Here is a 55871-nt window from a genome sequence, read left to right on the forward strand (position 1 = left end):
CCGGCCACCGCGCTGGCCCCCGGCGCGTACAAGTGGCGGGCCGCCGTCTACGACGGCCTGATCTGGAACGGCACCTGGTCCGCCTGGCAGACCTTCACGGTGGACACCACCGCGCCCGGCGCGACCACCATCGGCTCGACCGACTTCCCGGCCGGCGCCTGGTCGGGCAGCGCCGACGCCTCCGGCAACTTCACCGGCAACTTCACCTTCACGCCGCCGGGTTCGGACGTCAAGGACATCCAGTACAAGCTGGACGCGGGGGCCTGGGTCACCGTCGCCACCACCGGCGCCGCGGTCACCAAGGCGCTCGCCTTCAAGGCCGGCCAGCACACCGTCACGGTGCACACCCGGGACGCGGCGGGCAACCTCTCGGCCGACCGCACCCACGTCTTCTTCGCGGGCAAGGGCTCGGCCCTCAACGCCCCCGGCGACGGCGAGCGCCCGGCCCGCCGCACCTCGCTGCAGGCCGAGGGCAAGAGCAGCTACACCGGCGTCAGGTACCAGTACCGGCGCGGCGAGGCGGACGCCTGGAAGGACGTGCCGGTCGCCAACGTGACCACCACCGCCGGCGCCGCGGTCACCGCCTGGCCGTTCGCCGCCCCCTCGGGCAAGCCCGCGCCGCTGAACTGGAACATCACCGACACGCTGGCCCAGGACGGCACGGTGGACGTGCGCGCGGTCTTCACCGACGGCACCGCCACCGACGCCTCCGAGTCCAACACCGTGACGGTGGACCGCAGGGCCGGCACCGCGCCGGTCGAGGCGCACGGACCGGGCACGCTCAACCTGCTGACCGGTGACTACACCCTCTCGGCCACCGACGCCTCGGCGTTCCAGATCTCCTCCACCCGCTCGCTCTCCTCGCGCAACCCGCGCGCCCAGGAGGACGGCCAGGCGCCGATCTTCGGCCCGGAGTGGTCGGCCGGCACCGTCATCGACATCAACGAGACGGCCTGGTCCCACGTCAAGCAGACCTCGGCCACCTCGGTCGCGCTGGTGGACAACGCGGGCCGGTCCTACGGCTTCACCGCCACCACCGGCGGCGGCTGGAAGCCCGAGCCGGGGGCCGAGGAGCTCACCCTCACCGGCGGCCTCACCACCTCCTTCACCCTGAAGGACACCGGCGGCGACACCGTCACCTTCACCAAGGCCGACGCCGCGCAGCCGACCTGGCGGATCGCGTCGAGCGCCGAGAACGGCCTCGCCGAGTCCACCACCACCGTCACCTCGGAGTCCGTGACGGTCGGCGGCAAGAAGCTCTCCCGCCCCAAGCTGGTGATCGCGCCCACCTCCGCGGCGACCGCCGCCAGCTGCGCCGCGGTGCCGAGCACGGCCGGCTGCCGGGTGCTGGAGTACGTCTACGCCGACACCACCACCGGCACCGACGCCGCCTTCGGCGACTTCGCGGGCCAGGTCAAGGAGTTGAGGCTCTGGGCGACCGAGCCGGGCGCCGCGGCGGCCACCGCCAAGGTGGTCTCCACCTACCGCTACGACGCCGCCGGCAAGCTGCGTGAGCAGCGCAACCCGCTCCAGCCGCAGGCCGCCCCGGTGACCTACGACTACGACGCGGCCGGCCGGGTCACCAAGCTGACCCCGGGCACCGACCTGCCGTGGACGCTGAGCTACGGCAAGGCCGGCAACTCGGCCACCGCGGGCGACGGCATGCTGCTCTCGGTCTCCCGCTCCGGCCTCAAGCCGGGCACCAAGGACGTCCCGGAGGGCACCGCCACCACGACGGTGGTCTACGACGTGCCGCTCTCCGGCGCCAACGCCCCCTACCAGCTGGGTGGTTCGGATGTCGCGGCCTGGGGCCAGAGCGACGCCCCGACCGACGCCACGGCCATCCTGCCGCCCGACGCGGTGCCGGCCGGCAACGCCGGCTCGGCCCTGACCCCGGCCGCCTACAAGCGGGCCGCGATCACCTACACCAACGCCTCCGGGCGCGAGGTGAATTCCGCCGTCCCCGGCGGCCACCTCACCACCACCGAGTACGACGCGCGGGGCAACACCGTCCGCGCCCTGTCGGCCGCCAACCGGGCGGTCGCCCTCGGCGTCACCGCCGCGGACCGCGAGGTCCAGTCCGACCTGGGCATCACCGGGCTGACCGCGGCCGCCCGGGCCGAGCTGCTCTCCGCCCGCACGCTCTACAACCCCACCGGCACCCGGGCGTTGGAGACCTTCGGCCCGCTGCGCCGGGTCGAGCTCACCGCGGACCTGAAGAACGGCGCCACCACGGTGGCACCCACCGGCAGCAGCCTGGTCGGCCGCAACTGGACGGTCAGCGAGTACGACCAGGGCCGCACCGCCGACGCCACGGTCGAGGACCAGGTGACCAGGGTCACCGCCGGTCTCCAGCCGCTGGAGTACCCGACCCTGATGGCGGACCCGCGGATCACCGACACCGCCTACGACTGGGCCAGGGGCCTGCCGGTCCGCGAGACCCAGGACCCGGACGGCCAGGCCGTCACCCACACCGTGGAGTACGACGCCCAGGGCCGCGCGGTCAAGGAGCTGCTGCCCGGTGCCACCGGCACCGACGCCGCCACCACGCTGACGAGCTACTGGTCCGCCACCGGCACCGGCGCCTGCCAGGGCCGCCCCGAGTGGGCCGACCTGGCCTGCACCACCGGCCCGGCCGGCGCGGTCACCGGGGGCGGGAGCAACCCGTCCACCCTGCCGGTGATCGGCTCCGAGTACGACTGGTGGGGTCAGCAGACCAAGGTCACCGAGACCGTGGGCTCGACCACCCGCACCAACACCACCAGCTACGACGCGATGGGCCGCGCCCTCGAGGTCAAGCTGACCGGCGGGCTGGGCGAGGCCGTCCCGCAGAGCACCACCGAGTACGACCCGGTCACCGGACGGGCCGTCAGGACCGTCTCGCCGACCGGCGGCACCATCACCCGCGAGTACGACCGGCTGGGCCGCCTGACCGCGTACACCGACGCCGACGGCGCCACCACCCGGGCCGAGTACGACCTGCTGAACCGGCTGGCCAGGACCTCCGACTCGGTGCCCTCCAGCGTCACCTACGTCTACGACACCGCGGTGGAGCCGCGCGGCATGGCCGTGCGCACCGTGGACTCGGTGGCCGGCACCTTCGCGGTGACCTACGACGCCGACGGCGAGGTGAGCAGCGAGAAGCTGCCCGGCGGCTACACCCTGAACGTCGAGCGCGATCCGGCCGGCGCGGTCACCTCCCGGGTCTACACCCGGGACTCCGACGGCGCCGTGGTGATGGCCGACAGCGTGGCCCGGGCCGCCAACGGCGAGCTCACCAGCCACTCCGGCTGGTCCTCGCAGGACTACGGCTACGACCGGATGGGCCGCCTGACGACCGTTCAGGACACCGTGGGCGACACCTGCACCCGGCGCTCCTACACCTTCGACAAGCGGGCCAACCGGACCTCGCTGACCACCGCCGAGGGCGCGGCCGGCGCGGCCTGCCCCACCAGCGGCGGCAGCACCGTCACCCACGCCTACGACAGCGCCGACCGCCTGGTCGACGCCGGGTACGGCTACGACGCGCTGGGCCGCACCACCGCGCTGCCCGGCTCCTCCCTGGAGTGGTACGCCAACGACCTGGTGCGCCGTCAGTCCACCGCCGACCAGCGACAGACCTGGCAGCTGGACGCCAACCTGCGCAACCGCTCGTTCACCGTCGAGAGCAACACCGACGGCACCTGGAGCCAGACCGGCGGCAAGGTCAACCACTACTCCGGTGACAGCGACAGCCCGCGCTGGATCACGGAGGACACCACCACCGGCGAGCTGACCCGGATGGTCGACACGGCCGGCGGCTCCTTCGGCGCCACCACCTCCGCCACCGGCGACGTGGTGCTGCAGTTCGCCAACGTCCACGGCGACGTGGCCCTCCAGCTCCCGCTGGACCCGGCCGACAGCCTCCGGGTGCTGGACAACGACGAGTACGGCAACCCGCGCTCGGGCCAGCCGGGCACCCGGTACAACTGGCTCGGCGAGAAGCTGCGCTCCAGCGAGACCCTCACCGGCGCGGTGATGATGGGGGCCCGGCTCTACAACCCGGCCACCGGCCGCTTCCTGTCGGTCGACCCGGTGCCGAACGGCGGCTCCAACGCCTACGTCTACTGCTCGGGCGACCCGGTCAACTGCCGGGACACCTCCGGCACGCTGGACTACTCGTTCAAGTTCGACCTGGGCAACGGCACCCGCAGCGCCAAGGGCCTGTTCCGCTACTGGATGGACCACTTCGGCAAGATCTTCCCGCTGGCCGGCCGGGCCAACAAGATCACCCACGTGGGCCAGAAGATGGACCTGCGGGACTCGGTCTTCGGGATCAAGATCAACTTCAATGTCCGGGTCGCCTACATCGGCTCGAACACGCTGAAGCTCGGCACCCGCAAGGGCAGCGTCGTGCACGGCCGCAACTCCTACATCCAGTTCACCATCACCAAGGGGCGGACGGACCGGATCGGCATGGGCCGGCTCTACCTGACCACCCACGGGCACACCGCCGGTGACAGCTGGATGGACGACTGCATCGACAGCTGGACCTGCCCGATCACCGGATGGATGTACCGGAAGGGGGCGCACGACACCTGGGAGAAGCTGGCGAGCAACCTCCGCCGCCACGTCTGACCCCGCGCCTGACGGACCGTCGGCCCGCCGCTCCCACCCAGGGGGCGGCGGGCCTCCCGTCGTGCGGACCGTTGCCGATTGTTAACTGACGGAGTCTTGTCGTGTCATTTTCTACGCGCGTATCTTTGGCCCGCCGGTACTGGCCGGTAATCGATCTACACGGGTAGCGGCCTGCCGTCCGCGACCTGACCCACCCTCAGCTGCCGGCGACCCCACGACCGCCGGAGCATCCGACCGAGGAGTCCTGCCCGGTGACCAAGCCCACCGCCCCCCGTTCGCGTCGCGCGCTGCTGCGCGCCACCCTGCTGCCGGCCGGCGTCGCGGCCTCGCTCGTGCTCGTCCCGCTGCCGGGCGCGATCGCCGCTCCCTCGGCCGACGCGGTCATCGCGGAGGTGTACGGCGGTGGCGGCAACTCCGGCGCCGTCCTGAAGAACGACTTCATCGAGCTGGCCAACAAGGGCACCGGTGCGCTGAGCCTGGCCGGCTACAGCGTCCAGTACCTGACCGGGACCCCGGGCGCCAACTCCCAGTGGGGCGTCACCCCGCTGACCGGCACCGTCGCCGCGGGCGGCCGCTACCTGGTGGCCGAGGCCGCCGGGGCCGGCGGCACCGTCGCGCTGCCCACCCCGGACGCCACCGGCTCGCTGGCGCTCTCCGGCACCAGCGGCACCGTCGCGCTGGTCCAGGGCACCGCCCCGCTGACCTGCAAGACCGCCGCCGACTGCGCGGCCGAGCCGCGGATCAAGGACCTGGTCGGCTTCGGCACCGCCGTGGTCCGCGAGGGCTCCGGCCCGGCCGCGGGCGCGAGCAACACCGCCTCGGTCTCCCGCACGTCGGGTCTGCCGGACACCGACGACAACGCGGCCGACCTGAAGGCCGGTTCGCCCTCCCCGGTGAACTCCAAGGGCGAGGCCGCCGAGGGCGGCGACACCGGGACCGGCCCGACCGACCCCGGCACGGTGCGGATCCACGACATCCAGGGCACCACCCGGCTCTCCCCGCTGACCGGCAAGACCATCGCGGGCGTGCCCGGCGTGGTCACCGCCGTGCGCGCCTACGGCTCCAAGGGCTTCTGGTTCCAGGACCCGGACGCCGACGCCGACCCGGCCACCAGCGAGGGCATCTTCGTCTACACCGGCAGCGCCGACCCGGCCGTCAAGGTCGGCGACTCGGTCCTGGTGACCGGCAAGGTCGCCGAGTACTACCCGGCGTTCAGCGCGGGCGGCCAGTCGCTCACCCAGCTGACCAACCCGCTGGTCACCGTCCGCTCCTCCGGCAACCCGGTGCCCGAGGCCGTCCTGCTGGACGAGTCCTCGATCCCGGCGGCCTACACCCCGGAGGCGGCCGGCGGCTCGATCGAGGCCCTGCCGCTCAAGCCCGCCGACTACGCGCTCGACCGCTTCGAGTCGCTGGAGGGCATGAACGTCAAGCTCGGCCACGCCCGGGTCGTCCAGGCCACCGACCAGTACCACGAGCTCTGGGTGACGGTCCGTCCGACCGAGCCGCGGACCGAGCGCGGCGGCGCCGCGTACCTGGGCTACCAGGGCCAGAACGCCGGCCGTCTGATGATCCAGTCGGCGCTGCCCGAGGCCGAGCGCCCGTTCCCGGTGGCCAACGTCGGCGACGAGATCTACGGCGGCACCCAGGGTCCGCTGGACTACAACCGCTTCGGCGGCTACACCCTGGTGGCCAACACCATCGGCGAGCACGTGGACAACCAGCTGGAGCGCGAGGTCACCGACCGCGCGCTGCCCAGCGAGGTCGCCATCGCCACCTACAACGTCGAGAACCTCGACCCGAGCGACCCGGACGAGAAGTTCTCCGAGCTGGCCAAGGGCGTGGTCACCAACCTGCGCTCGCCCGACATCGTGGTGCTGGAGGAGATCCAGGACAACAACGGCGCGGTCAACGACGGCACGGTGGACGCGAGCCAGACCCTGGCCAAGTTCGCCGCCGCGATCCGCGCGGCCGGCGGCCCCTGCTACGAGTGGCGCACCATCGACCCGGAGAACAACAAGGACGGCGGCGAGCCGGGCGGCAACATCCGCACCGCCTTCCTGTTCAACCCGCAGCGGGTCTCCTTCAACGACATCGCGGGCGGCAGCGCCACCACCGCGGTGGACGTCACCGGCTCCGGCAAGTGGACCTCGCTGACCGCCTCCCCGGGCCGGATCGACCCGGGCAACGAGGCCTGGGCCAGCAGCCGCAAGCCGCTGGTGGGCGAGTTCATGTTCCACAACAAGAAGATCTTCGTGATCGCCAACCACTTCAACAGCAAGGGCGGCGACCAGGGCCTGGACAGCCGCTTCCAGGCGCCCACCCGCTCCTCCGAGGTCCAGCGGGTCAAGCAGGCCCAGGTGGAGCAGGCCTTCGTGGCCAAGCTGCTGGCCGCCGACCCGAAGGCCCGGGTGGTCTCGCTCGGCGACCTGAACGACTTCCAGTTCTCCCCGGCGCTGACCGCCCTCACCAAGGACGGCGTGCTCCGCGACCTGGTCAACGAGCTTCCGGCGAACGAGCGTTACTCCTACGTCTACCAGGGCAACTCGCAGGTGCTGGACCACACCCTGGTCAGCCCGGCGCTGAAGCACGTGGAGTACGACGTGGTGCACATCAACGCCGAGTTCGCCCAGCAGGCGAGCGACCACGACCCGCAGATCGTCCGCATCAAGCCGTAAGGCCGATCGACACGACGGGCGCGGACCGGAGTTCCGGTCCGCGCCCGTCGCGTCTTCCTGAGGTGCTACCGGCCCAGTGCCTTGAGCACCGCGCCGGCCATCGCCCGCTCCCCGGCCGCGTTCGGGTGGAACGGCACCGCCGGGGAGCCCGGCAGCGCGCCCTCCACCCAGCGGTCCGAGGAGCAGGCGTCGTGGCCCCTGGTGGGGGTCAGGGTGTCCACGTACGTGGCGCCGTTGGCGGCGGCGGTCCGTGCCAGCATGGCGTTCAACTCGCCCAGCACGCCCCGCAGGTAGTCCACGTCCCCGGGGGTGACGGGCTGGCGGCCGATGCAGCTGCGGCCGTCCTCGGGCAGCACGGACGGGTAACCGACCAGCAGGACCTTGGCGTTGGGGGACTTGGCGTGGATCTTCCGCAGCATGTCCGCGAGTTGGGGTGCGGCACCGGTGATCCGGGAGCGCAGCGAGTCCTCGCCGTAGACCCACTGGAAGGACCAGTCCCGCCACTCCCAGTGGCCGTCGGCGTAGACGTCCTTGCACGGGGTGCCGAAGGGGTTGACCACCGCGCCGGCGATGCAGACGCCGATCACGTCGCCGACGCCCAGGTCGGTGACGCCGAGGTCGTTGCCGCCGATGCCGAGGGTGATCAGCCCGGTGTCCGGCCGCAGCGCGTCCAGCTGCGGGTCGTTGACCCGGAGGAAGGCGTCGTACTGGGCCGTGGTGAGGTGCTTCACCTTGGCGGCGGCGCAGGTGACGTCGGTGTAGGCGGGGCTGTTCAGCGCGGCCGCGACCAGGTGGCCGTAGTTGCGGTCCGAGCGCAGGCAGAGCCCGGCGGACTGGCCGGGCACGCCGGCGCCGGCGGCGTAGGAGTCGCCGAGCGCGACGTAGGGGCCGTAGCCGGTCTGGGCCTGGGCCTGGGTGGCGGCGGTGGGGGCGGCGAACGCGACCAGTGCGGCGGCGGCGACCAAGAATTTCCGGGCATGGCGGAGCACGGTTCCTCCTGAGGGGTGGAGAGAAACGCATGGTGGGGGAATTCGCTTTACCGACAAGTAAGTTACTGGCAGGTTAATAGGGCTGTCCAGGGGTGTTGCGGAAATCCATTCGCTCCGTCAACTCGACTGATATTTACGCTCCTTGGCGGATCGTTTGTCGGCGGAATTCCGCTACCCGGCGGAGCGGAATTCCGGCGCCGGGTGGTTGACCGGGCCCGGTCCAGGCCAGAGAATCCCGACACCACCCCCGCACCGCCCCCGCACCCCTGGAGGACCCCCGTGGCACTGGACGCCGACGTCATCGTGATCGGAGCGGGGCTCGCGGGCCTGGTGGCCACGGCCGAACTCGCCGACGCGGGACGGAAGGTGATCCTCCTCGACCAGGAGCCGGCCGCCTCGCTCGGCGGGCAGGCGCACTGGTCCTTCGGCGGCCTCTTCCTGGTGGACTCGCCGGAGCAGCGCCGGATGCGGATCAAGGACTCGCACGAGCTCGCCTGGCAGGACTGGCTCGGCACGGCCGGCTTCGACCGGCCGGAGGACGCCTGGCCGCGCCGCTGGGCCGAGGCCTACGTCGCCTTCGCGGCGGGGGAGAAGCGCTCCTGGCTGCACGGCCAGGGCGTGCGGTTCTTCCCGGTGGTCGGCTGGGCCGAGCGCGGCGGCTTCTCCGCCACCGGCCCGGGCAACTCGGTGCCGCGCTTCCACATCACCTGGGGCACCGGGCCCGGCCTGGTCGCCCCCTTCGCCGCCCGGGTCCGGGCCGCCGCCGCGCGCGGGCTGGTGGACCTGCGCTTCCGCCACCGGGTCACCGGCCTGTCCGCCACCGCCGGCGCGGTCGACACCGTCACCGGCGAGGTGCTGGTACCCAGTCAGGTCGCCCGCGGCGAGTCCAGCTCCCGCGAGGTGGCCGGCTCCTTCGAGCTGCGCGCCCAGGCGGTGATCGTCACCTCCGGCGGCATCGGCGGCAACCACGAGCTGGTCCGCAAGGCCTGGCCCGCCCGGCTCGGCACCCCGCCGCAGAAGCTGCTCAGCGGCGTGCCCGCGCACGTCGACGGCCTGATGCTGGACATCGCGGGAGCGGCCGGCGGCCACCTGATCAACGGCGACCGGATGTGGCACTACACCGAGGGCATCGAGAACTGGGACCCGATCTGGCCCAAGCACGGCATCCGGATCCTGCCCGGCCCCTCCTCGCTCTGGCTGGACGCGAGGGGGCGGCGGCTGCCGGTGCCGCTCTTCCCGGGCTTCGACACCCTGGGCACGCTGGAGCACATCATGACGACCGGTCACGAGTACACCTGGTTCGTGCTCACCCAGAAGATCATCGAGAAGGAGTTCGCGCTCTCCGGCTCGGAGCAGAACCCGGACCTGACGGAGAAGTCGGTGCGCGGGGTGCTCGGCCGGGCGCTGCCCGGGGCCACCGGGCCGGTGGAGGCCTTCAAGCGGCACGGCGCGGACTTCGTGGTCGCCGACTCGCTGGCCGAGCTGGTCAAGGGGATGAACGCCAAGACCCCGGAGGCGCTGATCGACGAGGCCGAGCTGCGCCGGGAGATCGAGGCCCGGGACCGCGAGCTGGCCAACCCCTTCTCCAAGGACCTCCAGGTCACCGCCGTCCACGGCGCCCGCCGCTACCTGGGCGACAAGCTGATCCGCACCGCCACCCCGCACCGCCTGCTCGACCCCAAGGCCGGGCCGCTGATCGCGGTGCGGCTCAACATCCTCACCCGCAAGTCGCTCGGCGGCCTGGAGACCGACCTCGACTCCCGGGTGCTGCGGGCCGACGGCTCGCCGCTGGAGGGCGTCTACGCGGCCGGCGAGGCGGCCGGCTTCGGCGGCGGCGGGGTGCACGGCTACCGCTCGCTGGAGGGCACCTTCCTCGGCGGCTGCCTCTTCTCCGGCCGGGCGGCGGGCCGGGCGGCGGCGAGGGCCACCGCCTGACCCGCGTTCCGGTGACGGTCAGCGCTTCATGTAGACGCTGTCCATGAACTCCACGATCTGCTTGTCCGTCAGCCGGCCGCCCTCGCGGTGACCCATCGCGAGGTCGGCCTCGCTGATCATGCCGACCAGCCGCTCGCCGTCGATCACCGGGATCCGGCGGATCTGGTGCTGCTCCATCTTCTTCAGCACCGCGTCCATCGAGTCGTCCGCGTGCACGCAGTGCAGGTGGCCGCTGAGCTCCATCGCCTTCATCATCGACGGGTCCTTGCCCTCCGCGATACATCGGGTGACGATGTCGCGGTCGGTGATGATCCCCTTGAGGCGCTGGTCCTCGCCGCAGATCGGCAGGGCACCGACGCCCATGTCCCGCATCATCATGGCGGCGTCGAGCAGGGTCTGGTCGGCACGGACGCACTGGGCACCGGCGTGCATGATGTCGCTGGCCGTGATCATGAGTCGAACCTCCGGTCCGCCCCCGGAGGGTCCGGGGTGCGGTCGCGGCCACCGTAAGCAGCCGCCGGACGGACCGCACGGCGGGCGGCCGGGCCCGTGACGCTCCGTCATGGCGGTGGCCGTACTGACGCACCCTGCCGGGCCCGCGGCGCCGTGGTGCAGAATTCAGGGTGATCACGGGGGTGGCGCCAGTCCTCCCCGGCGCCCGCAGCACGGCCCCGGCCCCCACGCCGCCGGGCCCCCGTCGGAAGGAAACTGATGGCTCGTCGCCCGCGCAAGGAGGCCGCCGCGGCGGCCACGGCCCCCGTCACCGTCACGGTCTGCCGGGGATGCTGCTGCGGGACGGAGCGGCGCCACCCGGAGGTGGACCACGCGGCGCAGCTGGTCCGGCTGAAGGAGGGGATCGGTGCGGCCGGACGGGTCCGCGCGGTGCCCTGCCTGGACGCCTGCGACCACTCCAACGTGGTGGTGGTGAGCCCCTCCGCCGAGGGCCGCGCGGCGGGCGGGCGCCCGGTCTGGCTCGGCTGGGTGCTGGCCGACGACATGCTGGACGAGATCACCGACTGGGTGAAGGCGGGCGGTCCCGGCGTCGCCGACTCGCCCGGCACGCTGGACCTCCAGGAGTTCGCCGTCTCCCGCCGGATCCGCGACGGCCTGCCGGGCTGACCACGCCCGGTCCGGTGACCTGGCATGCTGCCGGGCATGAGCGAGACGGAACTGAACGGCAGGCCGGTGCGGCCGGAGGAGCTCCAGGCACTGGCGCTCACCAACTACGGCCACTTCACCACCCTGCGGGTGTCCGAGGGCCAGGTGCGCGGCCTGGCACTCCACCTGGAGCGGCTGCGGCGGGACTGCCGGGAGCTGTTCGCCGCCGAGCTGGACCTCGACCGGGTGCGCGCGTACGCCCGGCGGGCCGTCCCGGCGGCGGGCGGGGAGGTGATGGTCCGGATCACCGTCTTCGACCCGGCCCTGGACCTGGCCGGCCTGGCCGGGAAGGCCGACCCCGCCGTCCTGGTGACGACCCGTCCGGCCGGCCCCTCCGCCGCGCAGCCGCCGCTGCGGGTCCGTACGGTGCCGTACGTGCGGGACCTGCCGCAGGTGAAGGCGGTCGGCCTGTTCGGTGCCCTGCACCACCGCCGGGCCGCCCAACTGGCGGGTTACGACGACGCGCTGTTCGTCACCCCGGACGGTGCGGTGGGGGAGGGCGGCACCTGGAACCTCGGCCTGGTCCGGGGCGGCGAGGTGGTCTGGCCCGAGGCCCCGTACCTGCCGGGCGTCACCCAGGAGCTGCTGGGAGGGCTGCTGCCGGGCCGCCGCGAGGTGGTCACCCCCGGTCGGCTGCCGGACTTCGAGGCGGCGTTCGCCGCCAACGCGGCCATGCCGCTCGGCCTGCGGCCGGTCACCGGGATCGACGCGGTGCGGTACCCGGCCGGGCACCCGGTGCTCACCGCGCTCTCGGCGGCGTACGCGGCCCTGGAGGGCGAGGTGCTCTGAACGCGCGCGGGGCCGCACCCGCCGGGTGCGGCCCCTGACGCGGGATCAGTAACCGCGGGCGCCGCGGCCCGGGTCGGCCTGCTGGACCTTGGAGGCCAGGTCGTGGCCGTCCTTGGAGACGCCGTAGCGGTCCATCACGTAGTTCATCGCCGCGGCGCAGCTGGCCACCGGGTCGTAGATGTTGGTGGAGGTGCCCGGCTGGTGGTGGGCGGCGAAGGTGCTCGGGATGGTCTGCCAGGGGCCGCGCGAGCAGTTCTGCGGGAAGCCGTCCCCGACCCGGGGGCCGTGGGCGTTGCTGTCCCAGTCGTTGACCAGCGGCATGGAGTTGTACGAGGACTCGCGGCCGGTCATGGTCAGCAGACCGCGCATCCAGTTGGCCCGGGCCTGCGGGTCGGTGATGCCCATCAGGTCGAGCGTCTTGTTGATGTAGTCCTCGCAGGCCGCCTTGCCGCTCTTCCAGGAGCCCCGGCCGCCGTACTCGACCTCGGAGACCTTGATCGCGGAGGCGGTGGACGGCGTGGCGGAGGCGTCGCCGCCGTTGTCCCCGCCGCCGTCGTGGTCGCCGGAGCCGTTCCCGTTCCCGTTGCCATGGCCGTTCCCGTTCCCGTGGCCGTTGCCCTGGCCGTTCCCGTTCCCGTTCCCGTTCCCGTTCCCGTGCCCGTTGCCGGTGGGCGTGGGCTTCGGCTTGTCCGGGGTCTCGCGCTCCTTGTCCTGCTTCTTCTGCTCCTCGGCGATCCGGCGCTCCGCCTCCTGGTACTCCCGGATCACGGCCTGGAGCTTCAGCGCGTCCTCGGCGATCGCCTTGGTCAGCTTCTCCTTGGTCTCCATCAGGTGCCGGGCGCGGTTCTCCACGTCCTTGGCGTCGTTCAGCACGTCGTAGGCGATGTAGAAGCCGGCGATGCCCGCCAGCGGGCTGACGGCCAGGTCCACCGCGACCGCCTTGGCCAGCGTGGACTGGATCTTCCCGAGCTTGGCCTGGAGCTCCGCCATCCGCTGGCTCATCTGCTGCCAGTCCTTCTGGAGCCTCCCCAGCTCCGCCGTCGAGACGCCGAACCCGCCACTCATACCGCTGCCCCCATGCCTACTAGCTCCGCTGCCCCGGACCGCCACCGCGAACGCCTGCCCGCTCCACGTCCGGTGACGGTCACTCACACCTTGATGGTTCCCCGGCATCCTGCCACGACCTGCGATGCGCGGATAAACCGCTTGCCCCTGGGGCGGGCTCACCTAGCATCGGCAGGGTGGCCAGTGAACTGCGGCGGATCACCGCCTTCCGGACGTCCTTCGCCCGCCGTCAGGCCGATTCGGTGCGGGAGGTGACCGGCGGGTTCGTGGTGCGGAACGCGGAGTTCCCGCTCTCCTACGAGCACAACCAGCTGCACGTGGACGGCACCGGCCTCGACCCGGCGGTGCTGCTCGCGCTCGCGGACGAGGTGATGGCGGACGCGGACCACCGGCTGCTGACCGTCTACGACGACGAGCTGGGCGCGGCCTGCACGCCGCTGTTCACCGCCGCCGGGTACCAGCACAGCACCGAGCTGGTGATGCACCACGCCGGCCCGGCGCCCGCCGCACTGCCCGCCGAGCCGGCCGAGCCGGTGGACTGGCCGGTGCTGGCGGAGCCGTACGGGGAGCGGCTGCGCGAGTGGATGCCGGAGCTGACGGACGAGGGCGTGCGGCAGCTGGTCGAGCGCCGGGTGGCGCGGCGGCGCGGTGCGGCGGAGGTGCTCTTCCTGGCGGCCCGGACCCCGGAGGGAGAGGTGGCAGCCTGGGCCGACCTCTACCTGGACCCGCCGAGCGGCACCGCCCAGATCGAGGACCTGATCACCGCCGCCGAGCACACCCGCCGCGGCTACGCGGACGCCGTCGTCGCCACCGCGCTGCATCGCGCCGCCGGGGTGGAGCTGCGGTTCCTGATCGCCGACGCCGAGGACTGGCCGCAGTACTGGTACGGGCGCCGCGGCTTCACCCCGGTGGGCCGGGGGCACTCCTTCACCCGCTCGTGATCGAATGGCCGAACGGGTTCGCCCCGACGGGGGGCTGACCGACCATCAGGGAGAGAACGTGCGCAAGCTGGTGTACTTCATCGCCACCACGCTGGACGGCCACATCGCCGCCCCGGCCGGCGGGGACCCGACCGGCCCGGACGGCTTCTGGCCGATCGGCCAGGACTACGTCGAGCACCTGGTCGCCGAGTACCCCGAGACCCTCCCCGGCCCGGCCCGGGCCGCCTTCGGCCTCACCGCCGAGGGCGCTCGCTTCGACACCGTGCTGGAGGGCACCCACACCTACCGGATCGGCCTGGACGCGGGCGTCGCCAACGCCTACCCGCACCTGCGCCACCTGGTCTTCTCCCGCAGCCTCACCGAAGCCCCGGACCCGGCGGTCGAGCTGGTCGCCACCGACCCGGTCGCCAAGGTCCGTGAGCTCAAGGCCGAGGAGGGCAAGGACATCTGGCTCTGCGGCGGCGGCGAGCTGGCCGGCACCCTCTACGCCGAGATCGACCGCCTGGTGCTCAAGCTCTCCCCGCTGAGCACCGGCTCCGGCATCCCGCTGTTCGGCCGCTCCGCCGCCTTCGAGCCCCGCAGTTGGCAGCTGACGGACCAGACCGCCCTGAAGAGCGGCGTCCTCTTCCTCACCTACGACCGGGTCTGAGGACGCCGCCCGCGGGTCAGGCCAGGGCCCGGCGCAGCACCTCGCAGAGCTCGGCGAGCTGGCGCTGCGAGACGTCCGCCGACAGGATCGCCTGCGAGCCGTGGAAGGTGCCGGGCCACTGGTGCAGTTCGACCGGGACCCCGGCCTGCATCAACTGCAGGGCGTAGACGATCTCCTCGTCCCTGAGCGGGTCGAACTCGGCGGTCGAGATGTACGCGGGCGGCAGGCCGGAGAGCTCGGTGGCCCGGGCGGGGGCGGCGTACTCGTCGGCCACCGCGTTGCCCAGGTAGTGCGCCCAGACCGCGGTCAGCTTGGCCCGGTCGTGCCACGGGGTGGCGGTGAAGTGCCGCTGGGACCAGGTCTCCTGACGGTCGTCCAGGCCGGGCTGGTTGAGCAGCTGGAAGCGAATCGCCGGCCCCTGCCGGTCGCGCGAGCGCAGCGCCAGCCCGGCGGCCAGGCCGCCGCCCGCGCTGTGCCCGCCGACCGCGATCCGCTCCGGGTCCACGCCCAGCTCCGCCGCGTGCGCGGCCAGCCAGCCGAGCACCGTCCAGGCGTCGTCCAGCGCCGCCGGGTAGCGGTGCTCGGGGGAGCGCCGGTAGTCCACGGAGACCACCAACACCCCTGAGCCGTGGGCCAGTTTGGCCGCCCACGGGTGCTCCGTGTCCAGGTCCCCGAAGACGAACCCCCCGCCGTGCAGCCAGATGATCGCGCCCAGGGGGGACTTCTCGTCCCGGGGCCGGTAGATCCGCACCGCCACGTCCGGGTCGCCGGGCACGGTGCGGTCCTCGACGTCCAGCAGCGCGGCCTCCGGGGCCGGCCGGGCGGCCGCCCGCTCGGCGAAGTTGCGCCGCGCGGTGAGCGGGTCGGTCACGTCGGTGTCGGGGAGGAAGGGGATGAAGGCTTCGAGTTCCGGGTCCATGTCCTCCATCCTGTCCGCACCCTGACGGCACGTCAGCCGCCGTCCGTCGCACGTCCCGCCGCCGCGGCGCACCGTTCGGCGGGCCCCGGGAGAGCGGGGCCGGACTAGGGTGCGGGCATGGAAGCACTGGCCGTCCGGCTCTCCGGGCTCGATCCGTACGTCGACGGTGCCATCCGCATCATCGGCTTCTACGACACCCTGATGCGCCGCCGGGTCGACCTGCCCGCGCTGGCCCGGACCTCCGCCGGGCTGGCCGAGTGCGTGACCGGCATCCGGCTGCACGGTACGGGGCGGGTGGTCCGCTTCTCGCCGCTGGGGACCGAGGCCGCGGGGCCGCCGGGGGAGGTCTCGGCGCGGGCCGCGGTCACCCTGGACGAGGAGGAGATCGGCGAGGTCTGGCTGGAGCGCGGCGGCACGGGGAGCCCGCTGGACGAGGTGCTGCTCGACCGCCTGGCGATCGCCGTCGCCGCGGCGGTCGAGCGGTACGGACCGGCCCGCACCACCATGGCCGACCCGGCCCTGGTCGAACTCGCCGTCAGTTCCGGCGCCGAGGAGGCGGCCCGGGCCAGGGCGCTGCGGCTGCTCGGCTTCGCGCCGGATGCCCCGCCGCAGGTGGTGGCGGTCCGCTCGGCGGGGCCCGCCCTGGACCGGATCGGTGCCGCGGTCTGCCCCGGCCGTCCGGTGAAGGCGGCCGTGCTGGCCGGGGTCGGCGTCCTGCTGGTCACCGTGCTGGACCGCACCGCCTTCCCTGCCGGGGTCCGCGCGGGCATCGGCGCGGCGGGCAGCCCCGAGCGGGCCTGGCGGCAGGCCCGTACCGCGCTCCGGTTCACCACCGACCGCCGACCGGTCGTCGAGCACGGGGAGTTGGGGGCCCTCGCGCTGCTGGCCGCCGTGCCGTCCGCGGTCGTCCGGGCCAATCCGGACGTGGCCGCCCTGGCCCGGCTCGCCGCGGACCCGGAGGGGCTGGCCACCCTGGAGGCGTACTGCCGGACGGGCTCGCTGCGCCGCGCCGCCGACGACCTCCACCTCCACCACAGCAGCGTCGCCCGCCGGATCGACGGGATCGGCCGCACCCTCGGTCTCGACCTCACCGACCCGGCGGACCTGACCAGGGCACGGATCGCCCTCACCGCCCGGCGGTTGCTGGACGGCGAGGGCGAGGGTGCGGGCGGTGCCGGAGGGTCAGAGGGCGCAGGCGGCTGACGGGGCGCCGGTGGGGAGCGGGAGGCTCACCGGGACGGTGGCGCTGGGCGGCGGGGTGCCGCCGCGGGTGGTCCAGGCGACCAGGGCGTCGAAGGCGGTGTCGAAGCAGGGCTGCATCGGGCGGACCAGTTCCGGGGCGAGGTCGCGGGAGCCGTCGGTGTGGGTGCCGTTCTCGATCCGGTAGTAGCGGTGCAGGCCGCTCCGGCCAGCCTCGTCCACCATCTCGTCGTAGACGTCGCCGGTGCGGCTGATCGGGAGCAGGACGTCCAGGGTGCCCTGGAGGGTGATGAGCGGGCGGGCGATGCGGCCGGTCAACGAGACCCGGGCGACGGCGTCCTTCACGCTCTGCGGGCGGGAGGCGTAGTCGTAGTCGGTGTCGCAGCCCGGTCCGGTGCCTTCGGGGCAGAACGGCGTGCCGGCCCGGGTGTCGCCGTCGTAGTCGGGGTCGAGCTCCTCGCGGACGATGCGCTGGAGGGCGTCCCACTGCGGGCGGTGGGAGGGCCAGAGGGCCTCGGAGCCCTCGGGGTAGCCGGCGGCGTGCATGGCCTCGGCGGCGCCGGGCTCGTGGCGGTCCCAGCGCGGGTAGGCGCGCAGGGCGGGCGGAAGGTTGGTCAGCAGGTTGGGCTGGTCCCGGGTGAACAGCAGGCCGTTCCAGTCGATGCCGCCGGTGTAGAGCTGTGGGTAGTGCTCCAGCTGCCAGCGCACCAGGTACCCGGCGGCGGAGAGCCCGGCGGCGTACGTCCGGCCGGGAGCCCGTCCGTAGTGGCGGGCGGTCACCTGCTGGGCCGCGACCGTGAGTTGGGCCACCCGCCGGTGCCACTCCAGGATGGCGTCGCCGGGCGCGGCGCCGTCCTCGTAGATCCGGGGACCGGTGTTGCCCTTGTCGGTGGCGGCGTAGGCGAAGCCCTTGGCCAGCACCCGGTCGCTGATGATCAGGTCGTTCGCGTACTGGCCCCGGACCCCGGGCGGGCCGGCCACCACCAGGCCGCCGTTCCAGTGCTCGGGCAGCCGGATCACGAACTGGCTGTCGTGGTTCCAGCCGTGGTTGGCGTTGGTGGTGGAGGTGTCCGGGAAGTAGCCGTCCAGCTGGATGCCGGGGATCCGGGACGGGTTGACGGTGTCCTTGGCCTGGAGGCCCTCGTAGTCCTTGGAGTTGGTGAGGCCGGCCGGGAGTGCGGCCGTGGTCAGGTCGTCCAGGCAGTGGCTGATCAGCCGCTCCGCGCCGGGGACGCGCAGGCGCTGCCCCTGGCAGGCGGGGCCGGCCGCGTCCGCGGCCGTGGCGGGGAGCAGGCCGACGGCCAGCAGGGCGGGCACGAGGGCGACGAGCGGGCGCCAACGGCGGTGCTTGGTACGGGACATGGTGCTCGGTACTCCTCAGGGTCGATGGGGACGGACCGAAACTAGGCGGCCCGGCCCCGGGCCGAGGAGTGCCGGGCGGCCACACTTGCCGGTGAAGCCCCTGGTGACGATCGGCACATGACCTCCGGCCAGACCTGGGGCGCGCGGCGGTGGCCGCCGTCCGCGGTCCCGTATCGTCCCTGCCGGAGACCGACTCGAAGGGGGAGCGGATGGCCTCGTCGCCGGCCGTCGTGCCGTGGATCCCGCCCGTGCTGTACGTGGCGGTGCTGGCCGGTGGCGTCTACCACGCCGCGCTCGGGGACGGTCCGGTGCCGGTGGGACGCCTCGCGGGCTTCGTGGCGGGGCTGCTCCTGCTGCTCGCCCTGGACCTCGGGGAGCGGCGCCGGTGGCCGACGGGCACACCGGCCCGGACGGCGGCCGTCCTGCTGGCGGCCAGGCTGCTGCTCTGCTCGGCCGTGGCGGTGCTGGACGGTTCGGGCGTCTCCCGGGCGCTGTTCGTCCTGGTGCCGTTCGCCGCGCACCTGGCCTTCGGCCGGCGGGCCGGACTGGTCGGCGGCGCGGCCTGCTTCGCGCTGCTGGTCACCGGATACACGCTCCTCGTGCCCCGGTGGTGGGTCCGGGCGGAGTACGTCTCCGACCTGCTGATGTTCGCGCTGGGTCTGGCGCTGGCGCTCTCGATGGCGGCCGTCGCGCTGCGCGACCAGCGGGCGCGGGCCCGCCTGGAGGCCGCGCTGGCCGAGCTGGAGCTCTCGCACGAGCGGGTGTCCGCGTACGCGCTGCGGGTGGCGGAGCTCTCCACCGCAGAGGAGCGCAACCGGGTGGCCCGGGAGATCCACGACAGCCTGGGCCACCACCTGACCGCCGTGGCCGTCCAGTTGGAGAAGGCCGAGGCCTTCCGCGAGCTCGACCCGCAGGCCTCGGCGAAGGCGGTGGCGGACGCCCGCTGGTCCGCCGGGCGCGCACTCACCGAGGTCCGCGAGTCGGTCGGCGCACTGCGCGGGGCCCGGCCCTTCTCCCTCGCCCGCGCGCTCGCCGACCTGGCCCGTCACCTGGGCGACGACCGTCTGACGGTCGCCCTGCGGGTCACGGGGGAGGAGGCCGGGTACGACGCCGAATCGCTCACCGCGCTGTACCGGGCCGCCCAGGAGGCGCTCACCAACGCCCACCGGCACGGGCGGGCGAGCCGGATCGAGGTCACGGCCGCCTACGGCGAGGCCGCCGCCACGCTGGTCGTCGCCGACGACGGCCGGGGCTTCGACGGTGTGCCGGGGGCGGGGAGCGGCTTCGGCATCCGCGGCATGCGCGAGCGCGTCGAACTCCTCGGCGGGAGTGTGGAGATCGGTGCGGCCACTCCCTCCGGCGCGGTGGTCACCGTGACCGTCCCGCGGGCCCGGCGACCGGTGGGGAGCCTCGGATGAGCGGAGGCCCTCGGACGGAGGTGCCGCCGGCCGTGGGCGGGCGGGGGCCGGAGGTGCGGGTGCTGGTCGTCGACGACCAGGAGCTGGTCCGGGAGGGGATCGCCTCCCTGCTGGGCATCCAGCCGGGCGTCACCGTGGTGGCGACGGCGGGTGACGGACCGTCGGCCGTCGAGGCGGCGGTGGCCCACCGGCCGGACGTCGCCCTGGTGGACGTGCGGATGCCGGGCCAGGACGGGATCGGGACCGCCGCCGTGCTGGCCGCCCGGGTACCCTCCTGCCGGGTCGTCATGCTGACCACCTTCGACGACCAGGAGTACGTCGCCGGGGCGCTGGCCGCCGGTGCCGTCGGGTACCTGCTCAAGAACCTGCCATCCGCCGAACTCGCCCGGGCGGTAAGGATGGTGCACGTCGGGGTGGCCCAGTTCGACACCACGGTGGTGGCCCGGTTGGCGGCCGCCCTGACGGCCGCGCCGGCCTCCGCGCCGGCCTCCGCGCCGGCGCCCGCGACTGTCCGGGTGACACCTGCGGACGACGGGCTGACCGGGCGGGAGGTGCAGGTGCTGCGTCTGATCGCGGGCGGTTCGACCAACCGGGAGATCGCCTCCCGCCTCTTCCTCAGCGAGGGCACCGTCAAGAACCACATCTCCCGGATCCTGGGCCGGCTCGGGCTCCGGGACCGCACCCAGGCCGCCCTGTACGCCCGCGACCACGGCCTGCTCTGACCGCGGGCCACCGGTCCGGTCAGGGCTGGGCCAGCACCGCCACCAGCCGGCCGATGTCCGCGCGCCAGGGCTCGCCGTACTCGGTCTCGTCCCAGAGCCCGGCCAGCTCGGAGTCGTCGCCGAGCACCCGGCCCAGCGCCGCGGCCGCCAGGGCCCGCAGCTCCGGGGCGAGCGGGGGCAGCGGCTGCTTGGGGCCGTAGGCGGGCGACACCGGTGCCCCGCCCGGGAGTTGGGCGGCGATCAGGGCGGCGGCGGCCACCGCCTCGGCGCCCTCGTCGATCTCGAGGTAGTCCGTGCTGTCCGCGACCGCGGCCAGCACCCGGCGGAGGATCGCCCCTCGCTCGGACTGCTCGGCGTCGTCCAGGAAGGCGGCGAAGTCGGCCGCGTTGTCGTTCTCGAACGGGCCGATGTCCCAGGTGCCCATGGTGTGCTCCCCCAGCTCGGGTGGTGGTGTCCGGAGGATCATCGCAGCGGGGGGTGACACCACGGGGGAGCGGGGTGGTCCGTCGGCCGCACGGCCGGGGGCCACTGGTGGCGGAGCCTCGGTCCAGCTAAGCTGAACGTGTTCAAAATGGCGTACCGGGGATGCTTGGCCCCCGGTCATCGGGGTGCGGGGGCGGGCGGCATGGGGGAACGGCCGGGGAGACCGGTGGGACGTGGCCGGGGCGCGAGAGCGTGGGTGCTGCTGTTGGGCCTCTGGCTGCCGGCGGCCGGTCCGGCGCTCTCCGGGTGCAGCCTGTCGGCCGTCTACGTGCTCTGCGTCGGGGAGCAGCCCGCCGGGATCACCTCCGCCGACCTGGCCGGGACCTACCGGGGCGATCCGAACGGGAGGCTGACCCTGGCCGCGGACGGCACGGTGACCGTCTCCGACTGGAGCCACCGTCCGCACGGGGCCGCTGCGAAGGTCGTCCGGATCGCGCACGCCTCCGGTACGTGGGTGCTGAGCGAGACCACGGCCAAGGACGGGATCCTGGAGGTGGCCATGACCTTGGACGCGGAGGGTGCCGCCGTGCACGAGTACGCCTACGTGGGCGGCAGTCGGAAGAAGCCCGAGCTGGCCTACCACCTCGGCGGGGACCCGGACGACTGCGAGACGGTCGACCTGACCAGGGCCTCCTGAGTCCCGGCCCTCCGGAGCGGGCGGAACCGCTCCGGAGGGTGACCGGGCGTCAGGCGGCTCACCGGGTGCGGTAGGCGTCCACGACGGTCTGGGTGAGGGTGTTGCCGCCGAGGTCGGTCAGCTCCGCGCGCAGGCTCACGCCCGTCTCCCGGCCGGTCGCCGGGACGGTCACCGCGCCCTGCCGCACCGGGAGCTGCCGCCAGGAGGCGCCGCCGTCCAGCGAGTACGAGACGCCCAGCGAGCGGTGCCGCCCGTCGGCCGCCGCGCCCCGGACGGTGACCGGCAGCCGCAGGGCGGTGTCGGCCGGGGCCGAGCCGTCGCCGCGCAGTGCGGGGGAGAAGCGGACCACGCTGAGCGGCAGCGGGGTCGGGCCGGTGGTGGCCGCGCGGGTGGAGAAGGTCCAGTCGGCCGTCACCACGCTCGCCGTGCCGGGGGCGCCGCCCCGCTCCACCGAACTGGTCAGCCGGTAGTCCGCCTTGCCGGGCGGGACGGTGAAGGAGCCCTGTCCGGGGGCGTCGGTGGCGGTGCCGACCACCTTGCCGTCCCGGGAGAGCGTGGTGGTGGTCGAGGTGAACGCCGGCGACCACGGCACGTGTCCGTCGCCGTCCGCCAACATCGCGACGTCGACCGTGAGTTGGTCGCCGTCCTGGACCAGGGCGGGCCGGTCTGAGAGCTGCGGGCCGAAGACGGCGTTGTCGAAGGCGTGGACGGTCCTGGTCCCGGCGCGCAGGTTCAGTCCGAGGGCCGGATAGATGGTCGGCCGGGCCTCGCCGACCAGCGGGGCCCGGTAGAGCAGGTCCCACGCGCCGCGCTCCGGGGTGACCAGGAACTCCGCCGTCGCCGGTGCCCGGAACTTCGCCGGCACCCCGATCGTCGGCCCCTGCGAGGGCATCAGGTCCACCACGACCTCCCCCTCGGTGCCCGGCCGGGCGGCCGCGCGCACCTCCAGTGCGGCCAGGTCCCGCAGCGCCGGGCGCCGCACCAGCCCGTCCATCGCGCGGCTGCCGGTGGAGACGTACCCGAGGGCGTAGGTGGTGCTCCCGTTCCGCCAGTAGCTGTCGTACGACTGCCGGACCGTGCCGGGCTCGGCCGCCGGGCCCTGCTGCCCGATCCGGATCCCGGGGTGGGCGAACATCCGGTTCGACAGTCGGGCACCCGGGCCGGAGCCGACCACCAGGTAGACCCCGCTGTTCACGAACTCCGCCGAGGCGTCCGGCGGCCGTACGTCCACCGGCGAGGTGCGGCGGGCGTCCAGGGTGACGGCGGTGTCCCGGTTCAGGTCCAGCCGGGGCTGCACCAGCCAGTCCACCGCGTCCGAGCCGGTGAAGGTGGCGTCCAGCAGGTACCGGCCCTTCGGCAGGCGGAGGGTGGTGGTGCCCGAGGCGTCGTACGGGGCCTCGGTGCGGTCCGCGCCGGGGCCGGAGACGCCGATGACGTGGGTCTCGTAGCTGGAGGCGGGGCGGCCGTCGCGGCCGAGGTGATGGATCGTCAGGGTGTAGGTGGCCGGTTCGGCCGCGGTCGCGGCCCTCGCCGCGTCGGCGGCGGGCGCGGCGGTGACCAGCAGGGCGACGCCGACGGCGAGCGAGCGCAGGGCGGTGCGGCGGGTGGGGCGGGTGGGGCGGGTGGCCTTGGGATTGTCCATGCACTGCCCTGCACCTCGGCGCCGCCGCGTTCCGGTGATCCCGATCACAGGGGGCCGCCGGCGAGGAGTGTGGCGCAGGTCACCGGAACTCCCGCAACGCCCGAGGCAGGGCGGAGTGTGACCACGTACGGGAGGAACCGGACATGAGGGACCGTCTGCGCGCGGGGGACCGCGGCGCCCTGGCGGAGCTGTACGACGAGCACGCCGCCGTGCTGTACCGGTACGCCCTGCGCGTCACCGGCGACTGGGCGGAGGCCGAGGACATCGTCTCGGCCACCTTCCTGGCCGCCTGGAACGCGCGGGAGTCGCTGCGCACCGAGGGAGGCGAACTCCGGCCCTGGCTGCTCGGCATCGCCACCAACCTCATCCGCCGCAACGCCCGGACCCGCCGCCTCCGCCGCCTGGCCCTGGCCCGCGTCCCCGAACGCGGCCTGCTGCCCGACTTCTCCGACGACCTGGTCGCCCACCTCGCCGACGCCGAGCAGCTGCGGGCGGCCCGTGCGGCGCTCGGCCGGCTGCGGCCCCGCGACCGCGAGGTCTTCGTCCTGGTGGTCTGGGAGGGCCTCGACTACGCGGCCGCCGCCGAGGCCCTCGGCGTCCCGGTCGGCACCGTCCGCTCCCGCCTCTCACGGGCCCGCGACCGGCTCCGGACCCTCACGGAGGCCGAACTGCGCCGACCCCGCCCTGCGCCGGCCGCCTGCCCCGACTCCGCTCCCGCCGATCGCCCCGGCCCCGCCGATCGCCGGGCCGCTCCGGGCGGCGCAGCCGCTTTCGACCGGTCAGTCGCCTCGGGCGGAGCGACCTCCTCCGGTCGGCCTGCTTGCGACGACGGTCAGGGCCCGATCCGCGGCCCCGGCTCCGTCCGCCGCCCGGCTGCCCCGGAGGACTCGGTGACCTCCGGCTGCCCGGCTCCCCCTGACGCCACGTCACCCGTTCCGTCCGCCGACCGCCGCCACCTTCAGGAGTCCTCCCGGTGAACCGCTCCCCGTCCCCGTCCGACCTCTCCCTCGCCGAGCTGCTGCCCCCGCCGCCGGTGCCGCCGCTGGGGGCCGACCGCTCCCGGCTGCTCAAGGCGTCGGTGCTGCGCTCCTCCGCTCCCGTCCCCGTGGCCCGCACCGTCCGCCGGCCGCTGCTCCTCGCCGGGGTCGCGCTGGCCTGCGCCGTGACGGGCGTGGTGGCCGTGCAGCCCTGGCAGCAGCGGTCCGGCCCCGCTCCGGCCGTGGTCGCCGATGCCCCCTCCGCCGTCCGGCTGCTCGACCGGATCGCCCTGGTGTCGGCCGCTTCCGGTGCTCAACCGGCCGCCCGCGCCGACCAGTTCGTCTACGTGGAGAGCCGGGTGGCCTTCGCCGGGCGAAGCGCGGACGGCGGCCCCGCCGTCCTCCCGCCGGTGCACACCCGCCGGGTCTGGTCCTCCGCCGACGGCAGCCTCCCCGGCCTGGTCCGCGAGGACGGTGCCCCCGACAGCGTCACCACCTACACCCCCGGCGTTCCCGCCGCCGACCCCTCGGTGAGCTGCCCCTCCTCGGCCTGGCTCGCCTCGCTCCCCACCGACCCGGCCGCCCTGCTCCGCCTGATCCACGATCAGACCCGAGGTCAGGGAGCCGACCCCGACCAGCGCGCCTTCACCGCCATCGGCGACCTCCTCGCCGAGACCTCCGCACCCCCGCAGGTCACCGCCGCCCTCTACCGCGCCGCCGCCCTGATCCCCGGCGTCACCGCGGTCCCCACCGCCACCGACGCCGCCGGGCGCGAAGGCGTGGCCGTGGCCCGCACCGCCCCCTCCGGCGAACAGACCCAGTGGATCTTCGACCGCACCACCCACACCTACCTCGGCGAACGCACCGTCCTCACCCGCCCCACCGACGCCGGCCCGGCCGGCACCGTCCTCGGCACCTCCGCCGTCCTGCTGCGGGCCGTGGTCGACCGCCCCGGAGACCTCCCGGCCGCACCTGCGGCCTGATCCTCGAAACTCGCGAAAAAACTGCCGCCGCGCCCTCCCGGAAATGCCCCGCACAGGCCTCCGGCGGGGGCGCGGTCGCACTCCCGGGGTGGGCCGAGGGCAGCGGGGCGAGGGCCTCCGGGGAGGCGCGCAGGCGCGCTTCTGAGGCTCCGTCAAACCCCGTCTGACCTGGTCTTTCCATGGAAATGTCCTAGGCTGAGGGCACCGTTCGGACGTCCTTCGGGAGGGGTACTGTGAGTACGGAGAACCATGCCTACGACGCGAGCGCGATCCAGGTGCTGGAGGGGCTGGACGCGATCCGGAAGCGGCCCGGGATGTACGTCGGCTCGACGGGCGAACGCGGCCTGCACCACCTGGCCTCCGAGCTGGCCTGTCACGCGATGAACGGGGTGCTCGCGGAGGGCGGGGGGCGCGTCGACGTCACCCTGTTGTCCGACGGCGGGTTCCGGGTGCGGAGCGAAGTGGGCGTGGACCCGGTCGAGTTCTCGATGCTCCTGACGGACTTCTCCTTCTGCTTCGGCGCGGGGGCGAGGCGAGGCGAGATCATGCTTGCCGGCCCCGGAATGCTGTGCGCGGTGAACGCCCTGTCCACCCGGACGGAGCTCGAGGTGCGGCACGACGGCATCCGCTGGGAGGCGGGCTTCGCCCGGGGCCGCACGGTCAAGCCGGTCACCGAGGCAGGTGCGGCGGAGGGCAGTTCGGTCACGGTGGCCTTCTGGCCGGACCCCGAGGTCTTCGACACCACGCAGTTCTCGCAGCAGGTACTGGCCGATGCGTACCGCCAATTGGCTTTCCTCTATCGCGAGTTGTCCATCACCTTCACCGACGGGCGCGGACCGGGCGAGCCCCGGGCGTTCGGCTTCGGCGGCGACCTTCGAGGATTCGTCGCGCACCTGGACGGTGAGGAGAGCCCTGACGTCATCGGCTTCGGGTGCGACGACCCTCGGATGCCGGGCGAGCTGGAGGTGGCCCTTCGCTGGCGGCCGGGCGGGGGAGAGGCACGCGAGTGGAGTTTCGCCAACGGCCTCCGGACCGAAGGCGGTGGCACCCACGTGGAGGGTCTGCGGCGTGGGCTCCGAGCGGCCGTCAGCTCCTACGGGTACCGGCGGGAGCTGCGCACCGCGGCTGCGCCCGAGATCGCGTGGGACAGGATCTCGGACGGGCTGACCGCAGTGGTCTCCGTGAAGCTCGACGACCACCTGAGCTTCGAGGGCGCCATCCGCGACAAGCTGGGCAACCCGGCGGTCGCCCCCTGCGTGGAGGAGGCGGTCCGAGACCACGTCACCGCTTGGCTGGAGACCCACCCGGCCGAGGCCGACGCCCTCGTCGGGCGGATGCTCCTCGGCTGACGGTCCGCGACCTCCCCGGGCGGCGGCGTCAGCCGCCGAGGCACTCGCCGTCCGGGGAGGTGTCCGGAGACCCCATGCCGCTCCGAAGTCGACCAGCCCGGACCTGAGTTCGGCGGTGATCTCCCCGAGCGCCCAGGTCGCCCGCCGCTCGGGCGCCGCCGCCGTCAGCTGCCGCATCCCACGGCCGCCACCCGTCCGGACGTACGGATACGGAACGTCGACCACCGGCCCGCCCCGGCACCGCCGTTCGGCTGTGCTGCCCTCCGGCGGGGGCGATCGGGCGGGGCCGTCCGGATGAAGAAGTCCGTGGGCCGGGCCCGGCTCCGGGGAGGGCGGGGGCGGTCCGATTAGCGTCGTGCGGTGACCGCGCCCGTGAGCCATTCCGTCTCCCTCCGTCTCGCCCGCCCGCTGATGGCGGTGGCCGCCGTGCTCGCGGTCACCGGTCTGAGCGGCCCTGCGGCCCGGCCGACCGGGACGGTCCCGGAACGGCCCCTGCCGAGAGCCGGCGGAGGGTCGGTGCTGCTGAACGAGACGTTCACGGGGAGCTCGATCGCCGACCCCGGCTTCGTCCCGCTCGACTCGGCCTGCCTGACCGGGGCCGGCGGGCCGCCGCCGGCCGGCCAGTCGACGACCGGGCCCTGCACCGGTGCGTCGCAGACCACGCCGTCCGTCCCGGCCCCCGGGGTCACCCCGGGCTGGCTGCAGCTGACCGACGGCGGGAACTACCGGGTCGGCGGTCTGCTCTACAACCGTCCGCTCCCGGGCAACGGGGGCCTCGTGGTCTCCTTCGACCAGTACCAGTACGGCGGCAACGGCGCCGACGGCATCGGGTTCTTCCTGGTGGACGGCAGCGTCGACCTGAAGACGGCGGGCGCCGACGGCGGCTCGCTCGGCTACGCCCAACGGAACCTGGTGCCCGGCGTGGAGGGCGGCTACCTCGGCATCGGCCTCGACGCCTACGGCAACTTCGCCAACGACGGCGAGCAGCGCGGACTGAACTGCCCGGCCGGACAGAAGTCACCGGTGATCAGCGACAACCAGGTGACCGATTCGGTCACCCTGCGCGGGCCGGGGGAGGGGCTGGACGGCTACTGCTTCCTGGTCTCGACCATGAAGCCGGACGCGAGCAAGCCCTCCGGTCAGGTCACCACGCTGCCCGGCAACCTCCGGGCGGACACCACCGACCCCGAGCAGGCCGCCCGGACCGTCCGGCTGACGGTCAGTCCGGACGCCAAGCCGCTGGTGGTGGTCACCATCGACTTCCACGACGGGAAGGGCTTCCAGGAGGTGCTGCGGTACCAGATGGACACCCCGGCGCCGAAGACCTACAAGTTCGGCTTCTCCGGGTCCACCGGCGGGCTGATCGACACCCACCTGGTGCGCAACCTGGAGGAGAGCTCGGTCGTCCCGCTGACCCAGCTGAACCTGGTCAAGTCGGTCGCCGACCAGCGGATCGGACGGGCGACGAGGACCTACGCGGTCGGCGACACCGTGCGGTACCAGTTCCTGGTCACCAACACCGGCACCACCACCCTCGACCCCGTCACCGTGACGGACCCTCAGGTCACCGACATCTCCTGCCCGCGCACCGCGCTCGGGCCGATGGGCACCCCGACCGCGTCGATGGTCTGCACTGGGAGCCACGTGATCACGGTGAACGACTCCTTCACGGGCGAGTTCAGCAACACCGCCACGGCCCACGGCACAGCGCCCGGCGGCGAGGACGTCCCGTCCAACCCGTCGACGGCGACCGTCCCGGTGCTGAAGCTGACGCCCGCGATGCAGCTGTCCAAGACCGCCTCGGCGTCCAGGGCCGCGCCCGGTGACACGGTGACGTACACGGTCACGGCCACCAACACCGGCAAGGTCCCGATCGACCCGGCCACCTTCACCGACGACCTGACGGGCGTGCTCGACGACGCCCGCTACAACGACGACGCCACCGCCACCCCGGGGACCGTCACCCGGGACGGCGCCGCACTGCGCTGGACCGGGCCGCTCGCGGTCGGGGCGACGGCGACGCTGCGCTACAGCGTCACGGTGGACTCGCCGGACGAGGGCGACCTGCTCCTGCGCAATGCCGTCTTCACCACCATCCCGGGCACGACCTGCGCGGACGGGACGGCGGGCACCCGGGCGGGCCGCGCCGGTGCCCCGCCGTGCGTGGTCGAGGTCCCCGTCGACCAGCCCACGCCCACGCCGACACCCACGCCGAGCCCGACGCCCACGCCCACGTTGAGTCCGGTGCCGACCCCGACCCCCAGCCCCGCCCCCGGCTCCGGTGAGCTTCCCGCGACCGGTGCGCAGGTGACGGGGGTGCTCGGTGCGGCGGGTGCCCTGACGGTGGCCGGATCGCTGCTGCTGCTCCTGCGGCGCGGCCGCCGCTCCCGGCGGCACTGAGGCGGTCCCCGGGCGGTCCGCGGGCCGTGGAGGCTCAGCCGGCCGGGCCTCCTGACGGGTGGTCGGCCGGCGGCTCGACCGCCCGTCCCGGGACCAGGACGGCGAGGGTGTTGCGCGCTTCGCGCCGTAGCGCACGGCGCGGGGCGAAGGTCGCGGTCAGGGCGATGATCGAGACCGTCGTTCCGTAGAACACGGCGGCGATGGTGGAGAGCAGCCCGATGGACACCGGGCACGCACCTTTCTTCCCCCCGTAGGGCCTGCCCGGCTCACGGCACGGGACGGGCGTCGATGCGTCTTCCCGGCCACCATACCTGCGCCGTCAACTCCCCTCGGCGGTACGGCTTTCGGATCGTCGCACGAGGTCCTCCGTGCGGGTGGCGTCCGGCGTGGAGGGTGGAGCGGGGCGGGATGACGAGTGGTCAACTCGGTGCGGGCGAAGCGGAGTAGCCCGGTGACGAGGTGGTGCGGCGATGGATGGACGGATGCGGGCCGCGGTGGTGGCCCTGGTGGGCGGCGCGGTGCTGCTGGGGACCGGGGGAGCCGCCGTCGGGGCGGGGGCGGTCACCTGCGACGTGGGGGCGATGGGGGTGCAGGCCGCGAAGCTGCGGGCGCAGGGGCGCGAGGCCGAGGCGCGGGCGGTCGAGCAGCGGATCCGGGCGTGCGAGGACGCGGACCGGGACAGTGCCGGGCCGCTCTGGCGGTGAGGGGAGTCAGCCCTCGCCGAGGGCGGCGAGTTGGGCGGCGAGGGTGTCGGCGTGCTGGAAGGTGAGCCCGGCCAGGGCGATGTGACGCCAGGTCACGGTGGAGCCGCCGTCGAGGATGAAGACGGAGCGGCGCAGGCCGAGGCCGGGGACGGTGATGCCGTAGGCGCGGGCGACGGCGCGGTCCGGGTCGGCGAGCAGGGGGAAGCCGAGGCGGTGCTTGCGGGCGAAGCGCTCGTGGCTGTCCAGGTCCTGGGGGCTGATGCCCCAGACGTTGGCGCCGAGGTCGCGGAAGCGGTCGAGGTCGGAGGTGTACGAGCAGAGCCGCTTGGTGCAGACGGGAGTGTCGTCCCCCGGGTAGAAGACCAGCACCAGCGGGCTGCCCTTGGCCTCCTCCAGCCGGTACTCCCGCCGCTCGGCCAGGTCCTCGGTCAGCAGGACCCCGGGCAGCGAGAACGACGGAGCCGACGCACCGACGGCGGGGGGCTTGGCCATGGGAGTTCCTCCGGTCCGGACGCTACTCGACAGTACGGTCGCACTGTACTGCCTGCGCGCCGTCGGTCGGAGCGTCAGCGGCGCGGCCCGTACATGATGACCGCGACGCCGGCCAGGCAGACGAGGGCGCCGAGGACGTCGGTGCGGGTGGGGCGGAAGCCGTCGACGGTCATGCCCCAGAGGAGGGAGCCGGCCACGAAGACGCCGCCGTAGGCGGCGAGGACGCGGCCGAAGTTCGCGTCGGGCTGGAGGGCGGCGACGAAGCCGTAGGCGCCGAGGGCGACGATGCCGAGGCCGGCCATCCACCAGGGGCGGGACTCCTTGACGCTCTGCCAGATCAGCCAGCAGCCGCCGATCTCGGCGACGGCGGCGAGGACGAAGAGCAGGACGGAGCGCAGGACGGTCATGGACCGAGCCTATGCGGGTGGGTGCTGACCTCGGGAAATCCGGTTGTGGTGGCGGCCGGGGCTTGGTCGAATCGGTGGGGTGACGACCCTTGTGGAGACCGCGCGCCTGGTGCTGCGCCGGTTCGGTACCGACGACCTGGACGAGCTGGCCGCCCTGCACGGGGACCCCGAGGTGATGCGGTTCATCGACACCGGGCGCCCGCAGCCGAGGGAGGTGGTGGCGGCCGAGGTGCTGCCCGCGATCCTCCGGGGGTACCGCGAACTCCCCGGAGGGATGGGCACGTTCGCGGTCGTGGGGAAGGCGGACCGGGCGTTCCTGGGGTGGGTGGCGTTGCGGCCGGCCGACAGCGTCGGGCTGGCGGCGGGCTCCACGGAGCTGGGCTACCGGTTCCGCCCGGCCGCCTGGGGGCGCGGTTACGCGACCGAGGCGGCCCGGGCGGTGGTGGGGCACGCGTTCGACAGCGGCACGACGGAGGCCGTGGTGGCCACCACGATGGCGGTGAACGCCAGCTCCCGGCGGGTGATGGTGAAGACCGGCCTGCGCCACGTCCGGACCTTCCACGAGGAGTGGCCGGACTACATCGAGGGCGCCGAGCACGGGGACGTGGAGTACCTGGTCACCCGCCGGGAGTGGGAGGCGCTGCGCCCTACTGACGGTAGGTGGTGAGGAAGCGGCCGATCCGGCTGATCGCGGTCTCCAGGTCGTCGGCCCGGGGGAGGGTGACGAAGCGGAAGTGGTCGGGGCGGGGCCAGTTGAAGCCGGTGCCCTGGACGATGTGGATCTTCTCGCGGAGCAGCAGGTCCAGGACGAAGCGCTCGTCGTCGACGATGCGGTGGACCGCCGGGTCGAGCTTGGCGAAGGCGTAGAGGGCGCCCTTGGGCTTGACGCAGCTGACGCCGGGGAGTTCGTTGAGCGCGCGGTGGACCACGTCGCGCTGTTCGGTGAGGCGGCCGTTGGGGAGGGTGAGGTCGTGGATGGACTGGTGTCCGCCCAGGGCGGCCTGGACGGCGTACTGGGCCGGGACGTTGGGGCACAGCCGCATCCCGGCGAGCATGGTGAGCCCCTCCAGGTAGTCCTTGGCGTGCTGCTTGGGGCCGGAGACGACCAGCCAGCCGCTGCGGAAGCCGGCCACCCGGTAGGCCTTGGAGAGGCCGTTGAAGGTGAGGGTGACCACGTCGTCGGAGAGGGCGGCCAGGCAGTGGTGCTCGACGCCGTCGTAGAGGATCTTGTCGTAGATCTCGTCGGCCAGCACCATCAGGCCGTGCCGGCGGGCGAGTTCGAGGATGCCGAGGAGGAGTTCCTTCGGGTAGACCGCGCCGGTCGGGTTGTTCGGGTTGATGACGACGATGGCCTTGGTGCGGTGGGTGATCTTCGAGGCGATGTCGTCGAGGTCGGGGTACCACTCCGCCTCCTCGTCGCACAGGTAGTGCACCGCCTTGCCGCCGGCGAGCCGCACCACGGCCGTCCAGAGCGGGAAGTCCGGTGCGGGGACGAGTACTTCGTCGCCGTCGTCGACCAGCGCCTGGACCGCCATCTGGATCAGCTCGGAGGCGCCGTTGCCGAGGTAGACGTCGTTGACCGTCACCCCGGCGACGCCGCGCTGCTGGTAGTACTGCACCACGGCGCGGCGGGCGGGCAGGATGCCGCGCGAGTCGCTGTAGCCGTGGGCGTTCGGCAGGTTGCGGATGATGTCCTGGAGGATCTCCTCCGGCGCCTCGAAGCCGAACGGCGCCGGGTTGCCGGTGTTCAGCCGGAGCACGCTGTGGCCGGCCTCCTCGAGCGCGTTTGCCTGCTCGACCACCGGGCCGCGGATCTCGTAACACACGCCCGCCAGCTTGCTGGACTGCCGAAACTCCATCTGCGGCCTCCCGACCGTGGTACCCGTACCCGTGTCCGGTGACGCGCCGTCATCCGTCATCATCCGGTTGCTTTGTTCTACCAAGTACCCACTTGGAAAGTCCAACCTTTTGGCTATGCTGATCCACATGTCACGCCGAAGCTACGACCAGTACTGCGCCGTCGCCCGCGCCCTGGACGCGGTGGGAGAGCGCTGGAGCCTCCTGATCGTCCGTGAACTGCTGCGCGGCCCGCGCCGCTACACCGACCTGCACGCCGACCTGCCGGGCGTGTCGACCGACATCCTGGCGGCCCGGCTCAAGCAGCTGGAGGCCGAGGGCCTGGTCGAGCGCCGCAAGCTGGAGCGCCCGGCCAACGCCACTGTCTACGAGCTCACCGGGCGCGGCACGGCGCTGCGCCCGGTGGTGGACGCGCTGGGGGAGTGGGGGATGGACGCGCTCGGTGAGCAGCGGCCGACGGACGCGGTGCGCGAGCACTGGGTGACGGCTGCCCGGTCCTGACGGCTGCCCGGTCCTGACGGCGGCTCAGGCGGTCGTGGGCGCACGGTAATCGGCACTGCACGACTGTGGTGCGGGGGCGGGGCGGGCGGGAAGATGGGCACCGCACGTGTGTGTCCTGTCCACGCCAGAGACCGGAGTGCCGCATGAGCCGTCCCGCCCTGCCCAGCCGCCGCCAAGCCCTGACGTGGGGTGCGGCGGGCGCCGCCGCCCTGGCGGGCGCGGGCGTCGGCCTGGCCCGCCCCGCGAGCGCCGCCGCGCTGTACGCCCCGGACTGGATGGCCCGGCTGGACGGCGGGCTGCCGCTCACCCGGCTCACCATCCCCGGCACGCACGACTCCTGGTGCACCGACCCCAACAACGGCACCGAGTGGTCGCACACCCAGAACTGGGGCCTGCCCCAGCAGTTGGAGAAGGGCATCCGCTTCTTCGACATCCGGCTGAACGGCCTGCAGGGGACGGCCGACGAGATGGGCGTCTACCACGACCGCTACTACCAGTACCACCGCTTCCAGGACGTGCTGAACGCCTGCCGCGACCACCTGCGGCGGTTCCCGGGCGAGGTGCTGGTGATGCGGGTGCGGAACGAGCGGGCGGGCGGGCAGGCGCTCGGCGACGAGGAGTTCCGCCGGCGCTTCGACTTCTACCTGGACCACCCGTCGATGAACTACCGCGGCCTGTTCTGGACCAACCCCTGGTGGCCCCGGGTCGGCGAGGCCCGGGGCCGGATCGTGCTGGCGGCGGACTTCGCCAACCCGTGGTCCGTCATCCAGTGGTCCAGCGGGACCAACGGGTTCTTCCGCACCCAGGACACCTGGCAGGGGGTGTCCACCTCGGCCAAGGCCGGGCTGGTGGAGCAGTGGTTCGACCAGGCCTTCTACCACCAGGACGCGGCCGAGATGTACTGCAACTTCACCAGCTACGCCAACGGCCTCTGGCCGAAGACCCAGGCGGGCTCGATCCTGCCGCGGGTCTACCGCTACCTGGACGCGCGCAGGGCCGAGCGGATCCACCTCGGCATCGTGCCGATGGACTTCCCGGACTTCGACGAGCGGATCGTCGGCCTGCTGATCGAGAAGAACTTCGTCTGACGGGAGGTCAGCGGCGCTCCCGGAGCCGGTCCAGGACCTCCGCGCGGGCCTCGTCCGGGTCGAAGGGGGCAGGAGAGAACAGCCCGCCGGAGGCCCGGACGTGGGCCTGCCAGTCGTCCTGCCAGAACTCCACCCGCCAGCCCGGCCAGAGTGCCGCCATCTCGTCGGCCCGCGGGGTGAAGTACGCGCACCACCAGCCCAGTTCGCGCCGCTCCGGGTCGAGGTGGATGCCGGAGGCGGTGTGCAGGCGGACGGTGCCGTGCTCGGGGGCGCCGGCCAGGCGGTCGAGGAGGGCGGGGCCCTCGCGGAGCGGGTGGTCGGAGACGTCGCTGGTGACGTGCGACCGGCCCCCGGGGAAGGTGATCGCCACGCCACCCGGGTCCTCGTGCTCCAGGTCCTCGTCGCCCGGGGCCAGGAGTTCTTCCGGATACACGCGGTCGTGGTCGCGGCGGGCCTCCGCCGGGTCCCGGCCGACGTACGCGAGCAGGTCGGACTGGCCGGCGTACAGCCAGCGGACCTCCCAGCCCGGCCAGACCTCGGCGAGCAGCTCCAAGGTGGCTGCACGGTGCCGGAGTTCGGCGCTGGGGCCCTCCCAGACGAAGAGCGCGAGCACCTTCCGGGCGAGGTCGACCACGGCCCCGCCCTGGGCATGGACCTCGTCCAGCCACCAGCCGTCCTGCTTGAGCCCGGGGAGCGAGGCGAGCAGGGCGTCCGGGCCCCGCAGGAAGTCGAGGTCGAAGTCGACCGCTCGGCCGGACCGGTACAGCTCCTGGCTTCCGTCCTCGCGGACCACGACGATGTTCGCTCTGTCTCCCATGGGCAGCAGGATGGGCCCCGGCGGGGTGGCGGCGCGAGGGGATTTCCCCCGGGGCGTCCAGGGGCTGGAAATCAGGTGAGACGCGCAGCCGGCCGGGGCTAGGGTCCGCGCATGACGGTCACTCACCAACTCGCCCAGATCAACATAGCCCGCCTGATGTACCCGCTCGACGGCCCCGAACTCGCCGACTTCGTCGCCGCGCTCGACCCGGTCAACCAGCTCGCCGAGGAGGCCGACGGCTTCGTCTGGCGGTACACCGAGCCCGCCGCCGCCGGGGAGAAGGTGATCTTCGACGACGAGTGGCTGATCGTCAACATGTCGGTCTGGCGCGATCCGGACGCGCTGGAGGCCTACGTCTACAGCCCGGGCCACATCGCGGTGCTGCGGCGGCGCCGGGAGTGGTTCTCCCGGGCGAGCGAGGCGATGACCGCGCTCTGGTGGGTGCCGGCCGGGCACGAGCCGACGGTGGCCGAGGCCGCGGAGAAGCTGCGCAGGCTGCGGGCGGACGGGCCGGGCCCGGAGGTGTTCACCCTGCGGGAGACCTTCCCGGCACCGGGAGTCTGACAACCGTCCGCGCATCTTGTGCGTCCGGCCGTCGATGCGTCAACCTCGTTGCCGGCGGCCGGACATGACCCGGGCCCCATCCGCCGCCACGCCTGTCATGGGCATGCCGCGCATGCCCCGCGGGCCGCCGAGCACGTACCGCCCCCACCTAGGAGGAATCCCCCTGATGGCTGTGATACGTCACCCCCGCCGCGGCATGCTCGCCGCCACCGCCGCCACCGTGGCGGCCCTCGCGCTCGGACTCGGCGTCGCCCTCCCCGCCCAGGCCGAAGCCCCCGGTCCGGAGGGCGCGGTGCTGAACGCCGACGCCCCGGACGCCCTGCCCGGCAGCTACCTGGTGGTGCTCAACGAAGGCTTCGCGTCGGCGGGTTCGGCCCAGGGGCGGGCGCTGGTGGAGCGCTACGGCGCCCGGGTGACCAGCACCTACACGGCGGCGCTGAACGGCTTCGCGGTCCGGCTCGACGAGGCGGGGGCGAAGCGGCTGGCCGCCGACCCGGCGGTGGCCGCGGTCTCCCGCAACCGCACCTTCCACGTGGACGCCACCCAGGCCAACCCGCCGTCCTGGGGCCTGGACCGGATCGACCAGCGGGCGCTGCCGCTGGACAGCGGCTACACCTACCCGGACACCGCCGGGGAGGGCGTGACCGCCTACGTCATCGACACCGGCGTGCGGATCAGCCACTCCGAGTTCGGCGGGCGGGCGAGCAACGGCTACGACGCCATCGACAAGGACAACGTGGCGCAGGACGGCCACGGGCACGGCACCCACGTGGCCGGCACGGTGGCGGGCTCCTCGTACGGGGTCGCCAAGAAGGCGAAGATCGTCGCCGTCCGGGTGCTGGACAACTCCGGCTCCGGCACCACCGAGCAGGTGGTCGCGGGCATCGACTGGGTGACCGCCAACGCCGTGAAGCCGGCCGTGGCCAACATGAGCCTCGGCGGTGGCGTGGACAGCGTGCTGGACGCGGCCGTCCGCCGCTCGATCGCCGCCGGCATCACCTACGGCGTCGCGGCGGGCAACGACAGCCAGGACGCGAGCGGTCACTCGCCGGCCCGGGTCTCCGAGGCGGTCACGGTGGGCTCCACCACCAGCACCGACGCCCGCTCCAGCTTCTCCAACTACGGCAGCCTGGTGGACCTGTTCGCGCCCGGCTCCTCCATCAAGTCCTCCTGGAACACCGGCGACACCGCCACCAACACCATCTCCGGCACCTCGATGGCCACCCCGCACGTGGTCGGCGCGGCCGCCCTCTGGCTGGCCGACCACCGGACCGACACCCCGGCCCAGGTGGCCGCCGCCCTGGTGAGCAACGCCACCACCGGCGTGGTGACGAGTCCGGGCAGCGGCTCGCCCAACCGCCTGCTGTACGTCGGCAGCGGCGGCACCACGCCGCCGACCGGGCCGAAGTTCGAGAACGCCGCCGACTACGCGATCGCCGACAACAGCACCGTGGAGTCGCCCGTCACGGTCAGCGGGGTGAGCGGCAACGCCCCGGCGGCGCTCAAGGTCGAGGTGGACATCAAGCACACCTACAAGGGCGACCTCAAGGTGGAGCTGGTGGCACCCGACGGCTCGGCCTACCTGATCAAGAACTTCGGCGACGGCGGCAGCGCCGACAACGTGATCGGCACCTTCACCGTCAACGCCTCCTCCGAGGTGGCCAACGGCGTCTGGAAGCTGCGGGTCGCCGACAACGCCGCCGCCGATGTCGGCAAGATCGACCGCTGGGCGCTGCAGTTCTGACGCCCGGTCGGTGAACGCGCGGCGGGGCCGCCCCCGATCCCCGGGTGCGGCCCCGCCCGTGCGTACCGGTGCTACGCCTCGGCGATCAGGGCGGTGCCGACGGTGCGGAAGCCGACCCGGCCGTAGATCCGGGCCACGTTCTCGTCCCCGGCCGAGAGGAAGACCGTCTCCACGCCCCGGGCCCGGGCGTCGGCCACCAGGGCGGCGGTGACGGCGTACCCCAGGCCCTGGCGGCGGGCGCTCGGAAGGGTGCCGATGCCGACCAACTCGGTGACCCCGCCCACCGGTTGGTGCTGGCCGCCGCAGAGGGCGGTGCCGTCGGGGGCGAACGCGGCGGCGACCACGGTGAGGCCGTCGCGGATCCGCTGGGCGATCCGGGTGGCCGTCCCGTCGGCGCTCAACTGGGCCGTCATCGCGGCCAGTTCAGCCGGGCCGGCGGTGCCGATGGCGGTGCCCGGCTCGCCGAAGGAGAGGTAGGCCACCGCGAGTGCCTCGGCCAGCGCCGGGTCCTCCGCGCCGACCACCCGGACCTCGGCCAGGGGCGGGTGCCCCTCGGCCTCCGCCGTGTTGTCCTGCTCCGCACCGGCCGGGGCCGGATCGACGAGCACCATCAGCGGGTGGCCGTGCGCCGTGAGCCCGGTCGCCTCCACCGCCGCGCGCAGCCCGGGGGTGGTCTCGGCCACCCACTCGAAGGCCTCCGCCACCTCCGCCTCGCGCTGGCGGGCGCGTACCCGCTCGACGTCCTCGGCGGTGGCCGGGGGCCCGGTCCAGCCGAGCGTCGGGCGGGCGTAGTAGGGGAAGCCGCTGCCGTTGCGCAGGAAGAGCGAGAGCGGGCCGAAGTCCTCGACGAGGGCGGCGCTGCGCGGGACGGCGTCGTAGTACTGCTCCAGCCGGTCGAGCAGCTCGGCGGCGGTCGGATCGGTGCTGTTCGGGTCGTCGGTCACGGGCGAATGAAAGCAGGCCCCCGCCGACCCCGCCACCGGATTGATCCACGCGGGGGGCGGCGGCGCCAGGGGGTGAGGCGGGCTCGGCCGCGGGCAAGGGCGCGGGTCGGGGCCGTGGTGGGGGGCCGCGCCGGCGGCCGGTCGTGGCACGGTGCGGCGCTGCGCGTACGATCGTGCTGCCATGACGAACCAGACCGCCACCACCACGTACCGCAGCTACGTCGCCGTCGGGGACTCCTTCACCGAGGGCATGTGCGACGAGCTGCTCCCCGACGGCCACTACCTCGGCTGGGCCGACCGGGTCGCCCGGGCGCTCGCCGCCGAGGGCGGGCCCGGATTCCGCTACGCCAACCTCGCGGTGCGGGGCAAGCTGATCGGGCAGATCCGGGACGAGCAGCTGGATGCGGCCGCCGCGATGGGGGCCGAACTGGTCACCCTGGCGGGCGGGTTGAACGACGTGCTGCGGCCGGGGTGCGACATCGGGCTGGTGAAGCGGCTGCTCGGCGAGTCGGCGGAGAAGCTGCTCGCGGGCGGCGGCACGGTGGTGATGTTCACCAGCACCGACCCGACCAGGCGGCTGGGCGGCAGCGCGCGGCTGCTGCCGGCGATCCTGGAGATGAAGGCCTACGTCGAGGGCCTGGCGCGGCGCCACCCCGGGCTGCGGGTGGTCGACCTGTTCTCCGCGCCGTGCTTCGACGACCGCCGGCTCTGGGACGAGGACCGGCTCCACCTCTCCCCGGAGGGCCACCGCCGGGTCGCCGTCGCGGTGCTGGAGGCCCTGGGCCGCCCGGCCCCCTTCGACTGGCGCGCGCCGCTGCCGCCCGCCGCGCCGCGCACCCGCGCCGCCAAGGCCGGTGCGGACCTCAAGTGGCTGCGCACCCACCTCGGCCCCTGGATCGGCCGCCGCCTCACCGGCCGCTCCTCCGGCGACGGCCGCCCGCCCAAGCGCGCGGAGCTGCTGCCGTACGAGGGCTGAGGGCGCTCCTGCGGGGCGGATCCGCTCCTGTCGTGGCATGGTCAAGTCGCTTGTCCAAGTGGTCAGTTGGCTTGACCTTCGGACAACTCGGGCTGGCATGCTGCCGGTATGAGCGAGCCCGAGTCCATCGCCCAGAGTCTCCCGCCCCTGCTGATAGCCCTGGCCTCCGAGTTGGTGCACGCCATCGACACCGGAGTGCGCGACCGGGGCTTCACCGACCTCCGCCCCGCGCACGGCTTCGCCTTCGCCCGGCTCGCTCCGGGCGGTGCCACCGTCAACGAGCTGGCCGTCCACCTCGGCGTCACCAAGCAGGCGGCCAGTCAGATGGTCGATGACCTGGTCAGGAAGGGGTACGTCGAGCGGCATCCGCACCCCAGCGACGCCCGCGCCAAGCTGATCGTCCTGACCGACCTCGGCTGGGAGTGCACCCGCGCCACCGAGGCCGCCGCCGCCGACGCCGTCCGCCCCTGGGCCTCCACCCTCGGCAGGCGCCGTCTGCGCGAGCTGCACGAGGACCTCAACCTGCTGGCCCCCGTGGGCCAGCTCCGCCCGGCCTGGTGACACTCCCCGCCCCCTCGGGGGACGCCGCTACCTGACGAGGTGTCGGTCCGTTTGCCCCGCCCCTGCGCACGTGACGCGCCGTTAACCGTTTGCGTGCGCACGGCGGGCCGGGCAGGGTGCCGGGATGACGACGGAGAACGCCGCACTGCGGCCCGAGGTGTTGGAGTACTACGAGCGCGGCGAGGAGGACGGCCGGCTGGACCGCGGCGCCAACCGCCTGGAGGAGCTGCGGACCAGGGAGCTGCTGCTGCGTCTGCTCCCGCCCGCCCCGGCACGGGTGCTGGACGTGGGCGGCGGCAGCGGCCGGTACGCGCAGTGGCTGGCCGGGCTCGGGTACGCGGTCGAGCTGCTCGATCCGGTGCCGCTGCACGTGGAGCAGGCCGGGCGGCGGCCCGGCGTGACGGCCCGGCTCGGCGACGCGCGGGCGCTGGAGGTGCCGGACGCCTCGGTGGACGCGGTGCTGCTGCTCGGCCCGCTCTACCACCTGACGGAGCGTCGTGACCGGGTGCGGGCGCTGTCCGAGGCGCGGCGGGTGCTGCGGCCGGGCGGCGCGGTGGTGGCCGCGACCATCAACCGCTTCGCGGGCCTGCACGACACGCTCAACAAGGAGAACTGGTTCGACCCCGCCCGACGGCCGCAGCTGGAGGCCGCGACGGCCGACGGGCACCTGCGGCCGACCGGCGACCGGCCGACCTTCACCACCGCCTACTTCCACCGGCCGGCCGAGGTGCCGGGCGAGTTCGAGGAGGCCGGGCTCGCGGTCGCGGGGCAGTACGGCGTCGAGGGCGCGGCCTGGCTGATGGGCGGCGTGAACGACTGGCTGGACGACGGGGAGCGGCGGGCCGTGGTGCTGGACGCGCTGCGGCGCACCGAGTCGGAGCCCTCGCTGCTGGGCGTCAGCGGTCACCTGCTGACGGCGGGCCGGCGTCCGGAGCGGGCGGTCTGACCCTCCTTCGGGTGCGGATGGACGGGGCCCCGCGCGGCCGCGGCGACCGGGGGCCTACGATCTCCGGACGGAGCGGTGTGAGGGGGAGAGCGTGGGCCGTGCACGACCGGTGGCAGTCCGGGCGGGGGAGGACGGGCAGCGGCAGGACGGCGTGCTGGTGCTGATGGCGGCGGCCGTCGCCTCGGTCCTGGTGGTCTCGCTGGCGGTCAGCTGGCTGGCCCGGCAGCTGGTGCCGTTCGCCCTGCTGCTGTCCCTCGCCGCCGTGGCCGGGGCCGTCACCAGCCGCTTCCGGGTGCTCTCCCGCCGGCGCGAGTTCGTCGCCAGGACGGCTCAGTTGAGGCACGGCGGGCGCTTCCTGGCGATGAGCCAGGAGCAGTTCGCGCAGGCCCTCGCCGAGCTCTGCCGCCGGGACGGCTGCACCTCGGCGGAGGTGACCGGCCCGGCCGAGCTCCTCGCCACCGCCCCGGACGGCCGCCGCCTGCTGCTGCGCACCGTCCGCCAGGAGTCCCGCTCCCCGTCCGGCCCCACCGAGCTCGGGCCGCTGCCGGAGACCCACCACGGCCACCGGACGGCCCTGGTGACGGCCGGTCGCTTCACCGAGGCCGCCACCGCCCGCTGCGCCGAGGCCGGCATCCGCACCGTCGACCAGCGCGCCCTCTCCCTCTGGGCCGACGGCAGCGGCCCGCCGCCCTGGGCATAGCGGAGCCGCGGGCCCGGCCGGCCGGGGCCGGTCAGTCCAGGGTGATGCGGACGGCCACGGTGCCGGTGTGGCCGCGCCGCAGGCGGCTGCCGAGCAGGGTGAGGCGGCCGAGCAGGCCGTACTTGCGGTTGAGCAGGGCGCGGTACTCGTGGGCCGCGGCGTCGTCCAGGATCTCGGCGTGGCCGGGGACCTGCTTGCCGCTCGGGTTGCCGCGCACGTCGCAGGGGCCGACCAGGACGTCGGCGCGGTTGCGGATCCGCTTGACCTTCCAGGAGTCGGCCACCGTCCAGATGCCCAGCGCGTCGCCGTCCCGGACCACCCACACGGGCGTCGGCACGCCGGAGCCGTCCCGCTTGAAGGTGGTCACCAACAGGTACTTGCCCGCGGCGAGTTGATCGATCGACTGGGAGCTCATGCCGGGAGTCTAGGCGCGGCCCGGGAGCTGGGGTATACCGGGACGACCCGCCCGGCGGCGGACGGGTGGACGGGGGTGGTGGTGACGTACGCCAGAGTGACCACGGCGGCGGAGGGCGACACCGCCCTGGCGTTCGCCACGGGGGTGGTGGGTGCCGGGCTGGTGGCGCTGGGTGCGACGGCCGGGCGGGCCGGGCCGGGGTACCTGGCGTACGGGTGCTCGCTGGCGCTGCCGGGGCTGCTCTGGTCCTCGCTCCAGGTGCTGCGGCCCGGCCGGATCACGGCGGACGGCCGCGGGCTCTCCGTACGCTTCGCCTTCCTACCCCGTGAGGTCGAACTCCCCTGGGCGGCGGTCACGATGGTGACCGAACTGGGCGTGCGGATCGCCCGGGACCCGGTGCCGGTGGTGGCCTTCGACCTCGAGGTGCCGCTGCCCCGGGCGGTGCGGCTCTCCTCGGCCTGGTCGCTCTACCGGCGGCTCGCGGAGCGGCTGGGCCGCGGGCCCGGGGCGCCGGGCCTGGCCTTCGTGGTCCGGCGCCGGGAGGAGGAGTTCGGCGAGCTGCTGCTGGCGGTGCGGGAGCTCGGCGTGCGCCACCGGGACCGCACCCCGGACCCGTTCACGCTGTAGCGGGCCGTGCGGCCCGGACCGTGCGGCCCGGACCGTGCGGCCCGGACCGTGCGGCCCGGACCGTGCTGCCCGGACCGTGCTGCCCGGACCGCGCGGCTCAGGTCGTGACCAGCCGGCGCGGGCGGTCGACCAGCTCGCCGCCGCAGTTCGGGCAGACCTGCGCCATCGCGTCCGCGCAGGGCACGCAGTAGCTGCACTCGTAGGAGCAGATCCGGGCGGGCCCGTCCGCCGTCAGCTCGGCGGTGCCGCAGCGCTCGCACAGTCCGCGCATCTCCAGGGCCATCGCGTTCTCCGTTCTCCGTGACCGGGTGGGAGCACCATTCTGGAACGAAGGAAAAGCGCAGGTGAAGGGGTGTCAGTGCCACCCTCCGCCGAGATCCTGCCAGAATGCGGACGGTACTCAAGCGTTGAACCAGGAGAAGGTGACCGGCTTCGTGACCATGCCAGTCGAACGGAAGATCGCCGAAGAGCTGGGCGTACGGGAGGGGCAGGTGAAGGCGGCCGTCGAACTGCTCGACGGCGGCTCGACCGTGCCCTTCATCGCGCGCTACCGCAAGGAGGTCACCGGCGAGCTCGACGACGCCCAGCTGCGCACCCTGGAGGAGCGCCTGCGCTACCTGCGCGAGCTGGAGGAGCGGCGGGCCGCCGTGCTCGAGTCGATCGAGTCCCAGGGCAAGCTGGACGAGGCGCTCAAGGCGCAGGTCCTGGCGGCCGACTCCAAGGCCCGGCTGGAGGACATCTACCTCCCGTACAAGCCCAAGCGGCGCACCAAGGCCCAGATCGCCCGCGAGGCCGGACTGGAGCCGCTGGCCGAGGCCCTGCTGGCCGACCCGGGCCTGACGCCCGATCAGGCCGCCGCGGCGTACCTGAACGAGGCGGTGGCCGACGCCCCCGCCGCCCTGGAGGGCGCCCGCGCCATCCTGGTGGAGCGCTTCGGCGAGGACGCCGACCTGGTCGGCTCGCTGCGCGAGCGGATGTGGGGCCGGGGCCGCCTGGTCGCCACCGTCCGCGAGGGCAAGGAGCAGGACGGCGCCAAGTTCGCCGACTACTTCGACTTCGCCGAGCCGTACCCCAAGCTCCCCTCGCACCGCATCCTGGCGATGCTGCGCGGCGAGAAGGAGGAGGTGCTCGACCTCGACCTCTCCCCGTACGACGGCGCCGAGGGCGACCTGCCCGGCGAGAACGACTACGAGCAGCGGATCGCCGCCCGCTTCGGCATCGCCGACCGCGGCCGCCCGGCCGACAAGTGGCTGGGCGACACCGTCCGCTGGGCCTGGCGCACCAGGATCCAGGTGCGGCTCGGCATCGACCTGCGCACCCGGCTGCGCCAGGAGGCCGAGGACGAGGCCGTCCGGGTCTTCGCCGCCAACCTGCGCGACCTGCTGCTGGCCGCACCGGCCGGCACCCGCGCCACCATGGGCCTCGACCCGGGCTTCCGCACCGGCGTGAAGGTCGCCGTGGTGGACGCCACCGGCAAGGTGGTCGCGCACGAGACGATCTACCCGCACCAGCCCGCCAACAAGTGGGACGCCTCGATCGCGACGCTGGCCGCGCTGGCCGCGAAGCACGACGTCGAGCTGGTCGCGATCGGCAACGGCACCGCCTCCCGGGAGACCGACAAGCTCGCCGAGGACCTGATCAAGCGTCACCCCGAGCTGAAGCTCACCAAGGCGATGGTCTCCGAGGCCGGAGCCTCGGTCTACTCCGCCTCGGCCTTCGCCTCCCAGGAGCTGCCGGACCTCAACGTCTCGATCCGCGGCGCGGTCTCCATCGCCCGCCGGCTCCAGGACCCGCTGGCCGAGCTGGTGAAGATCGACCCCAAGTCGATCGGCGTAGGCCAGTACCAGCACGACCTCAGCGAGCTGAAGCTCTCGCGCTCGCTGGACGCGGTGGTCGAGGACTGCGTCAACGCCGTCGGCGTGGACGTCAACACCGCCTCCGCCCCGCTGCTCACCCGGGTCTCCGGGGTGACCGGCACGCTGGCCGACAACATCGTGGCGCACCGCGACGCCAACGGCCCGTTCCGCACCCGCAGGGCGCTCAAGGACGTGGCCCGGCTCGGGCCGAAGGCCTTCGAGCAGTGCGCGGGCTTCCTGCGGATCGCCGACGGTGACGACCCGTTGGACGCCTCGGCGGTGCACCCCGAGGCCTACCCCGTGGTGCGCAGGATCCTCGCCGCCACCGGCGGGGACCTGCGCGCCCTGATCGGCAACGGGGCCGCGCTGCGGGCCCTGCGGCCCTCGGACTTCGCCGACGACACCTTCGGCATCCCGACCGTCACCGACATCCTCGGCGAGCTGGACAAGCCGGGCCGCGACCCGCGCCCGGCCTTCCGCACCGCCACCTTCAAGGAGGGCGTCGACAAGATCGGCGACCTGGAGGTCGGCATGGTGCTGGAGGGCGTGGTCACCAACGTGGCCGCCTTCGGCGCCTTCGTGGACGTGGGCGTCCACCAGGACGGGCTGGTGCACGTCTCGGCGCTGTCCAAGAACTTCGTCAAGGACCCGCGCGAGGTGGTCAAGCCCGGCGACATCGTCAAGGTCCGGGTGGTCACGGTGGACGTGCCGCGCAAGCGGATCGGCCTGACACTCCGTCTGGACGACGAGACCCCGCGCGCCGGCACCGCCTCCGGCGGTGGCGGCGGCCAGGAGCGCACCCGCGACCGCGGCCCCCGCCCGCCCCGCCAGGGCGGCGGCCGGGACCAGTCACAGCGCGGCGGCCGGGGCAATGCCCCCTCCGCCCCCGCCCCCGCCAACAGCGCAATGGCGGACGCCCTCCGCCGTGCGGGCCTGACCGGCAAGTGAGCAGGGGTGCCCCGGCCCCCGCGGGGGCCGGGGCACCGTCCGTTCAGGGAGACTGGACGGACGGCAGACCGAGGGCCCGCCGCACGGTGGCCAGCCGCAGATCGGTGAGCGGGGAGAAGGCCGCGCGGGCCGCCTCCTCCCGGAGCGTCGGGTCCACGATCCGGTGTGCGGCCTCCAACCGGCCTGACCAGGAGCGCAGTTCGACGACCAGGGCGGTCATCTCCGTCTGCACGGCCTCGCTCCAGCCGTCCCGATCCAGCTCGTCGGCCATCGTCCGGTAGCCGGCCACGGCCAGGCCCAGCCAGGCCCGATCGCCCGGGTGGTCGGTGTCCAGCTGGCGGAGCGCCGTGGCGGCGGGCAGCTCCGCGGTCAGGAACCGGAGCTGCTCCGGTGTGAAGCGGGCGACGTCACCACGGACCGAGCCCGTCCGGCGCCGCTCGCCGAGGTAGGCGCAGACCACGCGGGGGCGCTCGGCCCAGGAGGCCCGGTCGCCCGGGAAGTACTCCGTGCGGGTCACACCGGCCGGGACCGTCATGGAGTCGAGCTCGTAGGTACCGGCTGCCGACGCGCAGCCCGGGAGGAGCACTGCCCGCAGGTCCTGCCAGGTGTAGGCGTCGCCGGACGGCAGGGCCGCTTGCGGGAGCGGGAACACGCCGATGGCCTCGCCGTGGTGGGGAGCGGCGCACTCGACCACCGTCAGGGCCCGGGTGTCCCCGTCGAGGTCGAGGAAGCACTCGCCGACGGCCAGGTCCAGCGCGTCCACCGTCCGCCCGGCCGGGGTGGCGGCCGAGGTGGGCGCCGTCGCCGTCGCCGTCGCCGTCGCCGGTCCCGGCCGGTCCGTGCAGGCGGTCAGTGGCAGGGCCAGCGCCAGGGCAGCGGCGGTGAGCAGGCGCGGGGAGCGCATGGAGTCTCTCGATTCGGTCGGCGGAGGACGATCGTCCACGACCGAACCGTCTGAGGGTTAGTCAGGCGGTCCCCTGTTATCCAGTTGTGCCCGTGAGGGGCCCCTCGGGGGCGGGGCCCCGGGATGGGGGCGTCGGGCGGGGGAGCGTCAGGCGGTGCCGGCGCGGGAGTCGACGGCGAGGGCGATCAGGTCGTGCCACCAGGGGTCGCGGTGGTGGGTGAGCAGGCGCTGGGCCTCGGCCGGGTCCATCGCGCGGACCTCGACCACCTGCTCGCCGTCCTCGGGGTTGCCGGGCTCGGAGTCGACCGTGACCTCGGCCCAGCCCCAGAGCCAGGCCTTCTCGGGGTGCGGCTGCCAGGGGCGGTAGGGCTCGGGGTGGTCGGTGACGCAGCGGTGGGCGCCGATCCAGACCGGCTCGCCCAGCAGCCGGGCGCCGGCCTCCTCGCGCAGCTCGCGGGCCAGGCAGGTCTCGATGCTCTCGGCCGCCTCCCGGGTGCCGCCGGGGAGGAACCAGTGGCCCCGCGCGTCCCGGCAGAGCACCACCTGGTCGCCGGAGAACCCCACCAGGTGGATGTTGGTGATCAGCCCGTCCGGCGGGAGCTCCGCCGCGAACTGGGCGTCGATGCCGCCCCAGGCCCAGCGCTGGGGCGCGTACAGGCGCGGGTAGCGGGCGGCCTGCTCGGCTGTTCTGTCCGAAGTGTCCGTCATTCAAGGATCTTAGTCCCGCCCGGGCGGTGGTTGTGAAGCATCGGTGACACGCGGTCAGGTCCGCCCGTGCCGCGCCCGCGTAGGGTGGGCCGGAGTCACCCGGAAGGAGCACCCGATGCCCACCGTCCTCTACGTCACCGACCTGACCTACCAGGCGAAGGGCCGCCGCTACTGCGACGAGGACATCGCGCTCTCCGCCGCGCTGCGCGCCGAGCCCGGCGGCGGGTTCGAGGCGGTGCTCTGCCATCCGCTGGACGCCGCCGCCCTGATGGGCCGCTTCGACCTGACCGTGGTGCGCAACAGCGGACCGGTGCTCGGGTACCGCGAGGCGTACGAGGCGTTCCGGGAGCGCGCGCTGGCCGACGGGGTGAAGGTCTTCAACCCCCTGCACGGCCGGGGCGACATGGCCGGCAAGCAGTACCTGCTCGACCTCTCCGCCGCCGGCTACCCGGTCATCCCCACGGTGGCCTCGCGGGACGGGCTCGGCCGGCTCCCGGACGCGGCCGTGTACCTGAGCAAGCCGCTGCTGGGCGCCGACTCGATCGGGATAGCGCTGCACCGCCCGGAGGAGCTGGGCGCCCTGGAGCTGGACGGCACGGTGCTGCTCCAGCCCCGGATCGACTTCCGCTACGAGGTCTCCTTCTACTACGTCGGCCGGGAGTTCCAGTACGCGCTGTACGCCCCGGACCCGGCCGCCCGCTGGCGCCTGGAGCGCTACGACCCCTCGCCCTCCGACCTGGCCTTCGCCCGCCGCTTCGTGGAGTGGAACGCGCTGGACCACGGCATCCAGCGGGTGGACGCCTGCCGCACGCCCGAAGGCGGGCTGCTGCTGGTCGAGTTGGAGGACCTCAACCCCTTCCTCTCGCTGGACCTGCTGGACGCCGCCGGCCGGGCCTCCTTCACCACCGCGATGGCCGCCTCGATGCGCAGCCTGCTGGAGTCCTGACGCCCGTTCAGTGGCGGAGCAGGTACGGCAGCGAGCTGTCGTTGTTCAGCAGCCAGGCCAGGTAGGAGGGGTTGGTCCTGGCCAGCTCCAGGTAGGCCGAGCGCAGGTCGCCGTACAGGCCGTCCAGCGCGCAGCCGCTGAGCGCCCTGGACCGCCAGACCAGCAGCAGCCGGACGCTGAACGGGTCTCCGTGGACCGGGCGGATGACGGTGCCGGGGCCGGGCACCGAGGTGGGTTGGCAGGGGCGGACGGCCTCGCCGGAGGCGACCAGTTCGGCGGCGGTGGCGTTGTCCCGCACCTGCACCACCCGGGGGTTGAGCCCGGCCTCGGACAGGACGCGGCGCAGCGCGGCGTACTCGTGGTCGGCGGTCGGGTCGACCATCCAGGCGTCGGCGGCCAGGTCCTGGAGGTGCACCACGGGGGAGGAGGCCGCCGGGTGGGTCAGGGCCAGTGCGACGAACTGCGGCTCGCGGGCGACCAGGACGCGGTGCCCGGTGCCCTCGGGCAGCCGGAGCGGGAAGCCCTCGCTCTCGTGCACGAAGGCCAGGTCCAGCTGCTCGGCGCCGACCAGTTGGAGCAGGGCGTTGGCGGAGACGTCGATCCGGATGGTGGTGTCGGTGTCCGGCAGCCGCTGGTGCACCCGGCGCAGCCAGCCGGCCGCGGCCCGGCTGCCGACGCTGCCGATCCGCAGCCTGGACTGGGCCGGGCCGTCGGCCTCCTGCCGGGCGGCGGCGACCAGGTCGGCCATGTCGGCGACGATCCCGCGGGCCCGGGAGATCACCGAGTGACCGAGCGGGGTGAGCCTGCTGCCGGTCCGCTCACGGGTGAACAGCCGCCCGCCGATGGCCCGTTCGATCCGGTGCAGCTGGGTGGTGACGGAGGGCTGGGTGGTGCCGAGTTGCAGCGCGGCCTTGCGCACGCTGCCGGTGTCGGCGACGGCGCACAGCACACGGAGGTGCCTGACTTCGAGCTCCACAGCGGGAGCATAGGCGGTCGCTGACCTGCACGCCAGGGACATGACACTTGCTGTCAAGCCGGGTGATAGTCCGGTGCTATCTCCGGCTGCCATCATCCGCAGCCCCGGGCCGGTGGCCGAAGCTCTTGGGCACAGCGCAATCCCCCACGCCAAGTCGGCTGCCCCACAGGTGACTTGGCCCCAGGAACTGGAGTCCCCCGCATGCAGCGCTCCATGCTCTCGCTCGCCGCGGCCGCCGCCCTCGCCCTCACCGGCCTGGCCGCCCCGGTCGCAGTGGCCGCACCCGCGCAGCCCTCCGTCGCCCAGTACGCCGGTTCTGCGGCCGAGCAGGCCGACGTCAAGGCCTTCTACGAGGCCGTGATGACCTCGGCGCTGGCCCGGCAGGCGGCCAACCCGTACCTGGCCGCGGTCACCGTGACCTACAACGCCACCTCCGCGCCGACCTTCAAGAACCAGATCGCCAACTCCACCTCGATCTGGAACAGCTCGGTCACCAAGGTCCAGCTGCGCGCCGTCACCGGCACCGCGGACTTCAAGTACTACGAGGGCAACGACTCCCGCGGCTCCTACGCCTCCACCAACGGCCACGGCAGCGGCTACATCTTCCTGGACTACCGCCAGAACCAGCAGTACAACTCCACCCGCGTCACCGCCCACGAGACCGGCCACGTGCTCGGCCTCCCGGACCACTACTCCGGCCCGTGCAGCGAGCTGATGTCCGGTGGCGGCCCCGGCACCTCCTGCACCAACCCCTACCCGAACGCCGCCGAGAAGAGCCGGGTGAACCAGCTCTGGGCCAACGGCCTGGCCGCGTTCAACGCCCAGCAGGCCGCGAAGGCCGCTCGGTGAGCAGGTAGTTGACGTCCGAGGGCCCGGCCTCCGTGCGGTGAGGCCGGGCCCTCGGCATGCCCGCGCTCAGTTCCGCGAGGCCAGCAGCAGCGCCACGTCGTCCGCCCGGTGGGCGGAGTGCCGGGCCTCGCGCAGCAGTTGGTCGGCGAGGCGGTCGAGGTCGGCGGCCGGCCGGTGGGCCAGGGCGCTGCGCAGGCGGTCCAGGCCCTGGTCGATCGGTGCGCCCGGCCGCTCCACCAGACCGTCGGTGAACAGCGCGAGCACCGCCCCCGGCGCCAACTCCAGCTCCGTGCACGGGTACTCGGCCCCGGGATCGACCCCGAGCAGCGGGCCGCCGGGCAGCTCCAGCAGCTCGGTGCGGCCGTCCGGGTGTCGCAGCAGCGGCGGGACGTGGCCCGCCCGCACCGCCCTGGCCCGGCCGGTGGCCGGGTCGAGCCGCAGCAGCAGACAGCTGGCCAGCAGGCCCGGATCGAGGTCCAGCAGCAGTCGGTTGGTCCTGGTCAGGACCTCGCCGGGGGACCCCTCGGTGCCCGCGAACGCCCGTACCGCACTGCGGAGTTGGCCCATCGTCGCGGCGGCCCCGACGCTGTGCCCCTCGACGTCCCCGATCACCAGCGTGACGCAGCCGCCGCCCGCGATCGCGTCGTACCAGTCCCCGCCGATCTCCATCCCCCGGGTGCCCGGCAGGTAGCGCGCCGCCACCGCCAGGCCCGCGACCCGCGGCAGCCGGTGCGGCAGCAGCGCCTGCTGCAGGCCCCGGGCCAGCGCGAACTCGGCGTCGTACAGCCGCGCCCGGTCCAGGGCCTGGGCGATCAGCCCGCCCAGTGCCGTCAGCACCGCGCGCTCCTCGCTGCCGAACACCTTGGGCCGCTCGAAGCCCAGGATGCAGCTGCCCACCGGGAGCCCCGAGGCGACCAGCGGCAGGAAGGCCCAGGCCCCCATCTCGTCCTGGCTCAGGCCCGGGTAGGCCGCCTGCAGCTCGTGGGCCGACTCGAAGAAGACCGGGGCCCCGCTGCTGAACACCTCCGCACCCGGCACCCGGGCCCGCACCGGGATGCCCTCGAAGGGCTCCAGGAAGCCGTCCGGGTACCCCGACTGCGCGATCAGGTGCATCCGGCCGCCGCGGGCCAGGTAGAGCGCCAGCTCCTGGCCGCCGAACCCGGGCAGGATCTGGTCGATCACGCAGTCGCAGACCTCCTTGACCGTCACGGCCTCGGTGAGCGCGCTGGCCAGCTGGAGCAGGTGGTAGGTGGCGCCGAGGCTGGCCGGGGTGGGTGCGGGTGCGGCCGCCGGGGGAGCGGTGGTGGCGGACGCGGGGGAGCCGGGCGGGTTGGCCGGGGTGATCCGGACCGTCAGGCCGGACGGGTCCGGGTAGAGCGAGAAGGCCAGCCAGTGCCCGGGCGGACGCAGCGCCAGGAAGGCGGTCGGCTGCTGGGCCAGCATCGCGGCCCGGTAGCGGTCCTCGTAGGCCGGCTCGGCCAACCACGGCAGGACCGACCAGGGCTGACGGCCGATCAGCTCCTCCCGGCCGGTGTCCAGCAGCAGCTCGGCGCCGCGGTTCAGATAGCTGACCCGGGCGTCCGGATCGAGCCCCACCACCCCGTCGCGCAGCCGCTCCACCGCAGCCGCGGCCGGGTGCGGGGCCCCCTCGGCGGTGACGGTCAACGGCGTCTCCGGCGGGCCGGGCGGATCGGCGGCGATCGCCGCCGCCAGCCGGTTGGCCGCCGCCCTGAGCTGCCGGCGGGCACCCGGCGGAGGGGTGTACCCGGCGGGCCAGACCACCGCCAGTACGCCGAGGGGGTGACCGTCGGCGCTGACCGGGGTGCAGGCGAAGGCCTGCAGGTGCGGCAGGCCGAGCGCCACCCGGGGGTAGCGCCGCATGGTCTCCTCCGGGTCGGTGAGCATCACCGTCCGCCCGGTCCGAAACGCCTCCGAGGCGGGCAGCGGCGCCGCCACCGACAGGTGCCGGAAGCCGCTCAGCAGCTCCACCGGCACGCCCGCCACGGCACTCAGCACCAGCCCCCGGCGGTCGGCCGAGGGCAGGTAGAGCACGCTCCCGTACGCCGAGGTCGCGCGGACCGCCCGCCGCAGCGCCTCGGCGAGCACGGCCTCGTCGGCCAGACCCTGGCGCATGCTCTTTCTGTACGCCGCCCCCAGGGGGGTGTCAAACCAGGGAACCCGGGCGGAGGCGCTCACCCCGGGCAGCGGGTGGTGGTCACCCCGGGGGCGCGGGGCTCTCCGCGCGGTGGGAGGGAAGTGGTCACCCCGGGGGCGCGGGGAACTGCGCGGGGCGGGAGGACGAGACCCGTGTGCCGGGTACGGGGGCTCACCTGCAAGTGGATCTCCGTACCCGGCACACGGGTCTGCTTCTTCCGATTCGCGCAGTTCCTCGCGCCCCTGACCGCCCTCCGGGCGGTCCGAGGGCGGTGGGGGTCAGGTGAGGGTGGTGAGGGCCGCCGCCGCGGTGAGTTCGGTGCGGGCGGCCTCTTCGACGTGGGAGAGGTAGGCGTAGGCGTCCGAGCCGATCGGGATCCGGACGGGGGTCTGCTCGGCGGCGACGATCCGCAGGACCAGGGTGGCGAAGTCGGCCGGGCGGCCGATCTCCGGCAGGTCCTCCATCTGCCGCATGGCGGCGAGCATCGGGTCCACCGTCTCCCGGTAGGCGTCGATCCGGTGGGCGGTCTCGTTCACCGAGGCGCCGTAGTGGGTGGCGAAGCCGCCGGGCTCGACGGCGGTGACCCGGATGCCGAAGCCGGCGACCTCGGCGGCGAGCACCTGGCTCATGCCCTCCAGCGCGTACTTGCCGGTGACGTACGCCCCCAGCCCGGGGATGCCCATCCGTCCGGCCAGCGAGGAGACGTTGACGATGTGTCCGGAGCCGCGCTCGCGCATCCCGGGGAGCACCTCGCGGACCAGCCGCCAGGGCCCGACCACCAAGGTCTCCAGCTGGTCGCGGAGCTCCTGGTCGCCGACCTCCTCGACCGCGCCGAAGAGCCCGTAGCCGGCGTTGTTGACCAGGACGTCGATCCCGCCGAGCCGGTCCTCGGCCAGCGCCACGGCCTCCGTCACCTGGGCCTGGTCGCGGACGTCCAGGGCGGTGGTGAGCAGCCGGTCCGGGTGGCGCTCCCTCAGCTCCTCCAGGGTGGCCGGCTTGCGGGCGGTGGCCAGGACGGTGTCGCCGGCCGCCGCGACCGCCTCGGCCAGTGCCAGGCCGAGGCCAGACGAACATCCGGTGATCAGCCAACGCCGTGCCATGGGCTCCCCCTCGCGTCTGTGGTGACGGCCACGCTCCCAGATCCGGGGCCGGGGCGCTCCGGTTCCGTCCGCCCCGACGGAGGCGAGCGGAAGCGCGCGGGGGGCGCCCACCGGCGAGCCGGAAAGCGCCCCCGATGCGAACGGTTCCGCGCGCGCCCGGCCCGCGTCACTCCGTCGCGGTGAAGAGGTCCAGCGCCCCGTCCCGGACGTCCGCGGCCGGATGGCCGCGCAGTGTCCGGAGCAGGTCCCGCCACTCGCCTGGCCATCCGTGGCGCCGGCCGAAGACGGTGGTGAGGCCGAGCGCCTGGAGGCCGGAGCGGTGGCCGCCCCGCGCGGCCAGCTGCCGGACCACGGCCGCCACCGCCGACGGATCCTCCGGCATCAGCGCCGTGCGCCGCTCCCGGGAGAGCGCGTCCGCGCAGCGCAGGGCCAGGGCCGGCCGTCCCGCACAGGCCTCCTCCAGATCGGCCAACCTCCCTGCGAGCACAGCCGGTTCGTCCCTGAGGTCCACCAGGGCGAGCAGCAGCCCGACCCGTAGCGGGGGCTCCTGCCCGAGCAGGTCGGCCAGCGCGGTCACGGTCTCCCGCTGCCAGGGCCGGTCCGGCTGGGGGAGCGAGGTGACCAGCTCCCGCAGGCGCTGCCGGGCCGGGAGGTCGCGGTCCGCCGCAGCGTCCGCGGCCCCGGGAACGCCCGGCGCGCCACCGGGTGCGGCCCGGCCCTCCCGGTCGGCGGTGAGCAGCGCGGTGACGGTGCGGTGCAGCACGCTGCCCGGCGCGGCCCCGCCCAGCGGGTGCGGCTGCCCGTTCCAGGCCAGCGCGACGGTGGCCCGGACGGCGGCCCGCCAGCTGGTCCGCAGGTCCGGGTCGGCCACCAGGTCCGGGAGCAGCCCGGCCAGTTCGGGGGCGAACCCGGCCCAGCGCGGGAGGCTCTCCAGCCCGGCGGTGGCGACCTCCGGTTCGGTGCTGCGGCAGACCCGGCCGATCAGCGCGGCGTACCGGGCGCGGTGCGCCGCGGCGAGCTGCCAGGGGCCCACCCGGACCAGGGCCTGCTGCGCCTGGGCGGGGCCCTCGGCGGCCTGTTCGAGCAGCTCCCAGGCCTCTGGACGCTCCGTCAGCCCGGTCGCGGCCCCGATGGCGGCGGCCAGCGCGTCCGGGTGCTGACCGGGCGTCAGGGCGGCGGTGCGCAGCAGGGCGATCGCCCGGGCCGGCGGCAGGTGGGCGGCGGCCAGCCGGACGGCCTCCTTGCGGGTGGTCACCTTGCCCTCGGTGGTCAGCGGGGCGAGCCGGCGTTCGAGCTCCTCGGGGCGGACGTGGCGGGCGGCCCGGGCGGCGGAGTACATCGCGACCCGGGCCCGGTCGCCGTCCACCCGGGCGAGCAGCGGGGCGAGCGCCCCGGCCGGATCGTCGGCCCAGGGCAGCGCGGCGAGCGCGGCCTCGGCGAGCACCACCTCGGCGGAGTCCAGGTGCGCGAGTGCCAGCAGTCGGCCGTGCACCGGGACGCCCCGGGCCGCGGCCAGCGCCGAGGCCCGCTGGTGGACCGGCTGGGTGGTGTCGGCCACCGTGCCGGCCGCGAGCCGGGCGGCGGCCTCCTGCTGACGGGGCGACCAGCGCCCGGCCCGCTCCAGCGGCGGCAGCGGTGCCCGGGTGCCGCGGGGAAGGAAGCGCCCGTACGGCGGGACGGCGGCCAGCAGCGGGTCGAGCAGGTCGGTCCGACGGGTGGTCAGCACCGCCAGCACCGGCGGCAGTACGGCGGCCGAGGGGTCGAGCCGGAGCACGTGCTCCACCCGGCCGTCCCGGGTGGCCCGGTCGTCCAGCCAGTACCGCACGGCGGTGCGGAAGGCGGCGTCGTCGGAGTGCTCCAGCGCGTCGGCCAGCAGGGCCTGGAGCTCGGGCATCCGGTGCGCCCGGCGGCCGAGCGAGCCGGTCAGGGCGAACAGCAGGCGGTGGTGCGGGCCGGGGGCCTCGGCCAGCAGCCAGGGGCGCAGCGCGGCGAGGACCTGGAGCTCCTGGCCCCGGCGCAGGGTGTGCTCCAGCGGGCCGAGGTCGGCGCCGCCGAAGTGCCCTGCGAGCTGCTGAAGGGTGGTCAGCGACCACTCCAGCAGCGGCGATCCGGCCTCGGTGGCGTTCTCCCTGAGCACGCCGACGGCCAGTCTCCGCAGGGCGGTCCTGGTCTGCTGGGAGCAGTCCCGGGCCGTGAGCGCGTCGGTGACCACCCGGCCCAGTGCGGTCACGTCGGCCGGGGCGAAGAGGCGGGGGTGCAGCTCGGCCAGCGCGCCGAGCGCGGCGGAGCGTACCGGGTCCTGCTCGTTGCGCAGCCGGTCGAGCAGCGGCAGCAGCCGGGCCAGGTCCGCCGGGTCGCCGGAACCGCCCGCGTTGGCGATCAGCAGTGGCCAGGCCTGGGCGCGCTCCTCCGCGGCCGGGCGGCGGGTGGCGGCCAGCAGTTCGGCGCCCACCTCGGCGACGGGCAGCCGGGCGCGCATGGCCAGCACGCCGAGCCGGCTCTGCCCGGCCGCCTCCCGCCGGTCGGCCTCGGCGCGCGCCCAGGCGTGGCGGCGCTCGCGCGGCAGCAGGTCGAGCTCGGTGAAGCGGGTGAGCTCCAGGCCCTTGGTGGCGGTCTCGAAGAAGGCGCCCCGGCGGCTCGGAGGCAGCGCGCGCAGCAGGGCGAGGAACAGCTGGGGCTGCTCGTACCAGCGGCGGCCGAGCTCGCCGAGCGAAGGGGGATCGGCCCGGACCAGACGCCGCACCAGCGAGCGGGACGGCTGGTGCACCAGGGGCCGTGCGGCCCGGGCCGGGTCGAGCAGCCAGCGGACCACCCGCTCCGCGTCCAGCGCGACCAGCAGACCGAGCTGCCCAGCCACCTGCCGGGGCAGCGCGCCCGGGCCGTACCGCTCCAGCAGCGTGAGCACCCGGGCCGGGTCGACGGGCAGCACGGCGGCCACCGCGTCCGCCCGCCACTGCCACCAGGCGTCACGCAACTGCTGGGTGCGGTCCGCGAGTTCGCGCTCGGCACGGTCGAGGAACAGGGTGGGGTGACGGCGGGCCAGCCGGGCCGGGCCGTTGCCCGCGTGGGCCAGCTCCGGCAGCAGCCGGGCGACCGTCGCGGGGGAGCAGGCGGGCAGCAGCCGGGCCGCCTCGTCCTCTCCCCACTGCGCGCGCACCCGGTCCACCATGCGGTCG

49 protein-coding genes and 1 pseudogene (2 of these 50 running past the window's edge) are annotated in these 55871 nt (G+C 74.2%); 29 read left to right on the plus strand and 21 right to left on the minus strand.

The genetic code is table 11. The features are described 5' to 3' along the window. Together ACWEPF_RS09605 and ACWEPF_RS09610 are read left to right on the plus strand one after the other, a co-directional pair. Positions 1-4617, plus strand: the 3' portion of a protein-coding gene (locus ACWEPF_RS09605) for a DNRLRE domain-containing protein (protein ID WP_452172121.1). 1641 nt of this gene lie to the left of the window's left edge; 4617 of the gene's 6258 nt are visible here — the last part of the coding sequence; its start codon lies off the left edge, out of view; its stop codon occupies positions 4615-4617. A 251-nt stretch (positions 4618-4868) separates the two neighbouring features. Then, entirely contained in the window at positions 4869-7292 is a 2424-nt protein-coding gene (locus ACWEPF_RS09610; protein WP_452172122.1) for an endonuclease/exonuclease/phosphatase family protein, read from the plus strand. A 65-nt stretch (positions 7293-7357) separates the two neighbouring features. Here ACWEPF_RS09610 and ACWEPF_RS09615 read toward each other — a convergent pair whose 3' ends face one another. Further along, positions 7358-8281, minus strand: a complete 924-nt coding sequence (locus ACWEPF_RS09615) for an SGNH/GDSL hydrolase family protein (RefSeq protein WP_452172123.1) — start codon at positions 8279-8281, stop codon at positions 7358-7360. Between the two features lie 279 nt (positions 8282-8560). On the opposite strand from ACWEPF_RS09615, the gene ACWEPF_RS09620 reads away from it, so the two are divergent. Continuing rightward, positions 8561-10216: an FAD-binding dehydrogenase gene (locus tag ACWEPF_RS09620; RefSeq protein ID WP_452172124.1), complete on the plus strand. Its 1656-nt coding sequence runs from the start codon at positions 8561-8563 to the stop codon at positions 10214-10216. A gap of 18 nt (positions 10217-10234) precedes the next feature. On the opposite strand, the gene ACWEPF_RS09625 is transcribed toward ACWEPF_RS09620, so the two are convergent. After that, positions 10235-10669, minus strand: a complete 435-nt coding sequence (locus tag ACWEPF_RS09625) for a CBS domain-containing protein (RefSeq protein ID WP_452172125.1) — start codon at positions 10667-10669, stop codon at positions 10235-10237. 258 nt (positions 10670-10927) lie between these two features. Between ACWEPF_RS09625 and ACWEPF_RS09630 the strand changes: the two genes are divergently transcribed. Beyond that, positions 10928-11335, plus strand: a complete 408-nt coding sequence (locus ACWEPF_RS09630) for a (2Fe-2S) ferredoxin domain-containing protein (protein ID WP_345284716.1) — start codon at positions 10928-10930, stop codon at positions 11333-11335. Between the two features lie 36 nt (positions 11336-11371). Beyond that, positions 11372-12163 carry an aminotransferase class IV gene (locus ACWEPF_RS09635; protein ID WP_452172126.1) on the plus strand — a complete coding sequence of 264 codons (792 nt, stop codon included), beginning with the start codon at positions 11372-11374 and terminating at the stop codon, positions 12161-12163. A 45-nt stretch (positions 12164-12208) separates the two neighbouring features. On the opposite strand, the gene ACWEPF_RS09640 is transcribed toward ACWEPF_RS09635, so the two are convergent. Continuing rightward, a complete protein-coding gene (locus tag ACWEPF_RS09640) occupies positions 12209-13228 on the minus strand; it encodes a hypothetical protein (RefSeq protein ID WP_452172127.1) in 1020 nt (339 codons plus the stop codon). A gap of 176 nt (positions 13229-13404) precedes the next feature. Between ACWEPF_RS09640 and ACWEPF_RS09645 the strand changes: the two genes are divergently transcribed. Together ACWEPF_RS09645 and ACWEPF_RS09650 are read left to right on the plus strand one after the other, a co-directional pair. Further along, positions 13405-14169, plus strand: coding sequence for a GNAT family N-acetyltransferase (locus ACWEPF_RS09645; protein WP_452172128.1), 765 nt, complete (start codon positions 13405-13407; stop codon positions 14167-14169). Between the two features lie 58 nt (positions 14170-14227). Continuing rightward, positions 14228-14818: a dihydrofolate reductase family protein gene (locus ACWEPF_RS09650; RefSeq protein ID WP_452172129.1), complete on the plus strand. Its 591-nt coding sequence runs from the start codon at positions 14228-14230 to the stop codon at positions 14816-14818. Positions 14819-14834: 16 nt separating this feature from the next. Here the strand turns inward: ACWEPF_RS09650 and ACWEPF_RS09655 are convergent, their stop codons facing one another. Continuing rightward, entirely contained in the window at positions 14835-15737 is a 903-nt protein-coding gene (locus tag ACWEPF_RS09655) for an alpha/beta hydrolase (protein WP_452172130.1), read from the minus strand. Between the two features lie 117 nt (positions 15738-15854). Here ACWEPF_RS09655 and ACWEPF_RS09660 point away from each other — a divergent pair, with 117 nt between their 5' ends. Continuing rightward, on the plus strand, positions 15855-16940 hold the full coding sequence (locus ACWEPF_RS09660) for a helix-turn-helix domain-containing protein (RefSeq protein WP_452172131.1): 1086 nt from the start codon (positions 15855-15857) through the stop codon (positions 16938-16940). Here the strand turns inward: ACWEPF_RS09660 and ACWEPF_RS09665 are convergent. After that, positions 16920-18299 carry a tannase/feruloyl esterase family alpha/beta hydrolase gene (locus tag ACWEPF_RS09665; RefSeq protein WP_452172132.1) on the minus strand — a complete coding sequence of 460 codons (1380 nt, stop codon included), beginning with the start codon at positions 18297-18299 and terminating at the stop codon, positions 16920-16922. The genes ACWEPF_RS09660 and ACWEPF_RS09665 overlap by 21 nt on opposite strands. A 209-nt stretch (positions 18300-18508) precedes the next feature. On the opposite strand from ACWEPF_RS09665, the gene ACWEPF_RS09670 reads away from it, so the two are divergent. Then, complete coding sequence (locus ACWEPF_RS09670; protein ID WP_452172133.1) at positions 18509-19717, plus strand: sensor histidine kinase; 1209 nt, start codon at positions 18509-18511, stop codon at positions 19715-19717. Next, the gene (locus ACWEPF_RS09675) at positions 19714-20439 is read left to right on the plus strand and encodes a response regulator transcription factor (RefSeq protein WP_452172134.1); all 726 of its coding nucleotides are present in this window, start codon (positions 19714-19716) and stop codon (positions 20437-20439) included. The genes ACWEPF_RS09670 and ACWEPF_RS09675 overlap by 4 nt, the downstream gene beginning before the upstream one ends. 19 nt (positions 20440-20458) lie before the next feature. Here ACWEPF_RS09675 and ACWEPF_RS09680 read toward each other — a convergent pair whose 3' ends face one another. After that, positions 20459-20863 (minus strand): DUF4259 domain-containing protein, encoded by a 405-nt coding sequence (locus ACWEPF_RS09680; protein ID WP_452172135.1) that lies wholly within the window; start codon positions 20861-20863, stop codon positions 20459-20461. 255 nt (positions 20864-21118) lie between these two features. Between ACWEPF_RS09680 and ACWEPF_RS09685 the strand changes: the two genes are divergently transcribed. After that, complete coding sequence (locus tag ACWEPF_RS09685) at positions 21119-21559, plus strand: hypothetical protein (protein WP_452172136.1); 441 nt, start codon at positions 21119-21121, stop codon at positions 21557-21559. A gap of 58 nt (positions 21560-21617) precedes the next feature. Here the strand turns inward: ACWEPF_RS09685 and ACWEPF_RS09690 are convergent, their stop codons facing one another. Next, the gene (locus ACWEPF_RS09690; protein ID WP_452172137.1) at positions 21618-23201 is read right to left on the minus strand and encodes a serine protease; all 1584 of its coding nucleotides are present in this window, start codon (positions 23199-23201) and stop codon (positions 21618-21620) included. Between the two features lie 143 nt (positions 23202-23344). Here ACWEPF_RS09690 and ACWEPF_RS09695 point away from each other — a divergent pair, with 143 nt between their 5' ends. The 4 genes from ACWEPF_RS09695 (at position 23345) to ACWEPF_RS09710 (ending at position 28910) form a co-directional block, all read left to right on the plus strand. Further along, positions 23345-24178 carry an RNA polymerase sigma factor gene (locus tag ACWEPF_RS09695; RefSeq protein ID WP_452172138.1) on the plus strand — a complete coding sequence of 278 codons (834 nt, stop codon included), beginning with the start codon at positions 23345-23347 and terminating at the stop codon, positions 24176-24178. After that, positions 24175-25161, plus strand: a complete 987-nt coding sequence (locus tag ACWEPF_RS09700; RefSeq protein WP_452172139.1) for a CU044_5270 family protein — start codon at positions 24175-24177, stop codon at positions 25159-25161. Before ACWEPF_RS09695 ends, ACWEPF_RS09700 begins: the two co-directional genes overlap by 4 nt. A 233-nt stretch (positions 25162-25394) precedes the next feature. Beyond that, a complete protein-coding gene (locus tag ACWEPF_RS09705) occupies positions 25395-26510 on the plus strand; it encodes a DNA gyrase subunit B (protein ID WP_452172140.1) in 1116 nt (371 codons plus the stop codon). Positions 26511-26870: 360 nt separating this feature from the next. Then, entirely contained in the window at positions 26871-28910 is a 2040-nt protein-coding gene (locus ACWEPF_RS09710) for a DUF7507 domain-containing protein (RefSeq protein WP_452172141.1), read from the plus strand. Positions 28911-28944: 34 nt separating this feature from the next. Here ACWEPF_RS09710 and ACWEPF_RS09715 read toward each other — a convergent pair whose 3' ends face one another. Further along, positions 28945-29136 (minus strand): hypothetical protein, encoded by a 192-nt coding sequence (locus ACWEPF_RS09715; RefSeq protein ID WP_452172142.1) that lies wholly within the window; start codon positions 29134-29136, stop codon positions 28945-28947. 244 nt (positions 29137-29380) lie between these two features. On the opposite strand from ACWEPF_RS09715, the gene ACWEPF_RS09720 reads away from it, so the two are divergent. Next, entirely contained in the window at positions 29381-29614 is a 234-nt protein-coding gene (locus ACWEPF_RS09720; RefSeq protein ID WP_452172143.1) for a hypothetical protein, read from the plus strand. A 6-nt stretch (positions 29615-29620) separates the two neighbouring features. Here ACWEPF_RS09720 and ACWEPF_RS09725 read toward each other — a convergent pair whose 3' ends face one another. Both ACWEPF_RS09725 and ACWEPF_RS09730 read right to left on the minus strand, forming a co-directional pair. Next, positions 29621-30106, minus strand: coding sequence for a peroxiredoxin (locus ACWEPF_RS09725; RefSeq protein WP_452172144.1), 486 nt, complete (start codon positions 30104-30106; stop codon positions 29621-29623). Between the two features lie 74 nt (positions 30107-30180). Then, on the minus strand, positions 30181-30513 hold the full coding sequence (locus ACWEPF_RS09730; RefSeq protein ID WP_452172145.1) for a YnfA family protein: 333 nt from the start codon (positions 30511-30513) through the stop codon (positions 30181-30183). 79 nt (positions 30514-30592) lie between these two features. Between ACWEPF_RS09730 and ACWEPF_RS09735 the strand changes: the two genes are divergently transcribed. Then, positions 30593-31180, plus strand: coding sequence for a GNAT family N-acetyltransferase (locus tag ACWEPF_RS09735; RefSeq protein ID WP_452172146.1), 588 nt, complete (start codon positions 30593-30595; stop codon positions 31178-31180). On the opposite strand, the gene ACWEPF_RS09740 is transcribed toward ACWEPF_RS09735, so the two are convergent. Then, positions 31161-32372 carry a pyridoxal phosphate-dependent aminotransferase gene (locus ACWEPF_RS09740; RefSeq protein WP_452172147.1) on the minus strand — a complete coding sequence of 404 codons (1212 nt, stop codon included), beginning with the start codon at positions 32370-32372 and terminating at the stop codon, positions 31161-31163. The genes ACWEPF_RS09735 and ACWEPF_RS09740 overlap by 20 nt on opposite strands. A 127-nt stretch (positions 32373-32499) precedes the next feature. Between ACWEPF_RS09740 and ACWEPF_RS09745 the strand changes: the two are divergent. Together ACWEPF_RS09745 and ACWEPF_RS09750 are read left to right on the plus strand one after the other, a co-directional pair. Then, positions 32500-32850 (plus strand): annotated as a pseudogene (locus tag ACWEPF_RS09745) (winged helix-turn-helix transcriptional regulator); the annotation flags it as partial. Between the two features lie 164 nt (positions 32851-33014). Next, positions 33015-33959: a phosphatidylinositol-specific phospholipase C gene (locus ACWEPF_RS09750; protein WP_452172148.1), complete on the plus strand. Its 945-nt coding sequence runs from the start codon at positions 33015-33017 to the stop codon at positions 33957-33959. Between the two features lie 7 nt (positions 33960-33966). Here the strand turns inward: ACWEPF_RS09750 and ACWEPF_RS09755 are convergent, their stop codons facing one another. Further along, positions 33967-34776: a hypothetical protein gene (locus ACWEPF_RS09755; RefSeq protein WP_452172149.1), complete on the minus strand. Its 810-nt coding sequence runs from the start codon at positions 34774-34776 to the stop codon at positions 33967-33969. Positions 34777-34887: 111 nt separating this feature from the next. Here ACWEPF_RS09755 and ACWEPF_RS09760 point away from each other — a divergent pair, with 111 nt between their 5' ends. Further along, on the plus strand, positions 34888-35340 hold the full coding sequence (locus tag ACWEPF_RS09760; RefSeq protein ID WP_345284670.1) for a DUF3291 domain-containing protein: 453 nt from the start codon (positions 34888-34890) through the stop codon (positions 35338-35340). A gap of 166 nt (positions 35341-35506) precedes the next feature. Further along, the gene (locus ACWEPF_RS09765) at positions 35507-37084 is read left to right on the plus strand and encodes a S8 family peptidase (protein ID WP_452172150.1); all 1578 of its coding nucleotides are present in this window, start codon (positions 35507-35509) and stop codon (positions 37082-37084) included. A 71-nt stretch (positions 37085-37155) separates the two neighbouring features. Here the strand turns inward: ACWEPF_RS09765 and ACWEPF_RS09770 are convergent, their stop codons facing one another. Continuing rightward, positions 37156-38028, minus strand: coding sequence for a GNAT family N-acetyltransferase (locus ACWEPF_RS09770; protein WP_452172151.1), 873 nt, complete (start codon positions 38026-38028; stop codon positions 37156-37158). A 181-nt stretch (positions 38029-38209) separates the two neighbouring features. On the opposite strand from ACWEPF_RS09770, the gene ACWEPF_RS09775 reads away from it, so the two are divergent. The 4 genes from ACWEPF_RS09775 to ACWEPF_RS09790 all read left to right on the plus strand — a co-directional run bounded on the left by ACWEPF_RS09775 (position 38210) and on the right by ACWEPF_RS09790 (position 41211). Further along, the gene (locus tag ACWEPF_RS09775) at positions 38210-39004 is read left to right on the plus strand and encodes an SGNH/GDSL hydrolase family protein (RefSeq protein ID WP_345284663.1); all 795 of its coding nucleotides are present in this window, start codon (positions 38210-38212) and stop codon (positions 39002-39004) included. Positions 39005-39112: 108 nt separating this feature from the next. Next, positions 39113-39565, plus strand: a complete 453-nt coding sequence (locus ACWEPF_RS09780; RefSeq protein WP_345284661.1) for a MarR family winged helix-turn-helix transcriptional regulator — start codon at positions 39113-39115, stop codon at positions 39563-39565. Between the two features lie 124 nt (positions 39566-39689). Further along, complete coding sequence (locus tag ACWEPF_RS09785; protein ID WP_452172152.1) at positions 39690-40511, plus strand: class I SAM-dependent methyltransferase; 822 nt, start codon at positions 39690-39692, stop codon at positions 40509-40511. A 91-nt stretch (positions 40512-40602) separates the two neighbouring features. Beyond that, complete coding sequence (locus tag ACWEPF_RS09790; protein WP_452172153.1) at positions 40603-41211, plus strand: restriction endonuclease; 609 nt, start codon at positions 40603-40605, stop codon at positions 41209-41211. A 31-nt stretch (positions 41212-41242) separates the two neighbouring features. On the opposite strand, the gene ACWEPF_RS09795 is transcribed toward ACWEPF_RS09790, so the two are convergent. Then, positions 41243-41626, minus strand: a complete 384-nt coding sequence (locus tag ACWEPF_RS09795) for a PPOX class F420-dependent oxidoreductase (RefSeq protein ID WP_452172154.1) — start codon at positions 41624-41626, stop codon at positions 41243-41245. 81 nt (positions 41627-41707) lie between these two features. Between ACWEPF_RS09795 and ACWEPF_RS09800 the strand changes: the two genes are divergently transcribed. Continuing rightward, positions 41708-42253, plus strand: a complete 546-nt coding sequence (locus ACWEPF_RS09800) for a hypothetical protein (protein ID WP_380148804.1) — start codon at positions 41708-41710, stop codon at positions 42251-42253. A 97-nt stretch (positions 42254-42350) separates the two neighbouring features. Here the strand turns inward: ACWEPF_RS09800 and ACWEPF_RS09805 are convergent, their stop codons facing one another. After that, positions 42351-42536: a DUF1272 domain-containing protein gene (locus tag ACWEPF_RS09805; RefSeq protein ID WP_452172155.1), complete on the minus strand. Its 186-nt coding sequence runs from the start codon at positions 42534-42536 to the stop codon at positions 42351-42353. 157 nt (positions 42537-42693) lie between these two features. Between ACWEPF_RS09805 and ACWEPF_RS09810 the strand changes: the two genes are divergently transcribed. After that, positions 42694-45057, plus strand: a complete 2364-nt coding sequence (locus ACWEPF_RS09810; RefSeq protein WP_452172180.1) for a Tex family protein — start codon at positions 42694-42696, stop codon at positions 45055-45057. A gap of 43 nt (positions 45058-45100) precedes the next feature. Here ACWEPF_RS09810 and ACWEPF_RS09815 read toward each other — a convergent pair whose 3' ends face one another. Further along, positions 45101-45961, minus strand: a complete 861-nt coding sequence (locus tag ACWEPF_RS09815) for a hypothetical protein (RefSeq protein WP_452172156.1) — start codon at positions 45959-45961, stop codon at positions 45101-45103. Between the two features lie 147 nt (positions 45962-46108). Next, positions 46109-46669 carry an NUDIX hydrolase gene (locus tag ACWEPF_RS09820; protein ID WP_345286766.1) on the minus strand — a complete coding sequence of 187 codons (561 nt, stop codon included), beginning with the start codon at positions 46667-46669 and terminating at the stop codon, positions 46109-46111. A gap of 115 nt (positions 46670-46784) precedes the next feature. Between ACWEPF_RS09820 and ACWEPF_RS09825 the strand changes: the two genes are divergently transcribed. Beyond that, entirely contained in the window at positions 46785-47615 is an 831-nt protein-coding gene (locus tag ACWEPF_RS09825; RefSeq protein ID WP_452172157.1) for a hypothetical protein, read from the plus strand. A gap of 7 nt (positions 47616-47622) precedes the next feature. Here ACWEPF_RS09825 and ACWEPF_RS09830 read toward each other — a convergent pair whose 3' ends face one another. Then, entirely contained in the window at positions 47623-48591 is a 969-nt protein-coding gene (locus ACWEPF_RS09830; protein WP_452172158.1) for a LysR family transcriptional regulator, read from the minus strand. A 201-nt stretch (positions 48592-48792) separates the two neighbouring features. Here ACWEPF_RS09830 and snpA point away from each other — a divergent pair, with 201 nt between their 5' ends. Continuing rightward, positions 48793-49440 carry a snapalysin gene (gene snpA, locus ACWEPF_RS09835; RefSeq protein WP_345286760.1) on the plus strand — a complete coding sequence of 216 codons (648 nt, stop codon included), beginning with the start codon at positions 48793-48795 and terminating at the stop codon, positions 49438-49440. 66 nt (positions 49441-49506) lie between these two features. Here snpA and ACWEPF_RS09840 read toward each other — a convergent pair whose 3' ends face one another. From ACWEPF_RS09840 to ACWEPF_RS09850, 3 genes are all read right to left on the minus strand, one after another. After that, positions 49507-51573 carry a SpoIIE family protein phosphatase gene (locus tag ACWEPF_RS09840; protein ID WP_452172159.1) on the minus strand — a complete coding sequence of 689 codons (2067 nt, stop codon included), beginning with the start codon at positions 51571-51573 and terminating at the stop codon, positions 49507-49509. Between the two features lie 300 nt (positions 51574-51873). After that, positions 51874-52695 carry an SDR family NAD(P)-dependent oxidoreductase gene (locus tag ACWEPF_RS09845; RefSeq protein ID WP_345286756.1) on the minus strand — a complete coding sequence of 274 codons (822 nt, stop codon included), beginning with the start codon at positions 52693-52695 and terminating at the stop codon, positions 51874-51876. Between the two features lie 166 nt (positions 52696-52861). After that, a protein-coding gene (locus ACWEPF_RS09850; protein WP_452172160.1) for a hypothetical protein crosses the window boundary here: on the minus strand, positions 52862-55871 show its 3' portion. It continues 371 nt past the right edge of the window; the window shows 3010 of its 3381 coding nt (coding positions 372-3381); the start codon falls outside the window, past its right edge; the stop codon is at positions 52862-52864.

It is taken from the genome of Kitasatospora sp. NPDC004289 (assembly GCF_053602875.1).

What these genes read in the sequence shown, in the direction of transcription:
- ACWEPF_RS09625 (WP_452172125.1), bottom strand. Translation starts at nt 10,669, where the DNA reads ATGATCACGGCCAGCGACATCATGCACGCCGGTGCCCAGTGCGTCCGT.
- ACWEPF_RS09630 (WP_345284716.1), top strand. Translation starts at nt 10,928, where the DNA reads ATGGCTCGTCGCCCGCGCAAGGAGGCCGCCGCGGCGGCCACGGCCCCC.
- ACWEPF_RS09635 (WP_452172126.1), top strand. Translation starts at nt 11,372, where the DNA reads ATGAGCGAGACGGAACTGAACGGCAGGCCGGTGCGGCCGGAGGAGCTC.
- ACWEPF_RS09640 (WP_452172127.1), bottom strand. Translation starts at nt 13,228, where the DNA reads ATGAGTGGCGGGTTCGGCGTCTCGACGGCGGAGCTGGGGAGGCTCCAG.
- ACWEPF_RS09655 (WP_452172130.1), bottom strand. Translation starts at nt 15,737, where the DNA reads ATGGACCCGGAACTCGAAGCCTTCATCCCCTTCCTCCCCGACACCGAC.
- ACWEPF_RS09660 (WP_452172131.1), top strand. Translation starts at nt 15,855, where the DNA reads ATGGAAGCACTGGCCGTCCGGCTCTCCGGGCTCGATCCGTACGTCGAC.
- ACWEPF_RS09665 (WP_452172132.1), bottom strand. Translation starts at nt 18,299, where the DNA reads ATGTCCCGTACCAAGCACCGCCGTTGGCGCCCGCTCGTCGCCCTCGTG.
- ACWEPF_RS09670 (WP_452172133.1), top strand. Translation starts at nt 18,509, where the DNA reads ATGGCCTCGTCGCCGGCCGTCGTGCCGTGGATCCCGCCCGTGCTGTAC.
- ACWEPF_RS09675 (WP_452172134.1), top strand. Translation starts at nt 19,714, where the DNA reads ATGAGCGGAGGCCCTCGGACGGAGGTGCCGCCGGCCGTGGGCGGGCGG.
- ACWEPF_RS09680 (WP_452172135.1), bottom strand. Translation starts at nt 20,863, where the DNA reads ATGGGCACCTGGGACATCGGCCCGTTCGAGAACGACAACGCGGCCGAC.
- ACWEPF_RS09690 (WP_452172137.1), bottom strand. Translation starts at nt 23,201, where the DNA reads ATGGACAATCCCAAGGCCACCCGCCCCACCCGCCCCACCCGCCGCACC.
- ACWEPF_RS09695 (WP_452172138.1), top strand. Translation starts at nt 23,345, where the DNA reads ATGAGGGACCGTCTGCGCGCGGGGGACCGCGGCGCCCTGGCGGAGCTG.
- ACWEPF_RS09720 (WP_452172143.1), top strand. Translation starts at nt 29,381, where the DNA reads ATGGATGGACGGATGCGGGCCGCGGTGGTGGCCCTGGTGGGCGGCGCG.
- ACWEPF_RS09725 (WP_452172144.1), bottom strand. Translation starts at nt 30,106, where the DNA reads ATGGCCAAGCCCCCCGCCGTCGGTGCGTCGGCTCCGTCGTTCTCGCTG.
- ACWEPF_RS09730 (WP_452172145.1), bottom strand. Translation starts at nt 30,513, where the DNA reads ATGACCGTCCTGCGCTCCGTCCTGCTCTTCGTCCTCGCCGCCGTCGCC.
- ACWEPF_RS09740 (WP_452172147.1), bottom strand. Translation starts at nt 32,372, where the DNA reads ATGGAGTTTCGGCAGTCCAGCAAGCTGGCGGGCGTGTGTTACGAGATC.
- ACWEPF_RS09750 (WP_452172148.1), top strand. Translation starts at nt 33,015, where the DNA reads ATGAGCCGTCCCGCCCTGCCCAGCCGCCGCCAAGCCCTGACGTGGGGT.
- ACWEPF_RS09755 (WP_452172149.1), bottom strand. Translation starts at nt 34,776, where the DNA reads ATGGGAGACAGAGCGAACATCGTCGTGGTCCGCGAGGACGGAAGCCAG.
- ACWEPF_RS09760 (WP_345284670.1), top strand. Translation starts at nt 34,888, where the DNA reads ATGACGGTCACTCACCAACTCGCCCAGATCAACATAGCCCGCCTGATG.
- ACWEPF_RS09765 (WP_452172150.1), top strand. Translation starts at nt 35,507, where the DNA reads ATGGCTGTGATACGTCACCCCCGCCGCGGCATGCTCGCCGCCACCGCC.
- ACWEPF_RS09775 (WP_345284663.1), top strand. Translation starts at nt 38,210, where the DNA reads ATGACGAACCAGACCGCCACCACCACGTACCGCAGCTACGTCGCCGTC.
- ACWEPF_RS09780 (WP_345284661.1), top strand. Translation starts at nt 39,113, where the DNA reads ATGAGCGAGCCCGAGTCCATCGCCCAGAGTCTCCCGCCCCTGCTGATA.
- ACWEPF_RS09785 (WP_452172152.1), top strand. Translation starts at nt 39,690, where the DNA reads ATGACGACGGAGAACGCCGCACTGCGGCCCGAGGTGTTGGAGTACTAC.
- ACWEPF_RS09795 (WP_452172154.1), bottom strand. Translation starts at nt 41,626, where the DNA reads ATGAGCTCCCAGTCGATCGATCAACTCGCCGCGGGCAAGTACCTGTTG.
- ACWEPF_RS09805 (WP_452172155.1), bottom strand. Translation starts at nt 42,536, where the DNA reads ATGGCCCTGGAGATGCGCGGACTGTGCGAGCGCTGCGGCACCGCCGAG.
- ACWEPF_RS09810 (WP_452172180.1), top strand. Translation starts at nt 42,694, where the DNA reads ATGCCAGTCGAACGGAAGATCGCCGAAGAGCTGGGCGTACGGGAGGGG.
- ACWEPF_RS09815 (WP_452172156.1), bottom strand. Translation starts at nt 45,961, where the DNA reads ATGCGCTCCCCGCGCCTGCTCACCGCCGCTGCCCTGGCGCTGGCCCTG.
- ACWEPF_RS09820 (WP_345286766.1), bottom strand. Translation starts at nt 46,669, where the DNA reads ATGACGGACACTTCGGACAGAACAGCCGAGCAGGCCGCCCGCTACCCG.
- ACWEPF_RS09825 (WP_452172157.1), top strand. Translation starts at nt 46,785, where the DNA reads ATGCCCACCGTCCTCTACGTCACCGACCTGACCTACCAGGCGAAGGGC.
- snpA (WP_345286760.1), top strand. Translation starts at nt 48,793, where the DNA reads ATGCAGCGCTCCATGCTCTCGCTCGCCGCGGCCGCCGCCCTCGCCCTC.
- ACWEPF_RS09840 (WP_452172159.1), bottom strand. Translation starts at nt 51,573, where the DNA reads ATGCGCCAGGGTCTGGCCGACGAGGCCGTGCTCGCCGAGGCGCTGCGG.
- ACWEPF_RS09845 (WP_345286756.1), bottom strand. Translation starts at nt 52,695, where the DNA reads ATGGCACGGCGTTGGCTGATCACCGGATGTTCGTCTGGCCTCGGCCTG.